A 57,671-nucleotide genomic window follows, 5' to 3' on the forward strand; every position below is an offset into this window, starting at 1 on the left:
TTTTGATATCTAGACTATGCTGCTGTCAAAGTGCGCAAGAAATTGTACGTTACCTCGGTTTTGAGGGTGAAAAAGGTAGCGTTGATTATATAAAGACTTCAGATTCTAGGGAATACTACCTCAGCCTCAGAGGCACTGTTACACTAACTTTTGTTTGCAGAACCCTATCCACTCTACCAAGTGAGTTAGCTGGTACTTTTATGATGTTACACTTGCTGGTGGGGTTGGGAGAAAAATCTACTGTGCTTGATTTTTATGGTAAGAATCCCAGATAGTTTGCTTAGTACTCCACAAATAGCGAGGCTTACCAAAAAGATACTGGTGGCAGTACAAAGGATAAAGGAGAGAGTCCAAAATCCTGACATCCCATGTAATAGGTGAGATTTAATAAAAGGGATAATTCCATTGGAATTAAGCATATCAATAATAAATTCATGGATGACGTATACGGGGAACGTGAGTGATGCTACAGTGCAAATGATAAATTTGAGTTTGGGATGAGTATCTTTTTGTATTAAAGATTTGCAAAGTATATAGATACAGATGGTAACTAATAGACCGAAAGGTGAATACCAAAAGATCGCCACAGTATGATCGAGTCCCTGCATATAGGCATGATGCTGGAATATGGCACGTATATTGTTGACGCAAACTATCCCTGTTAGCGCAACTAATGCAATAAGAAGTTGATGAGAGGCTAAGCGAAGCTTTATATTGTTCCACCTGCGGTAAAAAATATCCCCCCAGAGAACTATGATAGCTCCTGGAATCATTGCATTAAGACTATGGTGCGAAAAAGCAAAAGTCTGGTTATTTGTTAAAGTATTTATCGTCAATCCAATAAAGGAAAGCGCAAGAAACACATTCTCTCGTTTGTCAGATTTTCTGAGATAAAGTGCAAAAGAATTAAGTGCAGGAGAGATTAAAAGAAGTAAGAAATAAGCTATAAGAAACCAGAGATGTCCGCTACGTTTAACGGGAACAAGCAACTTAGCTAAACTATATACCAAAGCTTTATAGTCGCTGAGTGGATGACTAAGAGATTTTAAGATGGGTGTTCCAGATATAAAAAAGTCATAAAAGAAAAAAATAAAAAGACAAAAGACACATACGGGGATACCTATTTTCTTAGCAAAGTGACTCAAAGAACGTTGATAGTTAAAGTCCTCTCGAAAAAGAAAACATCCGGTAATAAACCAAAAAATTGCTACTCCATCAGCAACTAGGCAAGTGATAAAAATTTGAGAGTTATATGCCACTCCGTGTTTTAAGGGGCCCGGATTAATATGGCATGCGATTACACAAAGACAACCAACGATGCGCATTAATTCAATTGCTGGATCACGTTTTTGCTTATAGTTCTGAGGTTGAACTTCATATCCCTTGATATGTTTCATAAAAACTGTCCTATTCCAGACATAGTAAAATACGCCTAGTTATTGAGTAAATTATGGGTGGGAAAGCTAGGATAGCCCTAGCTTTCTTAGGATAAGTTTTGGATTGCGTAGCGCCCTTCTTGCCCTTCTCAAAAAACGCCTCAACCTCAAACCTAACTTAATAATTTTATTGTTCTTTATCTGGGAGAGCCTATCCTGCAATCTATTTGCAGCCCTGAGATTTGAGGCGGCCAATCTGTTTAAAGTATTTATCTCATCATTCTGAGCCTTGATAATTTCTTTGAGCTCACAATAGCTTGTGATATTTTTTTCAAAAAGATAGAGCTCAAGTTCAGGCATGAACCATCGTTCGTTTTGTTCAATACTAGAGAGCTTTGAAAATTGTGCCCTAGCATGCTGCAACATGTATTCGCGCAATTCACATGCAACAGCCCATCCCTCATCCTCTGGAGAGTGAGCTGAAATTTCGTCACTCATAGCAAGAAATATTTTAAAATAACTGTAGCAATTGAAGAACTTAAGTTTACCTGACATTGTCGATCCTGAGCGGACTCGGCGCTTGTAGAGTGAATCATGCATACAATTCGCTCGTCTTGCATGTAAGAGAGACTTGAACGTATAAAAGTTATCCTCATAAATGATTCCAGGAAGAAACCAAAGATTATTATTAATAAAATGCTCTCTACGTGTCATCTGCATACAGGGAGAAACCCAGTAGTCCCCGTCATTCCATAATTCTTTTAGTAATGTGGGTCCATTAAGGACATCTGAGTGTAGATAATGCCTTTGATAGTTTCCCTCAAAGTGTTGGTATGTTTCAATGTCATCGGTGGAATGTGCGAAGCTTATACCCTCAAAAAAGAGGACATCGAGCTTTTCAAGCTCCATTTTTTTGTATAGTCTTTCAAGTGCATATATATCAAGTACATCGTCGCTGTCAATGAAGTAAATATATCTTCCTACTGAATAACTTACACCTGTATTTCGAGCGACGCTCTGACCTTGATTTTCTTGATGTAGCAGTATTATTCGTGGATCGTTTTCAGCAAATTTTTTGATTAATTCGGATGAGGAGTCGATGCTTCCATCGTCCACACAAATGATTTCAATGTCGTTTTTACTTTGATTTACAAGAGAATCAAGACATTCTGAAAGGTATTCTTCGGAGTTATATATGGGAACCACAACGCTAACTGATGGTTGAATCGTGCTTTTTCGGGGAATTACTGTGATTTCTGCCCGTTCCGTAGATGAGGATATTTTTTCAAATCCAGCTCGTAATCCTTGGAAGAAGTTGTAATCTGCTTCCTCTTCATACGATTCACAAGCCAAATCGAAAACACCTGTGTTGCGTACAGCATCAGAACTAAGTGCATGTACTGCGATACTTCGCGCATCGTTGCTGGTCAATGAATCAAAGTCGCTACGAATAGTATGTGCAGCTAACGCACGGGCACTCGAGAGAACGAGTGGGTTGTTGTATGTATTAGATGCAAATACACCATTTGCTCCAAGAAGATCTATCCATGGTTTAGCAAGTTCAGATGCATAGGGATTTATATGATTTTCTTTGCGTTCTTTTGAAGTACTTGCCTGGACTATTACTGCAGTATCACAGACAGAGATCTTTGATGCTTGCAACAGAGCGATTAAGCACAGAAGAGCATCGTTTCTAAACGATGTATTAGTCTCAAATTGATAGGGAAGAGACTTTAAAAAGCCTGTTCTATAAACTTTGCCTAACACAGTTGGTGAGCTAACTTGTAGTAATTGTTTTGGTGCTGTAGTTGAATTGAACGGGTAAATGCTGCTGTAGATTACTTCGTTGTATCCGAATGACTCTTGTGTCAGCTTTTTTGAATCTAAGTTATAACATGTTTGTTTATTGAGTAGGATGTCAGGAGATTGCGTTTCAATAATTTCTCCTAAAAGCTCAAGACATGATGGCTGTAGAAATGTGTAGTTATTGATAAACAGGATAAAGGCACCCTGCGATTTGTTTATTGCGGTATTGCGCAAAGATTCTCCACCATCGCTGATAACCTGGAATCGGGAATCCTCATGTGCATATTTGGCCAAAATTGTATCAGTATTGCCTAGTGAGTTTTGATCAAAGCATAGAACTTCAAAACTAGAAAAAGTTTGAGCGAGTAAGCTATCTAAGCATGTGCGAAGGGTTTTTTCTCCATTGCGAACTTCCAGCACTATAGTGAATAGTGGTGAATTCTTAAGGTTTGAGGACTCAAATTTCTGAGATATTGTCTTGTGCTGCGCAGCATAGGATTCTGGGCTCTCCAGAACTTGCTCAATAAATCTGCGATATCTACCAGTAAGATAGTCTAATTTGAAAGACCCTGACTCTAGTCCTTGGGTAAATTCAGCTTGGACTTCTTTTAAGAAATCAATTCTCAGGCTGTCAGCAAGACGCTTATCATTCCAATCGTACACAGTAGCCGTGCGTGACCAGATATCTGCTCTATAAGTCTTCTTAAGGGTAGGTCGTGCATTTATATAGGCATGGACGGATTTCATTTCATCGCAGACACAAAATACTTTGCCTGAAGAATGTACACTGCTAGTGTCATTATCAATACGGTAATGCAGCCATCCCCTTTTTAGTAAGATTATAGATTTGGCTGCCATAATAACTTTTAACAAAAAAGCTGTATCTTGATAGGAAGCGCCGGGAGTTTCTAGAAAATCAATTCCTTTTTTTGTGAGAAAATCTTTCCTATAAATGCCACTCCAGATTCCTGATGCACCATCTAAAATCTTTTTCTTTTCGCCTACGGTAAGAACTTTGTTATAAGGTAAACCAGCATAACGTTCAAACAGAGTATCATGCTGGATAGGCTTGGTTTGAAAACGACGCCAATTTGCTTTGACAACGTCTGCATCCCTCTTCTTAGCGACTGCAAAAAGATTGGCATACATGGTTGGGGAGGCAAAATCATCTGTTTCAACGATTCCTATATATTCGCCTTGAGCATGCTTAAGCCCCAAATTCATTTGGTGGCCATAGCTTTTTTTATCTAAAACTATGACAGTTACGCGAGGATCGTTTTTTTCGAACTCTCTTAGTATTTCTAGCGTGCCGTCAGTTGAACCTGCATCTACGCAAATGATTTCAATATTGCGAAGAGTTTGATTACAGACACTTTGTACGCATTCACGAATATAAGGCCTCACGTTGAGTGAGGGCATAATAACGCTTATTGCGATGGGTTTCCAATTTAGCACTTTTTGTACTTCAGACCAGCTACCTGTCTTATAAAAAAATTTTTTCGGTTTGTCTGCCACGCCTAATTCTTTAAAAGCTCTAGATAGCGTTGGGACTATTTTCTGGTACGTCGAGATGTCAACGCTATTTTTATACCAATTTGTAAACGTGACGCAATAGTTAATGAAGTCCTGTTCAAAGCGATCATAAAGTTTTTTTTCTTGGAGAAAATCTCTTACCTTAATGAGAGCATCAAAAAAGCAGTGCCAACTTTTTTCTCGTGTAACAACTAGAGATCCTTCGTGTACCCTCTGATGAATTAAGACATCGTTGATATAGTCAATTTTCTTGGCAAGCAGGGTGGCTCCCACCACAAAAAATAGGTCGTTTGTTGTGCGCTGTTCTTGGAAATACAACGAGGAATCTTTAATAAATTGAGCTCTGAATAGCTTGTCCCAAGGCCACCAAATAAAAGCTTCAAAAAAGTCCTTCTTTATATCGGTTGCTTGGAAGTAATTATTAGCTGGTATCAACTCAGATTTGATAGTCCATGGAGTATCAATAGTTTCTTTTGTCTCGTGAATGAATTTGTTACACCTACATATAGCAACATCAAGTTGCTCAAAATCAGAAATAGTAACTAGTTTTTCTAACATGGTTAGTTCAAAGACGTCATCACTATCCAAAAAACTGAGATACTCTCCAGTAGCAATTTTCATTCCTTTGTTTCTTGCAGCACCTGCACCAGCGTTTTTTTGTTCTATTACTTTAATGCGCGAATCATTTTTTGCATATCTGTTTAGGATGGTAAGGCTTGAGTCGCTACTGCCATCGTCTACACAAATTACTTCAATATCACTTAGGGTCTGAGATAGAACACTTTTCAAGCATTCGTCAAGATATTTTTCTGCATTAAATATTGGAATAATTACGGACACTTTTGGCATACTGAATAGCTCTCTTCTCTATTTATGTTTATGTTTCCTTATTATCTCTTATAGCAAATGTAGAAAGCAAACCTTCTTCTACGTTTTATTGCGGAGCATTCCATTGCATGGTGCTTGTGTTGGTATTCAAATTTTACTTGTGGGAACGAGTACCTGTATGCACATATGAATCCATTAATACTTTTCAATTTTATTAGTTAATCCACCATATGGTGGTGAACTGCATAATTTTTTAGTGTGATAATACTTATTTGATTGGTCTATTAGGTGCTGATATTTCCAAGGAGATAAATAATGCCTCTCATTTCTGTTGTCCTATCAGTGTTAAATGATGCGCCTTTCTTGAATCAGTGCCTTGACAGCTTTCTTACTCAGACATCGGATGATTTTCAACTTATCTGCATTGATTGGGGGAGCAATGATGCATCACAAGTCATTCTTGCTGAATATGCCCAACATGATGAGCGCATAACAGTTATCAATCAGTCTGGTAGCAGCCAAGATGAGATGTATAATTATGTTATTCAATACGCAACAGGAGATTACATCTATTTTTGTGATGCAGGCGATTATGTTGAACGTATCTTTATAGAACGTCTAAAAGATCAGGTAAATACCTATCAAGTAGACGTGCTGTTTTTTGATGCAAAAACGTTTGAATCCCATACCAATACAATGATTCCGAGGACTCAAATGTGGCCTCAGTTTTATAGCAATAAAACAGTGTTCTCTTACAGGGACGCTCCTCAGCATATTATGACAATCTCTTCAACTGATATTTGGACTAAATTGTTTAGCTTGAGCTTCCTGAAAGAGAAAAAATTAAGCTTTTTACCATTTAATAAGACTGCTGAAATTGTTTTTATTGCACTTGCTTTGTGTGAGGCGAGTCAATTCTTAAGCATCAATGAAAAGTTAGTACATCATCGCACGAAGAAAGGGAATCTTCGGCATATCAAACACTCACCAACAGATGTTCTTACTGCGGTAACACAATTGTATACTGAGCTGTGCAATCGAGAACGTTATGAAGAACTAGAATTTCCGTTTGCAAATTTTGCTGTTAGAACACTCGCGCAATGTTTACATGGAATGTCCGATGCTCAGGAGCGCTTTGTGCTTTGCAGTCATATTGCACACTCTGAACTGATACAAACGAAGGTATTAGCTTTTAAACGAGAAAGCTATGAGAGTTGCGGAGATTATGACTGTGTTTGTGGATGTGAGTCAGCGTATGAGTATCACCCTAGGATACAAAATCTGAAACAAGGTTCTACGGAACCCTATGTCCTTCAAGAACGTACTCCAACGTTATGTGTGCCAAAAGTAACTGTTATTGTACCTGCCTTTAACGTGAGTCTCTGGATTGGACAATGCCTTGATAGTATACTTCGTCAAACTCTACAAGAGATAGAAATAATTATTGTTGATGATGGGTCTACAGATGCCACTCTCGATGTGGCATTGAACTATGCCCAACACGATACACGTATAACGGTGATGTCACAGCATAAACCAGGCCACTCCTGTGCCAGTTCAAGAAATGCGGCGTTGAGCTGGGATCACCAATGGGGCGATTATCTTTATTTTCTGGATGCTGATGACTGGATTGAGCCAAATGCACTTCAGACTCTTTGGGAGAGAGCGGAAAAAGACCAGCTAGATGAAGTTATTTTTGATGGCGCTGCATTTCTCGATGATACAAAAATACCGAGTAAACAAGCAGAGCGTGAGTTTGCCAAGTATTCCAAGTATTACCGTCGCTACCAAGATTATACGGGTGTGTGGGATGGAAAAGATCTCCTTTGTGTCTTTCACGCGGCTGAGGAATATCGCGTAAATGTTGCCTTACAATTTTTTAATAAATCCTATTTTGATGCGTCTCATCTACGCTTTAACCAATCAGCTGCGCATGAAGATAATACATTTACCTTTCAGGCACTCTGGCACGCTAAGCGAGTTGGATATATACCACAAGCATTCTATCGTCGGCGTGTTCGCAGTGATTCTCTCATGACGTCCGCCAAACAATTCAAACATGCGCATGGTTATTTTCTTGCCTATCAAGAAGTTCTTGCGGAATTATGGCGTTATCCGTCTGATGTGGCTGAACAGACACGAACCGCAACTATGATTGCAACACAATTGCTCCGTAATGCGCGCAATGATTATCACAAGCTTTCTTTTGCGGAAAAATATGCATTTTGGGCGTTAAACCCGATTGATCAGAGGAATTTTGAGGTGTTGGTGCGTGAGCTAGATACCTTCCGCACACATATGGAAGATGCTGAAGCATCAAGAGAGAGGGCGCTGGTGGCAAAATGTGCTGCGGAGGCGATGGCATGTACGCATAAACATGCCGCATCCTCTGCCGCTACGGATCTTAAGAAAGAGATGCAAGCGCACAGGAAGGCTGAGTCAGCACTGGCAGACGCGCTTGAGAAAAACAGGCGGCTTAAAAAACGCCTAGATGCTCTGCTTTCTTCCAAATCGTATCGTATAGGTTCAGCCCTTGTGACGCCTGCAAAGAAGATACGTGAAGCGTTTAAGCCAAGGAAAAATAGCAGCAAGCAGTAAGCTTGACTAGTGTTTGAGTAAGTTGCGTAGTATTGGCCCAAGCGGCGTTTTGAGTATGTATCTACTAAAGCCCCGCAGTCCCTTTCGCTTGAGCTCTTGCCGAAGCTTTGTATTTTGTACGCGTTCCGCATGATAACGTTCTCGATAGTTATCGCGCTGCTTACGCATTGTGCCATAGCGTTTTTGGCCTATCTGCTTATGGTAGAGTGGCTCGTTGTGCTTTAGGAGGTAGAGTAGCTTCTCGGGACTGCGCGCTATAAACTCATGTTGGTCTTCGAGATGAGGAAGAAGAGCTGAGATACAGCCGTCTATAATGTAGTGTGCTTTAAACTTGAATGAGGCAAAGTCATTATCTTGAAGATCTTCAACGAGGACACTAGCAGCAAAATGCTCGAAAGATTTTTCTGCTGCCTCAAATGCACCTTGTTCTATGAGAAGAGCCTTCATACGGACAAGGGCTTCCATGCGCAGATTTTCAGTATTGATTTGCTCGCGAGCGATACGTACTGCGCCCATTGCACGATCGCGCTTGAGAGTGCGTATACATTTTAGGGGGCTACATTCGAGAGTATGAGCTGTTAGTAGTGTACGCAACATGAGCTCTGAGGGGTCAAAGTCAAAGGGGTATTTTTCCAGATGGTCAAAGACCTGCGAAAGTAAGGTTGTTTTGATACAAAAGTTTCCAAAGTTTGTAGGCATGAGCTCAAAGAGTTGAGGGTAGATTGTCTCAATCGTGCTCATCCCAATAGGGCATTCAAGTGTATTGAGTGAATCCACAAGCAAAATATCTGCTGAGCTTTGACGGGTAACGGCAATTAACTGTTCTGCACTATTCTTTTGCAGGGTGGCATTGCTCGCTACTACATATACTTTGTCAGTACGTATATGAGCAAAGACTTCGTGAGCATTACCATTGAGATAGCTGATACGCTTGTCAAAGCTGGCAACATGCTGGGAAAATATACCAGAATAATCCCAGCTTCCCCCTTCATCCCATGCAATGATATCGATAGATGCAGAGCTGTTTTGGGTATTGAGTAGACGTAAAATACCTGAGATAAACGCATAGTTATTATGCGCATTTACCAGCAGGGTAAGCTCAGGGCTTTTAACGCGCTCAAGCTTCTTTAGTTTTTTGTCGTAGAGCCCCATTACTTCGCGATAAAAAATTTTGCGTGTTTCTTCTATTTCAGGATTTTCGAGTACCGCTTCGGGTTTCAGTCGACTAAAAATTTTTCTTACTCGTTCAAAGAGTTGAGGGTCAGTTTTTTGAAGCTTCATACCATTAAAAATGCTAACGGTAAGGCGTAGTACTCGTCGAGCAAAGTGACGATAAATCTGTGCGTCTGCCTGGGGATAACGATCAAAGATGGCGAGCATATCTTCCATGCGTGATAAAGGAATAGTGTAGTCAGTGGTAAACATCGAAGAATTCTCATTAGTGCGGCGGTAATGGTAGTACGCTTTGGGTACCCATACCAAAGTTTTGGCACTCAACGCCGTGTCAAAAAGCCAAGGGTTATCTACCCATCCCGCGCCACGTGCCTCGACAAAGTGAATATTGTTTTGGGTGAGATATTCACGACGGTAAATACATGCCCAGACTGCGGGATGATCCCGCACAGTTAAAGCTAGCTCGGGCACTGTGCCAAGCGTAACGCGATAAGGCAACCCTCCATAGCCTGGAGGAATGGTTACCGTTGCAGGCTCATACTCATTGGCATCCCAATAATGGTAAAACGAAGAGCGTACAATATCTGCCTTTGTTTGTTCAGGATGCTGTTCAAGATACGACTGGGCACATGGCAAGATGTCTTGACTGGGTAGCACATCAATCTGTGCGTAGCGATACAGATCTTCAAACATATGCGCATCGATAAAGTCGTCTGGCTCGAGAATACCAATATATTCGCCAGTAGAAGCAGCGATTCCTGTATTAACTGCACAACCATAACCACCATTCTCTTTGTCAATAAGCTTGAATTGTGGATAGCGGTTGACATATTCCTGCAGGATAGCGAGAGAATTATCAGTAGATCCATCGTTTACACAGATAATCTCGATGCTTTTGAGTGTTTGTTGAGCGAGTGAGTCCAGAGCCTGCCTGAGATATTCTTCCTCATTGTATGTGGGTACAATTACCGATACTGCAGTCATCTGTGCTTCTTTCACTGTGTGAGCTTTGCTTAAAACTTTATTATCACGAATAATGCTATCTTGTTTTGGACTTGTATGTCTCGTCAATATGTTCATAAATAAGTTGGGCAATACGTTCAGTTGAACCTGGTGTTATCCCTTCAAAGTAGGATTGAGTAAAGGCGGAGTAATTTTTTTGAATGCATGCTAAATATTCGCTGTTATGTAGAGCTGTGGCGATATCTTCAGCATAAATTGTGCCAAACAGTTGTGGGTTGTGCAGAGGATCAATATTGAGGCCGGGGGAGTAAGAATACTCCTCATAATCTGGCATAAAGAAAAGTACCGTACTTCCTATAAGACCAGCCTCCAGAGCGATAGCTGAGTAATCGGTTATTACCACGTCTGCCAAACGAAGTAATTCCTCAGTGCTGTGACCGGGCAATACAAATACGTTGGCAGGAAGTCTGTCAGGATTGTTGAGTGTGGTTAAGGGATGCTTTGACACAATGAGATTAATGGGAAGCTCAACCAATGCAGCAGAGAGACTATTGATAGCAGTCTCTTGCCAGTCATCTTTGGTGTGCGAGGGGCGTAGGGTGGGTGCGTATAAAACATTCATATTGCCGTTATTGAGCCAGGGATATTCAGTGATAAATTTGGTTTTAAGTTCAGCTTGGCTTGGCCCTGTAAGAAGGCGGTCAATGCGGGGGAGACCAAGAGCTACTACATAATCTTCAGGATAGAAAAATGCCTTTTCATATGCAGCATTGCTTCCGGGACCAGCGGAGATAATGAGATCATAGTTTTGATGCATGTGAGCAAGTCTTGCGTATGAGGAGGAACGACCCGCAGCTGTGTCAATGCTCTGAAAGCCAAACTTTTTGATAGCGCCTACGGCATGCCATAACTGTATAACAAATACGCCTTTTCGTTTATGAGGTATACAAACGGTAGGGTTATAGCCATCAAGGACAACTACCTTTGATGTTCTTGCATACCAAAGCTGAGAAGTCATGTGTCGTATCAGTTGCCCCAAACCATGCTGTTCGGGTTTGCTTGTACGAATAACAATAGATAGCTCAGGATCATTTTTTTGTAGATAGTTGGCAAGCATGCAGAAATCCACAGAAGGGACTTTACCTTGCCGCGATAAAAAAGCTACGCGCCGTTTGAGGGGAAAGAGACTAAAAAGCACAGAAAGTAGACGAAGACCTATACCGAGTATGAATAGCATAGATCTACCTACTTTGATTCTATAGGCATGTTAAAGATATGCGCGATTGCTCGTTGAGATGCATATCCATCATCTTTAGGTAAGAAGTATTTGCGGAACTTCTGATATGCCTCCCCATAGTTTTCTTGCCACGTATCAAGTTGTTGTATTGCTTGGATGACCTCTTCTCCCGTACTGCATTTGGGACCAGGAATCGTGTGGGGATCAAAGTAAAAACCACGCACATGATCATCATAAAACTCAAAGTCTGGCCAGTAGAAAATGAGAGGACGCTGAGTAACAGCGTAGTCAAAAAAAACCGAAGAATAATCAGTCATCAGTGCGTCTGCCACAATATATAGATCATTGATATCAGCAACAGCGGCAGCGTTATATACAAAGCTGTCATATTTGGCAAAGTCAAACTCATTTGCAATGTAATAATGTGGACGGAAAAGGATGCACCACTCATCACTGAGCTGCCGCTGCAAAAGATCAAAATCAATGAGGGTATCCTGGACATACCCGATACCTGCTTTGTAATCGTTATCTCGCCATGTGGGTGCATAGAGTAAGAGTTTTTTGTTTTGAGGAATGTTAAGTTCATCCATAATGGCTGCTTTAGCATGCGTAAGACTATCGGGGGTCTTACACGCACGCGCAATGCGATCATTGCGGGGGTAGCCCACTTCAAGCACCGTAGAGGAACGACGTTCTGGTTCAAGCCCAAAGGCATCGCTGAGATGCTTAGAGGTAAAGGGCGATGGCGAGATAAGATAGCTCCACTTTGCTGAATCAATTTTGAAACGATTAGCAAGTTCCAGTGTGGTATTGAGTGCATTAGTTGTATTTACTTGTACATCAAAACCTAATCTTTTTAGGGGTGTGCCATGCCAGCACTGCACATAAACTTGGTCGGGTTTGGGCAGTACATACTCAGGACAACGTGCATTAAAAATCCAGTATTGAGCACGGGCTAGAATACGGAGGTAGTCCTCAGTACTACGTTCAACAAAATGAGCGCGAGAAAGGCGAGGATCATTTTGAAACTGTTCAAGTTTGTCCTCACGGAAAATCCACCACAGTTCATAATCATCAAAGTAGCTGTTGGCACACATTGCCTCATATATAGCACGAGGAGAGTCGGCAAAAGATCGACCCATAAAGCAGCTAAAGACAACTACCTTGGAATCTGTTGCGATATGTGCTGTAAGGCGCTCATACCTCCGACGTTCATGTGCCCACCATCGTGCGCGAGACCACTGACGAGTACTGGGGAAGTAACGTAGAATTGCTTTGCCTGCTGTGCGTATGAGCTGATTTAGCTTTATATGTGGTGTATTCACGTCAGTCCCTTTAGGAGAAATATCCATAGTACTTATAAGTATAGGCGAACAAATAAAACAGGTGGAAATGGGTGGTAGAATATGTGCACTGATTTGATTGTCTATGACAAAAAGAGTTGCTCTCATGCCGTATTGTGAAGAAAACGGAGAATATACCAGACTCAAGCACTGGGAACAAAAACTGAGTGATGTGAAGGACTATCACATTGACACCGTTGTTATGGGTGGTGATTGGGCGGCTTCTAATCGCTTTGAGTATCTCAAGAAATGTTGTGATGTTGCATATCTTGATCGTACGCCTGGAATTTCTACTACTGATGTAAAAGGACGACTTCAGAAATAAGATGAGCATGAGTAAAGAAGCAAAGCGTGGCGTGGATACGACAGGCGGTTATCGCTTTATTGAACAAAGCCTAGAAGGAATTACGGGTCAACCTATTTTTGTCGCAATTGAGCAAAAGGGAAAAATTCTCACAATTAAACTCCCAAAAGGAGCGATACGTTCTGAACATTCTTGGATTGTACTTACTCAGAAGAAAAAAATATTGTGGGCACGATTGGTAACCCAAGAAGAGCTGGCTAATCAGCAGCTTGTAGTTGACCTGGCAGAGATAGGTATCCATCTTTGTGAGAACCATGTGCCACGCGCATCGTTTGCTCTTTTTTCACCTGCAACCGATGCTCCTGTGTGTTATCAGAGCTTTAAGTTTCAGACATCTCATCCTATTCAAGATGACAAAATAATTGTGCATTTTGATCCTGTTGCTTTGCCGGCAAATTGCACACCTCCCCATACTCTGGTTTTTCATCAAGAAACTGCTGATAGCTTCCCGATAATTGCAGCGTATGTTGCCAACAACACTTTATTGCTTGCTGTTGTAGTGTGTTGGTCTGATGAGTTGCCCTCTCGTTTTGTCTCAGGAATTGCTGACGTTGCTCGGTGTAAACGTAACGGTTATATAACTCTTAAAGTCAAGTTACGTAAAGGTAATTACCGAGCGAAAGCTCTTGAACTTATCTATCGCAGTGTATCTGAGCCTGTATCTTTTGTGCTTGATACAACTGTTTACGAACAAGGGGACTGGATTTATCTCAGTACATGCTTTGATACGAATGCCCTTGAGTTCCGTGAGATTTACTGGGACCTGCTTATTGATCTTGAGCAAGATGGCAAAGTGGTCAAAACATTTGTGAAGTGTTCCAGAGCGCTCATAAAAAGACTTGCGGTATGGGGGGATTCAATTTTGCTTGACAGCGGTTTATTGCTCTTCCCTTATCCCACATTGTTAGCTTATCGACTTGCCTTTGCGGTGCGCCCTGCTTCACCATATGATTCGTTTCTAACACGTTTTTATGGGATAGCAGCGCGTATATGCGCGCAGATGTTTGGCTCTTTTTACAAAGATCGACACATTTGGTTGGTGTATGAGAAGTTTTGCGAGCTTGCCGAGGATAATGGCTATCATTTTTTTCGCTACTGTATGGAAGAACTTTCTGCAGAAGAAAAAAAGGATATTTATTATGTCATCGACAAAAAAGCTCCCGCTTATGACAAGGTAAAGCAATATGGTCGACATATTATTAGCTTTATGAGTTTTAAGCATCTTTTTTATGCCCTAATTGCAAAGTTATATGTGGGCTCAGACTCTAGTGCTCATCTTTATCAGTGGCGCCCCAAGCCCAATATCGTCCAATCGTGTATTCGTAAACATGACATGCTCTTTTTGCAGCATGGTGTTATCGCCTTGAAGCGTGTTGACCAAGGCTTTGGTGCAGATAGTGCCAGTCCTATCACGTATTTTTTGACTTCATCACAGAGAGAAAAAAAGATTATTGTTGATCATTTTGGTTATGCAGATCACCAAGTTGCTGTTTTGGGACTTTCGCGTTGGGATGCTTTGGAAAATCGCGCCAACAAGGCGCATCCTTCTATTCTTGTCATGCCCACTTGGCGTCCCTGGCTTGAAGAACAGAGTATGAATATCTTTGTTCAGAGTGACTATTTCAAGGCATATCAGGCGTTGCTGACCAATAAAAAGTTGATTACGCTTCTTGAGATGTATGATGCGACGCTCCAACTTTTTATCCATCCCAAGATTAATGAATTTATTGAGGCATTCCGTACGGATAATCCCCGTGTTAAATTGATACCTTTGGGAGAACGCCCGCTCAACGAACTAATCATGGAGTGTTCTTTGTTGGTGACAGACTACTCTAGTGTATGTTGGGATGTACTGTATCAAGATAAGCCTGTTGTGTTTTATCAATTTGATCAGATAGAGTTTCTAGAATATGTGGGAAGTTATATTGATTTTGCTTGTGATCTTCCCGGTCCTGTAGGTACAACGGTAGATGAAACAATCGAAATAATTACTTCCGTGCTTGAAAATGACTGTGTGGCGCTTGATGTTGATTTGCAAAAAGCTGCACAGTGGTATGCCTTTCGCGATAAAGAAAATCGTGCACGTACCTATCAATTTATCAAGGCACATGGCTACTGATTTTCTCGTGGTAAAGTGCTTGAAATATTAAGCTTCAACTACGCTTCGTAATAGTATGGCTGAGCATATTGTTATAGATACATGACTGTTCCCGCGGTACGTACTAATTGGCGCAGTTTCATTTTGGCTGTATTCACGCCAGTCCCTTCATGATGCGTTTGTTGTTAATCCGAGTATAGGTTAAGGCAGATGCTTTGGGGGGAGGGATGGTAGAATATGTGCGTTGATTTATCTGCGAATACTTGAAGACTTAGGAAAGATAGCCAATGCCTTATTTTTCTGGAAACGGTGAATACACTGGTCTTAAGCGCGTGCTGACCTATGGTACCTTTGACTTGCTGCATTATGGTCATATCCGCCTACTTCGCCGTGCAGCAGCACTTGGTGATTATCTTGTGGTGGCTCTCTCGACTGACGAATTCAATGCAGGTAAAGGTAAGACTTCGTTTTATGACTACGAAACTCGCAAAGAGATGCTTGAGGCCATTCGTTATGTTGACCTTGTAATTCCTGAGAAGAGCTGGGAACAAAAGATCGAGGACGTACAAAAATATCACATTGATACCGTGGTAATGGGCGGTGACTGGGCTGGTTCTGATCGTTTTGAGTATCTCAAGGAATACTGTGATGTGGTCTATTTAGATCGCACAGAAGGTATTTCTACTACCGATGTAAAAAGCAGACTTCAGTCTTAGGTGGATTGTTTCTTATGACTTTTTCAAAGGTACCCGTTTTCCCTTCGGATTCAATTGATACTCTTTCTAAGTTGCTTCCCCATGTTGAAATTTCTGATGTAAAGGTTGAGGCTTCAATTGAAGGGGAGTCACTATTGATTGAACTCCCTCAGAATTTTGTCTTGCATGAGCACATATACTTATATTTGGTAAAACGAGAAAAAGTTCTTTGGGTACGTAAGCTCTATAAAAACGGTGTTTTTTCTTATCGAATTTCCCTTAATTTAAAAGATTTCCTTAGATATTTTTGTGAGCATGATATTAAGCGCGCCACTTTTGCACTGTTTGATGGTGATGAAAAAGAAAAGCGTATAGTTTCGTATAACTTAAAGATTGTGTCAGATGCAAAGACTAATCCTTATGATCGGTCAGCTGATTACTATCCTTCACTCCTTGAAACACAGTTTCATCAGACTCCGTATCCAGCACTTTCACATCAAGTAGATAATGAAACTACCTTAGCAATTACTCCTTATGTAAGAAAAAATGATGGAGCACTTTCTTTAATGGCTTCTTGGGCGGATGAAGTTCCTTCAAATTATTTATACGGAAAGCTGTTATCGTTGTCCTGCAATCGCGCAGGGAAAGTAACTGTGTGCGTTCAAGTTCCAAATGTTGATTTTAACTGCCAAGGCATGGAACTAGTATATAGGAGCATCTCAGATAGGGTTGTACATAATCTAAATACACAGCTTAACCAGCAAGATGGACAAACACTTATTTCAAGTTCCTTTTTCCCCGAGCAATTAGGGGTGCGAGAAATATACTGGGATTTCTTTTTGATTCTTACAAAAAGCGGACATCGCTTTAGAATTTGTGTAAAAGTACCAAAAAAGACAATTCATCGTTTTATTGTGTGGGGTACCCATATAAAGTTATCGAATGGTTTGATTTTCTTTCCATATGCTACTACAAAGGCAAAACGTCTTGCATTTACCTGTAGACCAGTGTCTAAATACGATAGTTTTGCTACGAGAATGTACTCCCTGTTAGCTGTTATTCTTGCCCCTGTAGTAAAAAAATTAATTCCTCATAGGAATATTTGGTTGATATATGAGAAGTTTTGCACCTTGGCAGAGGATAATGGTTACTACTTCTTTCGCTATTGTATGGATAGCCTCACTCCTGCTGAAAATAAAGATATCTATTACGTTATAGATAAAAAATCTCCAGCTTATGCGAATGTTAAAAAGTATGGCTTTCATGTATTAAATTTCATGGGTTTTAAGCATCTTTTGTATACGTTACTCGCAAATCTTTATGTGGGTTCTGACTCTACGCAACATCTCTATCAGTGGCGTGCTATGCCCAACATTATTCAAACTCGCATGAGAAAAAAAGATATGCTGTTTTTGCAACATGGAGTTATTGCAATGAAGCGTGTTGATAAAGGTTTTGGTGCAAATAATTCAAGCCCTATTAAATTCTTTCTCACATCCTCAAAAGCAGAGCAACAAATTATCGTAAATTATTTTGGATATGCCAAACACGAAGTTCCTGTACTCGGACTTTCTCGCTGGGATGTTCTTGAAGATCGCTCTAATTTAAAGCACCCTATGATTTTGGTAATGCCTACTTGGCGTCCTTGGCTTGAAGAGCAAAACATGAATGTATTCATTGCTAGTGAGTATTTCAAGGCATACTCTCAATTACTTTGTGACAATAAGTTGGCTACTATTCTTGAACAATCTGACGCTACGATTAATTTCTTTATTCATCCCAAATTGGGGTCTTTTATAGAAGCGTTTAGCACTGATTCTCCGCGCGTGCATTTTGTTGCTTTGGGTACAAGACCTCTGAATGAACTCATTATGGAATGTTCGATGTTAGTGACTGATTATTCGAGCGTTTGTTGGGATGTCCTCTATCAGAACAAGCCTGTGGTGTACTACCAGTTTGATCAGCAAGACTTTCTGAAATATGTTGGGGCGTATTTAGATTTCAATACAGATCTTCCAGGAAGTGTGTGTAAGACAGTTCAAGAATCGATTGAAGCAATTGAATCTGTGTTAAAGCGTGACTGTAAACTTTTGCCCGAAAACAGTGTTAAGGCTGCACGTTGGTATATTGCTCGAGACAAAAACAATCGAGAACGTACTTATCAATTTATAAAGCAGCAGGGATATTAATTATATGGGTTAGTTTTTGCATTACAGCCAGCGATTTGCTGTGTAATATTCCCGCAGATAGAAATGTATTTGCTTATGTAGTATCAGATATTTAATACCTATTACCGTAGGTAGTTTATCTTTACCGAAAGCGATGAAAAAGGTGTGAGCCTGCGTGATCACCTTGCGTTATATGCGAGTGATTCACAGGTGCAAGATACGTTTTTATGTTAGATGATTCTTTTCAGAAGGAAGGTACTTCTATAAAAAGGATTGACAAGGCTATATGGCACTTGACGAAAAGCCAGATGACTTCAAGCTTATACTCTCTCAAGACCATATGAAACTGCATCAGATTGTTTCTCAGTGAGCTGTAGCTGTTTAAGTGCTTTTTAGATAATGTTCATGTATCTTGGAAGTGTTGGACATACAAGACTTCTCTTACTAAAGGAATTCCAAAATGTGGATTCAGTTTTTTTGGGCAACAGTGTTCACTCTTATTTTTGTATACTTACCAGGATATCTATGTGTACATGCGCTTCATTTTGATCCAATTAGTTCTTGGGCTGCAGCTCCTTTAGTAACGACTGTACTTGTTTCACTAATAGGGCTCTGTTTTGTGGGAGCTCGGGTATTTGCTACGTGGCTAAATATATTTGGTGTACTGCTATTATTAGCTGTATTAGCTCAAATACTCAGTAAGTTTTTTTTCAAAACAAATAAAGATTATTATTACTTCAATAAAACTAGCGAGTCTATGCAGACTATAAGCGACGAATTAAAAATTTTCCTTCCGTATCTTATTTTTGGAATAATTGTTTGCTTACTTTACTTTATTAAGCCCCTTGATGGACCGCTCTCTTTCTCATGGAAAGTAGACAACACCAAGCATCTCAACCTCGTTTGGCGTTTCGTTAAAGATGGTAATTGGTCGATGATGACCACCTCTCTTACTGAAAGTTTGCCTAATTCCATTCCAATAAGGATGTACTACCCAGCGGCTTGGCATATGCTTGCCGCAATTCCAGTTAGTGCTTTTTCGCTCCCGTCTCCTTTTGGGGCAAACGTACTTAATGCCCTTCTTATCGCTATAGTGTTACCGTCAAATTCCTATTACTTTTTGCGTACTTTGTTATCTCAGAATTCAAGAGCATTGAGATTTGGTTTCATTTTTCCTTTAGCTTTTGGTGTGTTTCCTTGGCGTATTATTGTTCCTCAAGCAAAATATGGTTTCTTTTTTGGAATGGTCTTGTTACCTGTTGCCCTAGCGTTCTTTATTCAGTTAATTGAGCATTGGTCAGATAGCAAACAAAGAAAACGCTTTCTAGTGCTATTTGTCCTATCGGTTTTAGCTCTTATTTGTGCTCACCCTGGGGTTGTATTTACACTTGGTGTTTCGCTTATCCCTCTCATTATTTGGAAGATTTGGAATAAAGCCGTCACTCAAGCTTTAATAAAGAATAAAAAGGTATATATAAGAGGCGTTTTAGCTTGCATGGTCTTTATTATTTTTGTTGCACTTGTTTGGTTTGGTTGTCTGCATGTACCGCCTGTGAAGGCGATGACAACATTTGTACATTACCGTTATGCTCGACTACCTAAAGCATCTTTTGATGCCGCTCTTTTAGGTTTTAAACAGATGCCTGTGCAGCCAGTTCTTGCCGTTCTTGTTTGGGTGGGCTTTATTAGAGCTTTAAGCAACCCACGTTATCGCTGGGCTACACTGAGTTTTTTGAGTTTTATAGGGCTGTATCTTGTTTGCGGCACGATAGAAGGTCCTATCAAACAAGCCTTAACTGGATTTTGGTATACCGACTATGATCGGATTGCATCAGGAGCATGTTTCATAGCTGTATTTTTTGCTACGTTGGGTATGGATGCTTTTGTGCAGCTGTTTAAGGCAGCTGTAAGGCTCGTTGAGGACTCTGAAATAAATAAGCAATTAGCGGAGCACATTACAACTTATGCCCTAGTTGTGCTCGTGACTCTCTTAGTATTTTCGCCCTCAATCACTCCCTACAAACAAGAAAAGCAATTTACAAGTTTCGGGCAGGTGTATAAGCTTTCAAAAGAAATCAATTCCCCAGATCAATCAATGCTTAGTAAGGATGAACGTCTTTTTTTGAAAAAGGTTAAAGCGGTGGTTGGGAGCGATTTAGTCATTAATATCCCCACCGATGGAAGTGCGTTTGCATATGCGTTAGATGATATCAACGTGTACTACAAAAGATTCTATCCATCTGATGCAACTCCAGACGCGGCAATACTGTCTACTCGCCTTAAAGCATTTAGTAGAGACCAAGAAGTGCAACAGACGTTAAGGGATCTTGATGCCCATTATGTTTTGTTGCTTGATAACGAGTTTAAACGAGGCTACCAGTACCGTGAAAAACTATGGCCAGGTTTTTTTGGAATTAGCGATAAAACTCCAGGTTTCACCGTGGTGCTATCAGAAAGCGATATGCGACTCTATAGACTGGAACTAAAGTAAGCTTGTAGGTTCTACTTGTTAAAATACTCGTGCACGTTGCCTGAAAACTCAATTTTGATAGCATATGTTAGAATTAAGCAACTGAAATAGCGCTCATAAGGGGTTGTCATGAATAGGAATATTAAGAGTTCGATTGCTGTTTGTGGACTAGCGTTTGCTTTAGGCTTAACAGCTCCGATGATGGCATATGCCGAAGAAGTAGATGCCTCGCAGGAGCCTAAAGATATGGCTGTAGCCGTTGTTCCGTTTGATTCTGCCGAGGATGTTGTGAAGTCTTACTCAAATGAGAAGGAATTAGTGAATTCTTTCGATGAGCCAGCGGCCGGAGTTGAGGAATCATCTGAAGACAACTGTGATGTCAGCGAATGTGAAGAGGGAGAGGATGGCGCTGAAACTCCTGAGTCCAACAAGGAGGAGGATGCACCCTCTACTGAAGAACCCTCCGTTGTAGTCCCTGAGCGTACTCTTGATGATGGCACTTATGTTATAAAAAGTTCTGTATCAGGGCGCAAGGTCATTGATGTTACGGGAAATAAAAACAAGAGTCGTACCAATGTTCAGGTGCATAATTCTAATGGTACAGATGCACAAAAATGGGATATTAAACGTGACGAGCAGACTGGCTATTACACAATTAGCAAAAAAGGCACAAACCTTGTTTTGGATGTCTCAGGTGCAAGGGTAGTAGAAGGTAATAATGTCTGGCTTTATGAGAGTAACGGCTCGGATGCTCAGCTTTGGGAAATTTCCCGGAGGCATGGGTACTATTCACTTATCTCAAAACTAGATAAAAATTTTGTCTTGAGTATTGCAAATGGTCTTGTCCAAAATGGCAGTAATGTACAGCTTGGGCTAGACACAGATTCTCAAAATCAGTTGTTTAGTTTTATAACGGCAAATCCCTATGTTGCACCAGGACAACAGCTTATTACGGGTGATGGTGCTTATACCATCCAATCTAGCAATAAACAATATGTAGTAGATATTGCGGGGGGATCACGTAAGAGCGGTGCAAATGCACAGCTATATTCATCCAACAAGACAGGTGCTCAAAGGTTTTATTTTCATAATGATGGACAGGGCTATTACTGGATTACCACTATCGGATCAGGTAAGGCTATTGCCGCAGCAAATTATGATGTTGTAAGTGGTGCGAATGTTGTTCAATCGGACTATGCAAATAGCAATTTGCAGAAGTGGGCAATCAGTTATTCTGGCGGTTCCCTGATGCTTATAAATAAAGCAACGGGTCTTGTGCTTGATGTTGCGGGGGGACAGTTTAAGAATCGTACGAACGTTCAAATTTGGGAAAGAAATAATACTGCCAGCCAGAAGTTTACACTGAGTGAAACTTCAGTTTTGGATGAAGGTATCTATACACTCGAGAGTTTCCTCAATGCGTCCAAAGTAATTGATGTGGCAGGTGCTTCAACCTCACGTTCAGCTTCTAAGGTTCACTTATTTTCTGCAAACAAGACTAATGCTCAAAAATTCCAAGTAATTAAGATGGAAGATGGAAATTATCGTCTACGAACGGCAGCTTCAGGCGGTTGGCTGACGGCAACTGACACAGGTGATGTTGTCCAACAAGGATATTCAAAGACAGATAGCAGTGTAAATAATACTTGGAAGCCAGTTTGGAATGGATCATATTTCTCGATACTAAATCTTGCTACTCAGAAAGTAATAGATGTGAGTGGTGCGAGGATAAGTAACGGGACTCATATCCAAACATATAACCAAAATGGGACTGACGCTCAGCATTTTTATTTCACCGCTACAAGTTTGATTAATGCGGGTAGCCATCGTATTCAATCTTCGTTTGGCACACTGTTGGGCATTGCGAACTCCTCGACATCAGATGGATCATCTCTGATTACTACAAACGCAAAAGGTAGTAAATCCCAAAACTTTATTTTTAAGTCAGTGGGTACGAATACCTACGTCATTACGAATAAGAATTCGAACAAATCCCTTGGAATTAATGGTATATCCACTATTGATGGAGCTCCTGTAATTCAAAAATCAGCAGATGGTTCTAACAATCAACGTTGGGTTGCTGAAATTATTGATGGTGGTTATATATCGTTAACAAATCTGAACTCTGGAAAGCAATTAAAAGCTGATCGTAACGAAGGTGCGCAGGTTTATCAGAGTATTAATAACGACACGGCTGGATTTGGATGGAAAATCCTCTCGTCTGCTAATTGGTATGATGTGGGCTGGCTGCTGGAAAACAATAAGTATTACTTCGTTTTTGCTGATGGTCACAAGCAGGCTTTTAACAAATCTTCTTATCGTACCTATGCGAAGATTGCCAATCTTAAAAGTACAACAAAGTATTTAATTTCGGTAGATCGAGATTTAACTTATACAAATGTATATCTCAGGCAAAATGATATCTGGGTACCTCACAAGACGTTCCTATGCTCAGTAGGGCGTGGTGGATTGCGTGCAACTCCTGCTGGACTAACAAAAATTGGCCGTAGGGTTTATGTGAGTCGTGTCTCGGAGACTTCTGGTTTAAGAGAATTTTATGTAACTGAATTTCGCAGGCATACATCATCAGATCCTAAGCTCGATGGCTCGGGTACGTATTATAAGAACGGCGATTTTGGCTGGGCATTCCATTCTGTTCTTTATAAGGGTTATACAAATAAAGTGGGCGATGGCAGGCTTGGTAGGCATATTTCCAATGGTTGTGTAAGAATTGCAACGGCAAATGCAAAATGGATTTATAATAATATTATCCGCGGTACTACTTGCTTTATTTATTAATCGCTGGCGATAGTCAATCGATGGTGGTATAACAAGCTGCAGACGAGAAGTTTTGAAATCAATACTTCTCGTCTGTATTTTTTGATTGAGGATTATGAATATGCCGATTGATCAACATAGAAGAGATGCGGAAGCACTTCTAAAACTTAATGAGCAGTGGATCGCTCTTTATCATTCTTCTCATTATCATCTTGGATATATGATTCATAAAGTGGGATATACAATTCGTCATGGACGCTTTTTTCGTGACAGTTTTAAATATTTGAGGTATTTAAATTTCGTTAGAACAAATATTCCCGATGGTCATAAAAAAACAAATAACCCATTAGTAAATTTCGACGGTCGTTTTGCAGTTTATACAGCCATGACGGGAGGTTACGATAGTTTAAAAGAACCTGTTACCGTCCCAAATAATGCTGATTTTTTTGCGGCTGTTGATAATGATATACCAGAGGATAGCGTTTGGAAGAAAATAGATATCGACTCTGTTCCTGGCGTTGCCCAGCTTGATAATGTCCGCAAAGCTCGTTTTATAAAAACGCATCCACACGTCCTTTTTCCAGACTATAAGTACTCAATCTGGATAGATGCTAATTTTTGGGCGATAGGGGATATTTCGCAGTTTTTAAACTGCTTAAGTAAAACGTTGCCATTTGCTTCTAATAGTCATCCTACACGTAATTGTATATATGATGAGGGTACTTCATGTTGCATAATTGGCAAAGACAATATCAAACTTATGCGGCATCAGCTCGATACGTATCGTAGAGAAGGGATGCCAGAGCATTTTGGTCTTTATGAAACCAACCTTATTGCTTGTGAACATAATAACCCACTCTGTATAGCTGTTATGGAAGACTGGTGGAACGAAATTAATCGTTTTAGCCGTCGAGATCAATTAAGTCTGCCTTATGTCTTATGGAAACAGGGATATCACATGGATGAACTTGGTTTTACTTGTGATACAAACATTCGTTTGAATCCAGTTTTCAGGGTGTATATGCATTCGGAAGACTGGACATAGTATTTTAACTATTTATTTCAATATCAAATTAGTGAGGGGTTGATGTTATTTGGGTAAGTCCTTAGGAATCTATGCGTATAGGATCCTGCCGAAAAGATTGCTTCATACATTTGCCCTTACCTATCGGAGTTGTACGCAAAAACGAATAGAAAAATATGGACCTTCCTGCTATAGGGCTGAGCTGGCAAAATGGTTTCATCGAGCAACAGGTGAGATCCTTGATGTGGATAATCCAGAATCTTTTAATCAAAAAATTCAATGGCTAAAGTTATATGACTCTACCGAAATCAAAGGCAGGCTGGCCGATAAGTTTCTTGTTAGAGAATGGATAGAAGATAAATTAGGGCAAGAATATCTGGTGCCGCTGCTTGGGTCATGGAAGAATCCTGCTGATATTGATTTTGATGCTCTCCCTAGCTCATTTGTTTTAAAAACAACTCTTGGAAGTGGTACAAACCTCTTCATTAAAGACAAATCAAAAGTAGATTTTGAGGCCATACGACAGCAGCTTAATGAGTGGATGACTACAGATTATGCTTTCTCAAATGGATCCTTTGAATTGCATTACTCATTAGTACAACCTCGAATAATCGCGGAAGAATATATGGACTTTTCTTCTTCTGTTGATGAATTAATCGACTATAGATTTTTTTGCTCTTGGGGTAAAGTATTTTCTATTTGGTGTGATATAGGGAGTGCTACACATGACTATAGAAGGAGTGTCTTTGATTCCAGTTGGAAAGAGCTTGATGTAAAAACTGGACATCCTAAGGCTGTGCCCGCTCTTCCAAAACCTCAGCATGCAGAAAAAATGAAAGCGATAGCTGAGCTTTTGAGTAAGGATTTTGCGTTTTCGAGAGTGGATCTTTATGAGTATAAGGGGCAAATTAAGTTTGGTGAGATTACATTTACGCCTCAAAGTGGAAGTATAGATTTTATTCCCACTTCGTTTAATTATTGGATGGGTTCAAATATTACTCTTCCTACTAAAAAGAAGCCATTTAAGGGCATCATGCTCTAAGAGATCACATCGTTACGTGTAGCCTTGTGCTTCATATGAGTAATAGGGAGGAGGAGATATAAGTGCAAAAAAGTAATACGACAAAAAATCTTGCTACGGAAGCAGCAAATGCAGCAAAATGGTCCATTGTTACTGAATTTGTTGTACGGCTCATTTCTCCTATTACCACGATGGTGCTTGCTCGTGTGCTCACCCCTGCTGTTTTTGGTGTAGTAGCAACAGCAACGATGATTACCTCACTGGGCGATATGTTTTCAGATACAGGTTTTCAAAGCTATATCATCCAACATAATTTTAAAGATCGGGATGACGAATATCTCAGTGCCTCGGTTGCTTTCTGGACCAATCTTGTAGTATCGCTCTTTGCAGTATTGCTTATTATCGTATTTCAAACATCTCTTGCTGAAATACTTGGTATTAAGGGATTGGGAACAGTACTTGTAGTTGCCTCATTATCGCTTCCAATAACATCACTTGTGAGCGTGCAGACCGCACTTTATCGAAAGTCTTTTGACTTTAAGACTCTCTTTGCATCAAGAACGGGTTCGCACCTGTTAATTTTTTTCGTGTCTGTTCCTCTGGCTTTTTTAGGTTTTAGTTACTGGTCAATGATATTGGGTACCATTAGCTCCAATCTTTTTATGGCGCTTTGGCTTACGATACAGTCTCCTTGGAAACCTAGATTTGAGTACAGTTTTTATCAGCTCAAGCAAATGTTTTCATATGGTGCTTGGATACTTGCGGAGTCTGTTTCTGCTTGGTTAAACACTTGGGCAGGCACGTTTATTATCGGCGCTCTACTCAATTCAACCCTTGTGGGTTATTACAAGACGTCAACAAGTATATGTGCTGCAGTTACAGGTATCGTGACATCTGCGGTACTTCCTATTGTTTTTCGTTCTTTGTCCATTCTCCAAGATGATGAGGAGCGTTTCTCTGCGATTTTCTATCAGATGCAGAAGTACTTAGCATTATCTCTAGTTCCACTTGCATTAGGTGTTTTTACTTATAGGCAAGCATTTACCATGATAGCTCTTGGACCACAATGGCTAGATACTTCTCTGTTTATGGGCTTTTGGATGCTAGCAAGTTGTATCGTGATTGTTTTTGGCTATATGTGTAGCGAAGCATATAGGGCAAAAGGTAAACCAAAATACTGCACTCTTGTGCAGGTCCTTTATCTTATACCCTTTCTCCCATCGTTATATTTTTCTGCAGTTGGGGGTTATGAAACTATTTCGATTGTAGTTCCTTTTGTTCGTCTCTCGCTTGTAGTGATTAACTGTATGGTTGCTAAGAAAACACTTGGTTTAGATCCACTGTCTATGCTGTATAACTGCAGATGGTGCTATATACACTCAGTACTCGCTATGCTACCAGGATTAATAGTTACAGCGATGACTGATTCTTTGATAGTCGCCATATTCTCTATCATTATTTCGATAATTATTTATTGTGTGTTAGTAGTAGTAACAAGAGATACTCGCGTATCAGCATTTTTTTTGATGAGCAAGCTGGGACTTATGAAATTCTTGCCTACTGTACTTCAGCGAAAGTTGTCCGAAGATTAGTTAAAAAGGGAAATTATGCCTTGTGTATCGGTAATCATCTCTATTTATAAACCTAACAGCTTATTTCTAAAGAGGCAATTAGAGTCAATAGATAATCAAGACTTTGATGATATGGAAATTGTTATCTATAACGATTGTCCAGAGGATAGTACTTGGGAGAAGTTTTGTACCAAATATTGCAAAAGGCATCCCTTACGTTTCTTGCAAGGTAATAAGAATCTGGGCTATATCAAGGCTTTTGAGCATCTTATTACACTTGCAAAAGGAAAATATCTTGCTTTTTGTGATCAAGATGATCGCTGGCTTCCTGGTCGTATTAAAGAGGGGGCAAAAAAACTTGATGAGGGTTATTTGCTTACCCTCTGTGATCGTCAGATTATAGATGCAGATGATGTAATAATTAATCAATCATGGCGACATACGCATCCTTTGGATCATTCTGTTAATTGGTCTGATGGGGAGCATTTTGCTAGTAAGGCAGCGTTTAACTGTTATTCGATAGGTATGGCAACAATGATGAGGGCTGATATTGCACGTCAGCTTATACCTTTTCCCATCTGTACAGGCCATGATAAGTGGCTTGCGCTGGGGGCAAATACGCTTGGACCTTGCGCAAATATCGATAAAGCTCTAGTTCAATATCGTCAGCATAGCAAAAATGTTACCGGAGCTATGAAAGGCATCTATTCAAAGCAAGATTGGAAAAAACGGAGAGTAGAGTCCTCTTACTCATTGGCACAAGAGTATTCTAAGCGCTTCCCAAAATCTCTTGATGCTCCAATCATTTCTGAATTTGCTAATGCAAGGATGATGGGTCGCCCTTTTACCCTATTACGTTATTGGTCGCTAGCTCCACGTATTGTTGCCTTTGAAACGCTAATGAATCTTGTTCCACAAAGTCTATTTCCGTTTTTTTTGAAACTTGCCAAAATGGCAGATCGTAAGTAATAAGGCTATAGAATCTGTAAGCGTAAGCTACTTTTATATCCAGCCTTTCATTACGTTAATGCCATCACCAAAGTCGAGAACATAAGGTAGATGGGTATAGCGATCCTCTAAGGGTGGAAATTCCATATACGTATAACCATAATCTGATTTTAAAAAAAAGTCTGGATCTTGAGGTGCCATTACCGTAAGTGGGCCAAATTTAATATCGCGTACGGGAAAAAGGGAAGATTCAGGCAACAGTTCTTTATAGATGTAGCTACCATTCATCCAATATTGTCCACGCTGCTCGTCAGGAAGATAGTAGGAACGTTCCCAGTTGTTTTGTAGCTGTGCCGGGGAAAATAATTGAGCAATTGTATAGTGCATTAAAATACAGCCAAAGTACTTGAGACGTGCAAAACGTTCATTTTTAGGAATATTTGGATGAGATAAACCCCTAAGATATGATAGTTGCTGCCATTTTTTTGCCCTTCTACATTGTTTCCAGGCTTTTTTTACATTTTTGTCTAGACGAAAGAAGGGGATGATATCAATAAATATGCCTTGTTTACATCCTGCTTCTAGGATATGTTCATCGGCGAACTCTGTTCCATCTATATAAATTTTTGTCCAGAGAGCAGTAAAGCCAGGAGTATTTAAAGTGTTGTGCAGAGAGTAACCTTTAGGCAGCACAGTGGGTGCTATTTTGAGGAAACGACGATAATCTTTTTCGCTCATTCCGATATCAATATCATCATCCCAAGGAATGAAACCTCCATGACGTACCGCGCCAAGCAGGGTGCCAGCAATAATAAAATAGGAAATATTATTGTCTCTACACACCTTATCAAAAACTCTTAAAAGCTCTATTTCTTTTCTTTGTAAGCGTTCAAGTATTCCAGGAGGATAGGGTTTTCCAGAGGCCATATGTTTTCTCCAGTTAAAAGCTAGCGAATGATAGCTTTGAGTTTTTCAATGGTTGAATTCAGCGGGTCAAAAATTTTGTATCCATCTTTGGTAAGTTTTTCTTGTGCTTGGCGATAAATGGGAGGAAATTCAGTACAGCCAATAATAACATTTTTATTATCGCCTGACTCAACTACTTCGATAAAGTGACTAACGGTATCTTCATCAATCATGTCCTGCTTGACATCTTCTATTAATGAACGGAATTGAGGGTAATCTTCTTTTCTAGGGGGTTCTATCTCAATCCCATATGGCTTGAGATAACTTTGATAGACACCAGAGTCTAGAGTACCTTCTGAAGCAAGCAGACGATAGGGGCCTTTACTATTTTCTAGTAAGTCTTTAGCGAGTGAATCGATAATGTTGATAAATTTTCCTTTAGCCTCGGGTACATCTTCTAGAATGCCAGGTAAAAAAACATGTGAAGTATTGCACGCAAGAATAAGAATATCAGCACCATTGTGGAGTAAGCTGCGCGTCGAGTTGGCTAGTGATTCCCTTACCTCATCGCATGCTTCGTGGTAAAGGATTGCGCGCACGCGACTGGGCATAGTGCAACGATTATCAATAATAATACGTGGGCGATCCCACTCTTTTTCTGCAGGAAATGCGGTAAGAATTCTATGAAAAAAATCTAAGGTAGCATATGACCCCATACCACCGATGATTCCTATGGTCTGTTGATATCGTGTCTGCACTAATTTTCATCCTCCTAGCGATAGGTTAGGTAATTAAACGAATCTCCCGCTGGAGCCAAAAGATTGACATCAAGAGGAACAATTCGAGTGTTTGCAATAAAATCAGCATCGCCTTCAATGGCAGTTCTTAGGTTTTGATTTCGTTGAATGCCAGGTATTGGGAGAAGGCGAACTCCGAGAGGCTTGTTGTATTTACAGGAAATAGCCGCAATATCTCTACAACATGAGTCAATTTCTTCTGTACTTATGTTCTCACTTAACGGGACCATATCTAGCCCACAGCCACACATGGTAGAAAGGGTGCTTAGCTGTTCTAAGGTGATTCCACGCTCATTGTTAATAGTACAAAGATCAAGATCCTCTAGGAGAGAGTACATAACACCAGAAAATCCAACAGATGGATAACGCTTAGCTAGCTCTTTGAGAATATCTGTAATAAATGAAGTAGCGAACATGGTACCTGTATTCCCAAAATTATAGACGCCAAGGCTATTAAGAATAGTAACAACGCTTCCCAGCTTTCCGATAATTGGCGCCAAGGAAAAATCAAAACCACGAAATTTAATGCCTGTTTTACACTCTACTTCTTTTGCTAAATCGTAGATATAGTCAATCTGAGGGCACAGCATTTCTAAAATCTTAGTGCGCATTTCAATGAGACTTGCATGCCTTAGATTTCGTAATACTAGGTTGACTTGCTGAATAAATTCTAGCGCTAACGAAAAACTCAGCTCCTTACCCGCCGATCTGGTAAAAGGATAAAACGGGCAGTCATAACCGATATTGTAGGAAAGACCAAATCTAAAGTTTTCTTTTCCCGTATGATCAAAACGAGATATTTTTTTTGTTAAATCGGCATATGTATAGAAAATGTTATTAAATATTTCTCCATTGTCTACGGCTATCAGGTTAGAAAAAGTTCTCCCTGAGTATGTGAGTATATCAATTGCAAAATTTGCAAGATCGGCATTATTGCCCTTATGGGGATTAATCGGGATATTAATCCAGCGTATAGGACTATAGTCACAAAGCCCAAGTGCAGTGTCGAGCTGTCTTAAAGGAAAAGGATCTTCAGATTGAGGCAAGGTGATACGTTGAGTATGCGGACTATAAAGACGATCCCATAAAGCAGCGGTTTTCAATACGGTACGAGTAAAGTTTTTGCTACTGTAGTCTGAAGTCGCATTAAAGGTGACTGCGCGTATGCCAATTTTTTCCATGGTAATCCTACTGCTGTAGTTCATCAAGCGAGAAATTAACGGAAGGAATCAAAAAGCCAAACTTGTGTTTTACCGTTTTGTAAGGATAGATATTATTTTCACGTACACGCTTATAGACAAGTGAGTGAGTAACCCTATATTCGGGACGCAATGACCAGATAATAATATCTTTGTAGTTCACAACAATGGCTGGTATCTGCTTGAGCCCTAATGCTTTAGCAACTTCAAAACGGTGTTGACCATCGAGTACAAGATGATCTTTTGATTCAATAATAATAGGGGTATCCCAAATTCTCTCAGTAGTAATTTTTTCTTTTAGTGTATCCACACGTGCGTTGTCAAAATTTTCGATGTGCTTGAGTGTGGAAACCTCAACAAGTTGAATTTCAGGGGTGGGCTGTAAAATACCGATGTCTGATTTTTGCATTTGGTAGAATTCTGCAGGTTTATTGAAAGTAAAGAATTCAAAAGGTGAAATATCCGCCGCAAAAGAAGGGAGAAGACTAATATTCTCAATCCACGTATTGAGGAAGTATTGTTTAAGCGTGGTACGTGCGTATTTATTTACAAGCGCACGAAAGAGATCAATTTCATCAGGTCCAATGCGCATGATTCCAGAAAGCTTAGAATACCGCTTATATCGTTCTTGCCAAGCTGGAACGATATTTATATTAGTTACTTCTCCAAACTTATTTGATTTGAGAATGCCACCATATTGATCTTCTTTAAAGGGGCCCTTAGTAAACCAAACAGATTTTTCCTCGAAGTCAGAGCCGACAACATAGGAGACAAGGGCATCTTCCATTACAGTATCAGCTTCAAAAATTGCACATGGTCCATCAATATGCGAGAGAGCAAGGGACATGGACAAGATATTAACATCTTCTTCATACATTGTATTTTCAACAAGTATTACATCAGAGTCATCATCAAAAATACGATGCATCTCGTCAGCGCGATAGCCAATGGTAATAACTATTTTATGTACGCCCTGATTTTTAATTTGACGTACAAGACGCTTTAAAATTTGCTCACCCTTATATGGGAGTAGGCATTTAGGCAGCTGGTTGGAGAGATCTTCCATTCTGCGACTGCGTCCTGCCGCGAGAATTACTACTTCTTGGATTTCTTGCATCTTTTCAGTCATAAGATTCCTTAAAGACAACGACCGAGTCTAATTACATGGACTAGCAGGACAATATATACGCTGTTCAGTATAGGCCAAATTTATTTTTTATTCTTACGCTTTGAATACTCGAGGGCTGCGATTGCTTGATTAGCAGTATGAGACCAGTTAATCTCCTTTTTTACAAACTGCTCTTCATTTTGCTTGAGCTGTGAAAGAAGCTTCCTATCCTTTTCAAGAGTGCTAATCGCTTGAACAAGACTTTTTACACTGCGATCGGGCAATATAATGCCATGTGATGCGTCAGGAATAATTTCTTTTACACCGCCCACTTTTGTGGTAATAAGTGCTGTTGAGCAAACCGCAGCTTCCAACAGTGACGTAGACATTCCTTCAGAGACCGAAGGAAGGCAAAAAATATCTCCATCAGTTAAGAGTGCAGCAAGGTCCGAATGGTTTAGGCGACCAAGATAGTTCAAGTTGGGCAATGCATGTTGCATCTGAACGACTTTTTGTTGTAGCTCGCCGGTTCCTGCAACAAAAAAATGAAGTTTTTTGTTATGTGAGAGCTTTCTAGCTGCATTAAGGAAAATATCGATACCCTTAATTTCAAGTAGCCTACCCGCAAAGATAACTAATAACACGTTATCATCTAAGCCAAATTCTGAACGGTAATTACGCTCACTGCGCATCGCAATAAAACGTTGTGCATCGATTGCATTATTTATTTCTCCGCAGGACTTAATTCCAAAGTGTTTTAGCCAATTGCTTGATTGCTCGGAGATGCCGTAATAATCAATATCGAACATTTTGAGCCTTTGGGTAACAACATGCTCAGCTTTAGCACTCAGATAGGAGAGCAAGGAATTTGAGAGAGCGACATGTGATGTACCGTGATCCAAAAGTACAGGTCGCATTCCCAGACTATTAGCTAGTTTTGCTGCATAACGCGAGAGCCCATATAGGCGAGTGTTGATCATAATATAGTCAGGGTGAAGACTTTTTATCTTGTTGATACAAGCTTTCGTGTGGGAATCCCAATATATGAAAGGCGCTCGTTTCCACCCCCAACCATGCAGACGTATTATATTGAGATGATTCTCCGAATGACTTTGGGAATCTGCTATTGGGCTAAACGTGCCGGCGGTTCCGATACAAACAATGTAAATCTCGTATCCACGAGAAAGCAATTCCTTGCAAAGGTTATCTGTGAAAAACTCAACGCCGCCCATACTGGGGAGATATTTTGCTGAGAAGTAAATGAGGGTGCGACGTGTTGCTACTGTATTAGGAGCCATAGCTATTCCTAGGTTGTAAGCCCAAATTTAACCTCATGGTGATCACGCTTTTAATCCCTCTAATCCTTTTTAGCAGATATCAATGCAAGTTCTTGAGTTAACTGATTTACTCGATCTTTTAAAATCGAAATTTTTGCTGTATTTCGAAATTCCTTGATGAGGAGCAAAGCAATAATTGTGGCAAAAACTAGATTTGAAGGAGACTGAAAATTGAACAGGTGGGCAAAAAAGTAAACTATATGCGGAAAGATACTGAGCAGAACCAAGATAATGGCAAGTGCTACCCAAAACAGGGAATCGTCAATGAGAATACGTTTCTTGTGTACTGCATGAATAACGACAGAAAAGATTATAACAGCGCCAATCAGCAGGAGTAGTTTTTGGGGGATAACCATTTTTCTCACCTACCTTGACCAGATGAATAGAATAAGAGATGCGCTTGTACGTAGCATATAACGCGCCGCTCTCAGAGGTTTGAGATAACTTTCTCCTCCTTGGCGTGTACGCACTGTAATAGGCACTTCACTTATGGTTGCACCGTTTCGAATGAGAAAAGCAAGTGTGTCAGGCTCAGGTTCTATGTCAAAGCCTTGGGCAAAAACTTTTATCATCTTGCGGTTGTATATTCTTAGACCGCAGGTAGGATCGCTAATTGTTGTACTTGTAGTTTTTTTAATTAACCAAGATATAATTCTAGACCCAACGTTTCTCATGCCATTTGCTTTTTCTCCAGCAAGATAACGTGAACCTAAAACTATGTCGCAGTTTTTATTTGCTAACTCTTTCTCCATTAAAGGAATATAACTAGGAACGTGCTGACCATCAGCATCAAATTGAACGACTGCATCATAATTATTGCGAAATGCATACTTCATGCCCGCTCGAAAAACGGATGAAAGGCCAGTATTGATAGGCATATCAATATGATTCAGTTGATTTTTGTCACAAATTTCAGCCGTTTGGTCGGTAGATCCATCGTTAAAAATTAAATAATCTGTGTTAGGACAGATAGATATTAATTCTTGAATAGTATTGAGAAGGCAATCTTCTTCGTTGTATGCAGGTATGACTACAAGTGTTTTCATATCACTGCTTTCGCTTAAAATAAACCGTGATTGATAGAAGCATAACGTATTTTGTATAAGGTTGTGCGATTGTATCCTGCTTTTCGTATCATATTTTAACAAAATAGTTCATCTATCTGTGTAAATGACCTCATTGTATCTAATATGTTTTGTGGTGGGGTACGTTCAGTGGATAGCAACTTCCCAAGCATTTTTCTGGGCCATAAGTGTGCGGATATCTTTGAGTTGCATATATTGCGTTGGTACATCAAGACCACATGCTTTGAAGAGTTCGGCGAAGCCTGCCTTGTACTAGTAGGGATGTGCTACAAGATTAGCTGCGCGTTCATAAACAGCGCATACGCTCTATGTGTGTATGCTGTTGGTAGGTACGTGACCAGAAAGCAATGTCTTTCACCTCAAGGTGAATGTCTCTTGTTTACTTTTAATCTTAAAGCTAGAACCTGCGTCTTCATCATCTTAGATGCTTTGATAGGCTTCTTTTTGAGATTACCCAGCTTTTAAGTTCTTTTGTTGATTGAACGTCCTATATAGGCTGAGACCATAAGAAGTGCTGTCCTCGAACTGAACCCTACCGTTTGGTCTCTTATTCTGCCTAAGATACATTTCATTTTTCCCTAATTACAGAAATATATCTACATAGTATAAAAAACAACGTATATATGCGTAATACGCATTTAATAAAATCGCCCAAAAATAGTCACTTAACTGGGGATACGGTGAAAACTAAATCAAGTAAACTGCGAGATCATGGCGTAGTTTAGGGTTATGCTATTGTATACATGAATTAGATAGAAATTTAGTAAGAACTGAATTTTCAAACAATACGAAAGTTGACAATAAAAAGAGTTTTTGTAGGAGTTGCATTTTGGATATCTTTTCAAGGCTTGATAATAGACCAGTAATTGCCGCTCTAATTCCTTGCTATAACGAGGAGCTAACGATTGCAAAAGTGGTGGACGATTTTCATAAATATCTGCCTGAGGCAACTATCTATGTTTACGACAATAACTCAACAGACCGCACAGCTGAAATTGCGCGTGAGCATGGGGCGGTGGTTCGCTTTGAAGCAAGACAAGGCAAGGGTAATGTTGTGCGGCAAATGCTTCGTGATATTGATGCAGACTGTTACGTTATGGTTGATGGTGATGATACCTACCCAGTTGAGCAAGTGCGAGAGGTGATTGCTCCCATTCTTGATGGAAGCGCAGATCACGTGGTTGGTGACCGCCTAAGTAATGGTACTTATGGCACAGAAAACAAGCGCGCTTTTCATGGTTTGGGTAACGATTTGGTGCGCTGGGCAATTAATCGTTTATATGGTTTTCGCTATGCTGACATCATGACGGGATACCGTGCATTTTCTCGCGCCTTTGCAAAAACTTTGCCAGTAATCTCACCAGGCTTTGAGATTGAAACCGAGCTTTCCATCCATGCAGTGGACAAGCGTTGGCGGATTACTCAGGTGCCGATTACCTATCGAGATCGCCCAGAAGGCTCTTTCTCAAAACTCAATACCTTTTCAGATGGCGCCAAGGTACTAGGTATGATAGCTGGTCTTTTTAAAGACTATAAGCCCTTACCATTCTTTTCAATCTTGGCAGCTCTTGTTATTATCATCGGTTTGTTTTTAGGCGTTCCTGTTATTTGGGAATTCCAGGCAACACATCTTGTTCAGCGATTCCCTACTGCGGTTCTCGCTGTGGCATTTTGTGGCTTAGGAGCTTTATTGTTTTGCTGCGGTCTGATTTTAGATACGGTTGTTAAGAGCAATCGTCGTGCGTGGGAATTGCAGGTAACTGCAGAGTATGAGCGTGAACGTAGCTATCCATTGAGCTAGTCTTTAAATGACAAGGACGAACTAGACAAAAAGAACCTCCACAGGGAGGTTCTTTTTGTCTCACAGAATATTGGTGTGTAGCGTTATTAATGCCATACCGCTAAATCATTCCAGTCTGAAACACTACCATAGAACACATTCATATCGAGATACTTATCGTAGTTAGGTAGTTGTCCTTTTGAAGTGTATTGATAGAGGGTAGGTTTGCTCCACTCGCGTTGGCCATCTTCAGCATCGTTGTAAATGAGAGTGGGGTTATCTACGTGACCTTTTACGCCGTTATCATAATATTTATAGAGGTACTGAGCCATCCAAAGGCCATAACCAGCGTCGGCAACGCTCTGCCAGTTATAGCTATGGCCAGTAACACTTTTGCTCATATAGATAAGAGGCTTGACGCCGCCAGTTAAGCGGTTTACTTCATCAAGGAACGCCTTTGCATAATTTGGTCCCTTGCTGATATTGTCTTGATGCGAAATATCGTTGTTTTCCCAATCAAGAAACAGCACAGCTTTGCCGATGTAGTTGACCTCTCCTGCTTTACCTCTAATACTATTCACAAAATGGCGAGCTTCGTTAATCGCACCTTTTGTTGTGTCTACGAAATGGTATAGACCAAGCAGTTTGCCTGCAGCAAGTGTTTCTGCTGCATGCCTGCGAAAATAAGGGTTTTTGTAGGTGGTACCCTGTGTTGCTTTCACAATGACAAAGTCTGCTGGTATGCGTGCTATGTTTATGCCTGCATTCCAGCTTGAAATATCTATACCATGGAGACGCTTTTGTTGAGAGGTATTGGTAAAGAGGAACCCTTGGGTCGAATTATTTGGCGATAAGGGTGTGAGGTTGAGTTGACCGTTGGCTGCTGTCATTACTTGTAGCTGGCTAGATGACATCAAGACGATGGAGTTGGTATCAAAATCCCAACGAGGTAGCCATATTGTGCTGGAGTTATCTGTAGCTGTCTGCGTGAGTATCCCAGAGGGATTTGCAGTGATGAAGAGTCCAGATTTTATATTTTGCAGGCGATAATTGTCCTCACCAACTAAGATAAGCTTAAACCTTTGAGCAGGGGAGTTATTGGCAGTATACATTTGTACACGTGCACCACTCTTAGTTGAACCACCTTGAATATCTATGACTTGATTGGGCTTGCCAGAAGGGTTTTCAGCAGCACCATAAATAGTGTAAATTACCCCACTATCAAACAAGCGGGAACTTACAAATAAGAATCTCTGCGCCAAGGAGTTATTGCTGATATATGTCTGTATTTTTGCTCCAGAAGATTTACTTCCGCCAGAGATATCTACGACTACTCGCGCATCAAGAGCAGATTGCAGCATAATGCCTGAGTCCGTCATAATAGGCAACCAGCGCTGAGCCTTGCTGTTGTTGCTCTGATATTGTTGAATAATAGTGCCATTGTTCGTTTTGCCGCCGCGGATATCAAGTGCTTTGCCAGTGGACACATTGACGATCTTGATTAGATTGCCTTCCCAGTTTAGATACCATTTTTGATAGGTACTACCAGTCTTTCTGGACTGTGTAGTTATGGCCGATGAATTGTTACGATCCCCGTCTGTCACAGCTATAACGTTATTGTTGTTATTTGCGGCAACAATCGTATAAGCACCATCGTTGAGCCACTGATCAATATGCTTAAATGTCCAGCGTTGGGCACTCGAGTTATTTGAGGTCCACACTTGTATATTGGCGCCGTTGGTAATGGATCCTCCACATACATCAAGCGCAAGCCCGCCTATGGAAGAATAGATTCCATACAGGCCGGGGGTATTATTATCTGTTCGAATAGCCCAGCACTGGGCATGTGCATTGCTTATTTCACCTTGCTGGATATTGCCGCCTTTTGCGTTAGATCCGTTTTGGACTTCAAGACGTTTACCGCTTTTAACATTAGTGAAGGTGTAGTATCCGTCCTCATGGTTGTAGTGGGCATAAAAGTAGTGAGAAGAATCGGGCTGAGCACTTACCTGCTGGATATTTCCCCCATGTGCAATGCTTCCCGACTTTACTCCAATTGCAAGATGAGACTTGAGATTGTTGAGCTCATAGACTCCATCAGCAATGCATTGTTCAATTTTTGAAAGTGAAAAATACTGTGCAAGTGTGTTATTACTTTTATAAAGTTGCAACTTAGTTCCATTTGCGGTTTTTGCACCAGTGACATCAAGAGCCTTGGTGGTATCAAGTATTGATGTCACCGTAAACATGCCACTATCTTCAAGGGGATTTAGTTTCCACATTTGATTATTGGCATAGCTAGCAGTGCGCTGTGAAATAACAGAATTTAGTTTCCCTCTGGTGGTATTTGCAGAAAGATATTTGCCTGTTCTTACATTTTGAATGGTGTAGCAATCTTTCCCGGCAAGGGTGATGCGCCAGCGCTGACTTGCTGAATTGTTGGGAGTATAAATTGAAATGGGTGTGTCATTTTTTTGGTTACCACCAGGTATCTCAATGGGCTTGTGAGAATTGACGTTGTATATCTCATAGATACCATTGCTTATGGCAGCGGTAATCTTCTCAAAGGTAAACGCTTGCGAATCTTTATCTTCTGCAAGCTTAAGTGTGATATTGTTCGTTTCTGTATCGAGGGCAAGACTGTTTTCGAGATGTGTACGTAGGGTAAAGTAGCCTGCTCGTTTTTCATCGGGGACGATTTCCCATTGTTGCGCGCGTGTTGAGTTTCCTGAGTATTGCTGTATTTTTGCGCCCTTTACTGCTTTGGCAGAGGGAACATCAAGATATTTGTCTGACCTCAGGTTTTGTAAGGTGTAAATGCCATCGCCAAGATGTTTAACACGCCAAATCTGAGCACCAGTGCCATTCGAGCGATAGGTTTGTATGGCAGTGCCGTTGTTTCGAGAACCACCAGTTACATCAATAACCTTATGAGGATTACTAAAAGTGGCTATTTCATAAAGTCCATCGGAGAGTATTGCATGAACCTCTCGATTTTGTGGCGCATGTTCTGACACAGTATTTGTAGAAACGATTTGTTCTGTAGAGGTCGCAGTGGTATTTGGGGAGGTCGAGACGGCAGGCTCTCCATTGGCTGTATCGGCAGCTTCGTCCTGCTTGGGCTCGGTCGTCTGAGTTTGTGTAGAAGGAGTTACATCGGCAGTATCGATGTTGTTTATTTCAGAAGTGGGAGCAGCAACCATCAGACTGTGGGTCTGATCGGAGGTGGAGGTCACCGACACTTCGGTGATTGCCGTGGGAATAACTTCGCTGCTTGGTGTCTCATCCACAGCAAAGGCAATGCCTGGAGTGGCTAACAGGGGAAGTGCGATAGCCATAGCTGCAATGGTATGACGTTTACGGAATAGACATTTTTTGATGTTTGACTTGGAATTATTAACCATGGACTGCATTCCTTTCCGTAAGGATAGAAAAAATTACTAGACAAAGCACATAGTAATAACTTGTCAAAATGGACTCATGTAACCAATACATGAGTTTTTGCGGATAAATACAAGCTAGGATATATCATACGGAGTAATCATGATCTAGCAAAACTGGCAGAGGAGAAATGATGTGCGCTCATAGTCTACAGATAAAGCAGATTTTGCCGACGCTTGCACTGGGCTCTATGCTCGCTCTAAGTGCGCCAACGCTTGCTTTTGCTGAGGATGCAAGCAATGATGCAGTATCACCCTCTTTATCACAGGCAGCAATTTCTGCAGGTTTGCAGGGTGACGCAAGCTCTTATGGTACTTCAGATTCGATGGCTCTCCAATCTAATGATGCTACTGAAGCGATTCCACCCAATCAGGAAGTTGCGACTACGGTAAACGAAAATCAGGTACAAGAGCCTGTATCTGAGAGATCTGGAGATACTGGGTCCCCTGATGAGATAGCCATACAGGGTCACTCGTTTGTAATTGAATCTGCTGTGCCTGGACGTGGCTCTGTTGATGTAAAGGGTGGTTCCAAGAAAAACGGTGCTAATGTGCAGCTTTATGAAGCAAATGGTACAGGCGCCCAGGAATGGAGTTTTCATACAGATAAAGACGGATATATCATTAAAAATAAGAAGAGTGGTTTGGTGTTAGATGTTGCTGGCGCAAAGACAGCAAACGGCACCAATGTCCAGCAGTATGTACAAAATGGCACTGTAGCACAGCGCTGGTATGTTGACTGGGTGAATAAACAAAAAGGCCAAGCGCGTTTACGTTCTGCTTTGGCGGGTAACTTTGTACTTGATGTCAGCGGCGCTCGTAGTGCAAACGGTACTAATCTTCAGATTTATAAATCTAACGGGACAGATGCACAGATTTGGAATTTGATAGATGTTTTTGCAGGTTTTGCCGGTGTGAGTGACCCAATAGAGTCTTTATATCCTGCCGAAAACCCTAGCGTACAGCCTGAAGTGGGGTCATATACATTTACTGCTCGCTCAAGTGCTCTTACAGTTGATGTAACTGGCGCGTCTGATAAGGCTGGTGCAAAAATTCAACTGTATCGCAAGAACAATACAATGGCTCAGGGCTTCTATCTTTCTCGTGAAGGTAAGTACTGGCGTATCCGTAATGATAAGTCAGGGCTTTCGGTTAGTACTTCTGCAGCAGACATTGTTGCGGGTACTGTGTTAACACAGCAGATAAATCAAAAAAATAATCTTTATCAGCTGTGGGAGTTAGTATCTGATGGTGCTGGTAGCTATTACTTTATTAATGCAAAGACCCGCCACGCTCTTGCAGATATAGATTGTGTACTACAGACCGCAGACGTTGCAGCTAAATCGCCTGCCCAACTTTGGGATTTATCCAAGTGGAGTCCCACTATCAGCCAAGGTTTTTATCGTGTTAGTAGCGTAAACCATACTTCTCAGGTGCTTGATGTATGCGGTGGTAGCACGAGAGTTGCTGCCAATGTCCAATCTTATTCTTGGAATGGGGGATATGGGCAACGGTGGCAGCTCAAGCAAAGTTCAGCTGGTTGGCTGCTCAGAAATATTGGCTCTGGTTTATATCTTTCACATGAAGGTAACAATGTCATACAGACCACAGCGGATAAAGCAAGCTACTGGTCGATTGCTTTTGGTTTGGGCCATTTGGGCTCGCGTGGTGGGTTTGGTCTCCAAAGTTCTTTGGGTACTGTCCTCAATATTGCGGGTGGTGTTGCTAAAAATACAGCAAATATAGACTTAAAGCAGCAGAATGGATCTGATACACAGCTCTGGACGTTTGAAGGCATCCAAGTTTTTGATGGTGAGGGTTGGTACGAAATTCGTGCAGCGGGTAATGGTGATTTAGCTTTAGACGTGAGGGGCGCATCGGGAAATGATGGTGCGAATGTTCAAATATATAAAGCCAATGGTAGTGCAGCACAGACATGGCGTATTAGCTCTCTAGGTGGCAATCAGTATCGCATTGTATCTGCAAGCTCAAACAAAGCTCTTGGCGTTAAGGGCTTATCTCAGTCTAATGGAGCTAACGTTGCACAATACACCACAAATAATACGCTGGGACAAAAATGGCAGATTGTTTTTGGTGATACTGGCTTTATCTTTGTGAATGGTTCGGGTAAGGTGCTGGACATTACAGCGGGCCAGCTGTCATCAGGGACAAATGTCCAACAGTATCAAAATAATGGCACAATAGCCCAAGGCTGGCTTTTACGTAAGTCAAGCGCAAAGGGCATAGGAACCTCTATTGAAAAGTTCTCCCAGCGAATGGTTGCTATTGCCAATAATAATAAACATGGCTATGACCAAGCTTATCGTTGGGGTGAGCGTGGTGATTATGATTGCTCATCTTTGGTGATTGCTAGCTTGAGAGCTGCGGGCTTCAAAACAGGCAGTGCATCTTGGACAGGAGACATGCGTTCCAATCTCAAGAGTCGCGGTTGGCAAGTACTCTACATTAATGATGTGCGAAATCTTCAAGCAGGAGATATTCTGCTTTCTGATTTGAATCACACAGCAGGAATTGTCTCGAATACCACCGAAGTTGCTGCTCATCAAAATGAGTGGGGTGGTATTACAGGTGGTCAACCTGGTGATCAGACTGGTTATGAGATTTGTACCCGTCCCTTGGCGTATTACCGTTCAATGGGTGGATGGAAAGATCAGTGGTGGGATGTTGTACTAAGACCGACATCTCAATCAGCACGTATATAATTTGTGCTTGTGTCTTTATTTGGGAGATGAAATATGCAACTTAAGCATATAGATTATTTAATGCTTTTTGGACGAGGGGAGATCTAAAGCACGTATCGTTGAGTAGTCGCAAGCGTGGCGATCTTATCTCTTGGGAAGGCCATATTGCCATTTACTTGGGCAACGATCGCAGGATTGAGGCTGCCCCTGGCGAAGGTGTCGTCACTAGCAATATATGGCACTACAACAGTACACCTCGTGGCATCATTCGTCTGTTTAACTAGTTGGATAAGGTATTTGAGAAGGAGTCCCACATGGCAAAGCACGAAGCAAACAACACCAGTCAACTTCCACGCATTTCTGCTGATATGTTGCCCGATCCTGCTCAGGGTTCCCTTGAGGGAAATGCTATTGCTGTAGAAGCTGCGCCTGATGTACGCAGGGGCGTACATGCTGATATTGCAATGATTCGCACCAATGGCGGGCAATCGATGATTGACTTTGTGTTGGTAGATACGCCTCCTGCAGCGGATGGGACTGCTTCTGGGGTGCTGTCCTCTCGTGTATTTATGAGTAATGAGAGTTTGGTGACCCTAAGAGATGCGCTCATTGAGTACACACAAAACTGGCAATAAATAAAGCGTCAACTCTATATAACTTGTGTACTTGTGAAAGGACTGTGGATATCCACAGTCCTTTCTCTATGACTTTTTCATTTTTGCTTTTTTAAGCGTTGTTGCGGCTTTTACTTTACCAGCTCATCCAAGCTGCCGTTGCGAGACTGCCTGCGGCTGTCGGTCAGTAAACCAACAAGTTAAATCCAAGCTGCCCCCTCTACAGTGCCCTTTATCAGAGCTGATGGGGGTGATTATGTTGCGGCGCTCTACAAGACGACTGTGGTGTAAGACCGTTTTGCTTTCGACAGGGATCTGCTCGCTCGGGCTTTCTGCAGGTATAGTTGTCTCGCTTGTACTTATGCGTTTTGCAGCAAATGATGCTCAGCGCTATCTCGCAGCGGGGTCGCAAATAAGTGCAGAGCAGTCGGTCGATGTGCCCGATGCGCCAATTTTTCCTGTAGTGGACTGGGAGAGCTTGCACCGCGAGCATCCAGAGGTTATTGCCTGGCTCAGCGTGCCTGATACACCAGTCTCACTGCCTATTGTTGCCGCTGATGTGGATAGACCATTTTTTTATCTTACGCATGATTTAGAAGGTAGAAAAAATATTTATGGATGTGCCTATCTTGATGCAGCTTGCAAGGGCAATGTATTAGCGCCGAATGCAGTGATATATGGACATCATTCACCAGACGGTGCAATGTTTGCTCCCTTGAGTAAGTATCTTGATGCTTCATGGGCAAAAGCACATAGCCAGATTTTGCTACAGACCCCTACAAAAAAACTGCGCTTGCGACCGGTTTTTGTGAGGGTAGTTAATGCTGCTGTAGAGGGTCCAAAGCTCACATTTTCAGATGAACAAGATTTTATTGCGTGGTATCAAGATGAGTTTTTAAGAGCTGATATCACGATTGATAACGCGTCCTCTCCAAATCATGTAGTAAGCCTTGTTACCTGCAGTTATACAAGCTGGTCAAACGAGAGAACAGTCATTTATTGCATCGAAGGAGACGCTTGATGAAACACATCAAAAAAAGAGTATGGCTCTGGCAGCTTGTGCTTGGAGTATGTGGTATTGGTCTTATAGCAGTAGGAGTTGCCTTTGTCCTTACAGGGCAAAACTATCTTGTGAATGCAGTGGATTATGTGGGTGATAGTACGGGGCTGCGCAAGTCAAACGCGGATGCGCATGCTGTGATTGAGGAATATACCAGCTTTCAGAGTGTACCCGATGTGTTTTGGGAATCTGGTGCGAGTCGAGTGGGGTTGTTGCTTGCAAATCCCCAGGGTAATCCTGTTGATATGGTTCCTGTGGTCTACGTGGATTGCAATGATGATGGTAAATTCTCTGATAACGAAATTGTATGGAATGCCAAGCATACAGATAAAAATCCTCAGAGCCTAGCTCCAGGAACTCATCTTGATGAGATAGATCTTGAGCGTGAAGTTCCTACAGGGGAACACCGTGGCCAGGTAGTTTTTTCGGCATTTCATATCAAGACTCAACAACAAGCAAATGGCATGACCATGGACTTCCGTGTAAAGGTGGGCTAATTATGCCTAAGGATTGTCGATATTGCTCGCGAGCTCGCTCGCCGTAGCCTGTTGCGCTGTTCTCAAAGAAATAAATGCTGAGAAAGGATATCCCACATGCAAATTAATATTGCTCATCTGCTTCGCTCTGCTCGCACAGCTGCCGTCATAAGCGCAGGTATTGCTTGTGCTTTGTCTTCGACACCAGCTGTAGCAATGGCTGAGCAAGCAAATACTGAGCCGCCTGTGCACAAAGCTGCGGCTGCTCCGGTGACCTATGGTTGTGACTTTACGGACAACATTCAGATGAATGGTCATATCTATGTTGCAGGTGACTGGACTGCAACGGTGCAGTACCGTTCTGCTCTGGTAGATGACACAACTCAAACGGCTCATGAGGGTGGCCAGACTCCAGGTGCGAGTGGCCAAGAAAGTGAGATAGGATCCGATTCAGACTTTGCTCTTGAAGGGTACCAAGTTTATGACTCTCAAACCAAAAGCTGGAGTGCTGCCAAGGACAAAGGTCGTGCTAATGAAGGCAAAGTTGATGTGCTGTATTCCACCAAAGATGGTGTTTGGGTAGATGGTGCCAGTGTAGACGGCGATGATAAGCCTGACGGTGGAGGCGTTGAACATGCGAACGGTACGTATCTCTTGACGATACCTACAGCCATTAAGTACAGCGGTATGCGTGTTGGTACAGTTGATACTTCTGATGACTACATCATTAATGTCCAGGGTGCTTTGCCTGCAGGTAAGGCAGTAAAAGTCTGGGCAGAGACAGGCAAAATTTTGCAGGGTCCTCGCGATGGTGGTTCTGAAATCAAAGAGACAACTTCAATGAAGTCTCCCAATGGGGTAGGTGAATACACTCTGGCAGCAGGTGAGTATGCTGCGATTCTGAAAGGTGATGAGGCTCCCGAGAGCAGCTATCGTATCGTCTCTGCGCGTGAGGCTTGGAACGAAAACAAGGATGCTGAAGCTGGCCAGTCTGCAAAGGTCGCCCGTGAATTCAAGGATATTGTGACGCAGTAGACAGGAGCTGATACGCATGATCGTAAGAAGAAAAGCAGGGAGTGTGCCAAGCCCTCCTGCGATACGCCTGTTTGCTGCTGTGGTTTTGGCTTCTGCTTTGGTGTTTTCTATACGCCCTGGGATAGGTTTTGCCCAAGGCACTGGGGCCCTATCTGCAGAAAGCAGACAGCTGATAGGTGACCAGACATACGACTTACAAAGCGACCAATGGAGTGGCTCTAAAGAATCGGGTAGCGCTCACAAGGGGGCAATTGATTTATCACTTTCGGTTGAGACGAACCCGCCCTCTCAGCCTGCAGAAGAAAAGACGAGCTATGGCAAAACAGGCATTGATCTCATGGGATATGTCCTTGCGGCTGTGGGTTTTGCTCTTGCTGGTGGGGCTGCTTTACTTGCAGGCAAAACTACAACACAGAGTAGCCGAGAGAGGTGAGCAAAAATGACCTGTGAATCAGGCACTTCCGTGCGCGTATATGTACAAGATTTCTATAGGCACGAACGAGCTTTTGCGTACAGACTTGGTCGCGCTTTGTTAGCGCTCATGCTTACCTTGGCGTTGCTTGCAGGCTTTGCTGCTTGGGCTCCCGAGGTCAAAGCTGCTCAGCGCATCCAAGATGGTGTGTATGTTATTGCGAGTGCCGCTGATGATGCCTTTGTTCTGGATGCTGCTGGAGGACACACGACGGTGGGTACTAATGTACAGCTTTACCATCGCACAGACCGCAAGTGGCCCCTGTCCAATGAAAATCAGTGCTGGAAGGTTAGCTATGATGCAAAGACTAAAAGCTACAAAATTGTTGGTTTGCTGAGTGGAAAGGCTTTGGGTACTGCAAAGGTAAAGGATTCAAATGTTCAGCTAGCCTCCACGCCGATTCAGTGGACTATCACTACCGATGAAAAAGGTTTGAGCACGCTGACTTCCAATGACGGAGGAAAGGTGCTTGACCTCAAAGGTGGTAAAGCCGAAAACGGTACAAACATCCAGCTTTATAAGCCAAATTGCTCTGTGGCTCAGAAATGGCATCTTTATCGCGTGCCTTCTCAGCTGGCAAGCAATCAGGTCAAGACAGATATTACAACTGAGGGAATTGCAACTCTGAGCTGGGATGCGGTGCCTTATGCCAAGGAATATCAGGTATGGGCGCAAAGCTCTGGAGAAGATACTTTTGCTGATAATTCAAATTGGTTTGCGCTGACTACGGTACGTGATACACATTGTAAAGTTTCGGGTCTTGGTTCTGGTTTTACATATCGGCTACGTGTATTTGCGCTTGGTGAAGGACGCGTTGGTGCAACAGGTGCTGCTCCAAAAGAGTTTATGCTTGCACCCAAACGCTCCGATAAAGTTATCTCAAAAGACTCAAAACTGCAGATAGATGGTAATAGCTTTGAACTGAGAACCGTTGACCTTGACTCGGGAGAGGTACATAGGGCGCATCTTTATGCCGATGGATCTTTGGGAGCGGCAGATAGTACTGCTTTAGAGTTAACGCATAGTTTTGAACTTGCCGATGCTTTGGCAAATGATGGACTCGTAGGCCCTGGTGCTTTGCGTCCACAGCTGCTGTCGGTAGCAGGCGCTCCTCACTATACAAGCTATCGTCAAGACAAACATTCTCGTACTGAAGAAGTGATGGTCAATGCCTTAAATGACACCATCCACAATTATGTTCCTCATCACATGGCAAATCAGTATGTTTGCCAGTCAGGTCTGCTGCTGGAGGCTGCGGGTATGCGTGAGGGCCAGCGCATGACTGCGGCTTTTGATTTTCCCATTGTGGGTACTTACACGCGTAAAGATGGCAAACTTATTCCCGTAGGGGCAACCCTGACAATTTCAGGCGCAGCTCGTCTCGATGAATATGCATCCCGCGGTAAGACTGGAAACTTTAATAACGGTCAGCCCTTAATTGATGTGGCCGACTTGTTGCGTGGTGGTTTTTTAGCGATAAATCTTGGCGATATAGATGTGTCAATTGTGATTCACGAAGTAGCGGATGAGCAGATACGTGCTACTTGTGATGCGTACTTCCAAAAGAAGCAGTTGCACAATTACCTGCCTGCAGCAGATTGGAATGATAATGGAGTGCTAGGAGAAATAATCCCTATTAGCAACTCGTACCTTACCCTAGAATCTCTCAACTACCCAAGACTTGCGGTAGGTGATACCAATGCAGGGAAGTTTTCAGAATCTAAATGGGTACTCAGCACTCGTGTACTTGCTGAGGGGATGACAAGCAAACTCAAAGCGATTGAACTGGTAGATCGTGACTGGTCAGGAGCTGTAGGGCAAGCGGTCTCGCATGGCAATGCGATGAATATTCAGGTTTTAGATGATGGCACCATCCACTGCTATCCCACCCAAGGATTTCCCGATAAAGCAAAGGTAGGAGCTGAGACGGATACGATTAATCCCGAAGGAGCCAATCCCTTCTTTGCCAATCGTGCCGTGAGCATTTGGCAGGATGGAGCCTTTGCGTTTAGTGAGTCGTATTTAGGTGCGCAGACGGGCTGGACGTCGTTTTCTACCAATAGTCTTTATGAGTCTAGTCGTACGCCTGGTGTGCATAAGCTGACTTATCTGCCACATCAAGGGGTGATTGAAAATTTTGGCGAGCCTAATGAAGCGGGAAATTTTGAGCGAGATGATCTTCACAAAGATGATGCGGTAGTGCTTCCTCCGGCGAAAAGAAAAGGCTATAGCTTCAAGGGTTGGTATCGGATGGAAAGCTCTGATAATCCGTTTGTACAGCTTTGGGAAGAGTCAAAGGTTAAGGATGAAGCCTTCTCTGAAGCAGAGTTTGAACAGGCCTTTGGAAAGGGGGGCAGTCTGAATGAAGCTGCTCTGCTCAAGGCAGATAGCGATGCGTACATGCCAGACAGTGATTTGTATCTACATGCAGTTTGGGTGCGCAAGACAGCGCAGTTGAATTTTGATATGAATGGTCATGGTAAGCAGGTTGAGACCCAGACGCTGGGATTTGAGGATAAAACTCAAGAGCCTCCTGCTCCTCAAGCAAGTGGTTGGCAATTTGGCGGCTGGTATAGCTCGGATAGCTTTGATGAGGTATTTGAATTTGGAAAGACCCTTGAGCATGATCAAACAGTACATGCTAAATGGATTCCTGCAGTATGGAAGGTCTCTATTCCCACAGCTTTAAGCTATACCAATCAACGTTTAGGCAAGGTGATGACATATAACGAGCTGCCCATCAAAGTGGCGGGTTGGTTGGGTAGTGCTCACAATGTTTTGCTGAGTGCCGATACGCCAAAAGATATGCTCTCTATGGGAGGATCAAAAGAGCATATTAACGTAAAAAGTGATATCGCTACAGGTAAAGGCCTGAGTTTTGAAGCCCAAGCTGATGGGGCAGTACATGGTTCTGCACAAGATGCACTGCGTCTTATGGGGGAGGTTCATACGGTTGATAGTTGGAAGGGTTTTGTGCAATATCACGCTACAGCAGCAGGAAAGCGGCCTCTGACAGAACTTGAGGTTGTAGATGCAGACGGCGATGGTATAAGCGATATTTGTCCTGCTGGAGAAACTCCTCACGTGGTGTTACCTTAGCGCTGTTTTGCTGGTGAAAAAAGTTCCGACACGAGATTGGATTCTCGTGTCGGGCTTATGTGCATCATGCAATTGCAAGAACTGCTTTACCAGCCAAGTATCACACCCACAAAAGTGAGAATCGACATCAGTGCGGCATAGCCAAAAGCATAGGGCGCTACGCGACTGAGCACATCTCCATCACGCCCAGCAAGCTCAGGCGTAGCGCAACCAATGGCAATGTTTTGCGGACTGAGCATCTTGCCTGCGGAAATACCAACAGAGTTAGAGGCGGCAAGCCAAATAGGATTGGCGTTGATAGAATGTGCTGCTTGTACTTGTACGTTGCCAAAAAGTACTTCGCTGGAAGTTCCAGAGCCAGTTACAAAGGTCCCCATCGCGCCGAGCAAAGGTGCAACGAGGGGATAGAAGCCACCAAGGGTTCCCACAAAGAATGCAGCGATGCTGGCAATCATGCCTGAGTAGCCCATAATTTTGGCGCAGGCGAGGACTGAAAGCATAGTCAAAATGGTTTTGCTCATTTGCTTGCAGGTTGCAATGAGTACCTCCCAAATTTCATGAGGCTCGCAGCCTTGAACAAAGGCGCCAAGAATGCCACAAATGAGAATGAGTACACCAGGCGTATTAATCCACGAGAAGCTTAGCGTGGCGGTGGGATCGCCTTGGTAGATATTAACCGTGGTCTTGATTGCAGAAAGAGGACCATTGATTAGGGGAACAAGCTTGCTGGTAAAGATAAGGACGATAAACACAAGAATAAAAGGACACCAAGCTCGCAATGCTTGATCCCACCACACGTTGATATTTTCTTTGGGTTTAAGGGGCGGGTAGAGTACATCAATCTTGTCGTTGGTTGCACGGGCGACAAAAAATGTTGCAATGAGCGAGACGACTGAAGCCACAACCATGGGCAAGTCTCCACCAATAACGGCTGCTGTTGCAATTTCGGGAATAGCCATCGAAAGACCTGCAGTGAGCGTAACGGGAAGCAGGCCGCGCAGCGCACGAGGTCCGTCTCCGATAATCATGACTATGATGAAGGGCGTTGCAATGACAAAAGGAGCCACCTGTAGGGCCTGAGTAAGAGCAAGAGCGGTGCCGTCAAGTCCTGTAATTGCTGCAAGGGTAGTGGTGGGGATACCGATGGAGCCAAACATCGTTGGTGTACCGTTTGCAACAAGGCATACCAGCACAGCTTTGAGAGGGTCAAAGCCCAAGGCAATCATCATTGAGCTAGGAATGGCAACAGCAGTGCCAAAGCCAGCCATACCCTCAAGGAAGCCGCCAAAGCACCAAGCGATAAGCACCGCTAGTACGCGCTGATGAGAGCTGACCGAAGTGAGCATGACCTTGATGGTCTCAATAGCACCTGTATGAACGGTAACGTTGTAGGTAAAAACTGCTGCGATGATGACAATGACAATTGGCCAGATTGCCATTGCGATACCTTCAAGGGCGGCAGTTGCCATATTGATGAGCGGCATATGCCACCACACAAGCGAAAGTATGGCAGCTATCAAAAGTGCGCCCGCCGCTGCAAGGTGAGCAGGCATTTTGATACCTACGAGTGCGATCACAAGCCAAAGGATAGGGGCCAGTCCAAGTAAGAAGGGGATGAGGAGATCCATAAGGCTCCATTCGCTTTTTTGTGTGTCTACAAAAAATGCGAGACGCACAGTTAATAGGTACTTTGATTATAGGCGGACTCATGAAGAGAGTTGGGAATTTGTATTGAGGAAGTTATGTCCTGTCTAAGAGATAGACTTATAGCTAAGCCATTAAGAGTGCTTTGGTGGCAGTTACGCATACTTTAGCCGCACAAGAAAGCTTGTGAGGAGTTATATATGGGTTTTGGAACTACGCATATGTGGTCGCCGCGCAACAGTGAAGGTAAGGCTCATCGAGGCCTTCTTATGGTGTTGCTTGTTTTGATTTTGGCTTGCGGTGCAGGAGGGTTTGAGCTGTATCGCGAAGGTCATGCAATCAAATCCCAGTCAGCAGATATCTTGGCTAACATGAAGACCCTGAGCAAGCAGATGACAACAGGGGACTTTGAAGGCGTCGCTACAAGCGCTGCACAAATTGAAAAACAAGCGGCTGAGGCGCGGTCAACAGTGGAAGGACCTCTCTGGCAGATTGCCTCTCAGCTACCCCTTATCGGTGAAGATGTCAAAAATGTTCGTATGCTTGTTGGTGCACTCTCTGATATTTCCGAGAAGGGCATTGGTCCGGTTGCTCAGCAGACTAAATCTGGCGATGTGTCTCGCCTCGCTGAGGCTTATATCCAGCTTGATGCAGAGATTGAAAAGGCAAAAAAGACCGTTGATGAACTGAGTCGAGGCTCAAATGACGAAGTAAACAACGCTGTTGCGCGTGCAAAAGAATATCTTGGGCGTGTACCTGATTTTAGTGAGCTTGGAGCCACAAAAGAGTCTGACAGTCGTAGCTATGACTTGGATACGTAGGGCATACAGCTCATTTTGCGAGCTGACTATTGGGGATATTGGGCTTAAAAAAAGGAGAGAGCCATGGAGTCAAAGTTTAAGAAAAGCTGCAACCGTCGTGTTGCCATCTTTTTTGCTGAAGGTCTTGAGGAAGTTGAGGCCCTAGCTCCTGCGAATATTCTTTTTCGTGCGGGCGTTCCTTGTGATTTAGTGGCGATTGGTCCTGATTTGCTTGTCCAATCGAGTCACGATATTTATGTGCGTTGCGACCGTAGTATTACTGATGCTGATTTTGACTTTGACGAGTATGATTTGCTTTTCTTACCTGGTGGTATGCCAGGGACGCTTAAGCTCAAGGCCTGCAAATCTTTACGTGCAGCGCTTCTCCGTTTTGCTGAAGCGGGGCGTGGAGAGGGTAGTGCGGGCAAGCAGCTAGCCGCTATTTGTGCTGCTCCTTCTATTTTGGCTGAGCTTGGCTTGCTTGAGGGTAAGCGTGCTACTGCAAATCCTGGTTTTCAGGATGTACTAAGCGAGCATGCTGCCCAAGTATGTGCTGATGAGCCTGTTGTTGAGGATGACAACATCATCACTTCTCAAGGTATGGGAACGGCAGTAGATTTGGGCTTGGTGTTGGTGCGTCGTCTTTGTGGCAAGGAAGCTGCTGAGCGCGTGAAGTCTGAAATTGTTGTATTACATTAGAACTCATATCAGCTTATGGCAGTGCAACGCCACTATCTCGTAATTGATTTGAAGTCGTTTTATGCCTCGGTTGAGTGTATTGATCGGGGCTTAGATCCCATGATCACCAAGCTTGTTGTGGCAGATCTTACGCGTACAGATAAGACAATCTGTCTTGCCGTGTCACCTGCAATGAAGGCTCTAGGCGTGCGTAATCGCTGCCGCGTATTTGAGATTCCCGCAGGTATTAGCTACATCACGGCAACCCCTCGCATGCAGCGCTATATCGATGTGTCTGCTCAGATTTACGGTATTTACCTGCAGTGGGTGGCTAAGGAAGATATTCATGTCTACTCCATTGACGAGGCATTTATCGATATTACAGGTTATCTGAGCTTGTATCATTGCACACCACGTGAGCTGGGTGAACGCATACGAAAGAGCGTTGTGAGGCAGACGGGAATTCCTGCGTCTTGTGGTTTGGGGACCAATCTATATCTGGCGAAAATTGCTCTTGATATCATGGCAAAGCATCGTGCCGATTTTTTTGGTGAGCTTGATGAGCAAAGTTACAAGATAGAACTTTGGAACCATCGTCCACTGACTGATTTTTGGCGCATAGGATCTGGTATTTCGCATCGCTTAGCAAAAATGGGCATCACCTGTATGGGAGAGCTGGCCCTCGCATCCCAAGACCCAAAACAACATGAGGCGCTTTACCAGGAGTTTGGTGTTGATGCTGAGATTTTGGTTGATCATGCATGGGGGATTGAAACTGTGGGGATGCCTCAGATAAAAGCATACCATCCCCAGGGGCATTCTCTTTCTAATGGGCAGGTGCTTGCCGAGGGTGTTGATGGCCGCACAGCTTTGATTCTTGCCAAGGAGATGGCCGAACGCCTTGCACTCGATTTGGTTGCATACCAAGAAGTTGCCCACTCTTTTTTGGTGTGGGTGGGTTTTGAGTTGAGCGATGAGGAGCGACATGCAGTGAGGCATGTTGGTGCTCGTGGTGCAGTTATGGGGTATGGGGCCCATGCGGGCAAAACTTTTGTTACACCTACAGATTCACGTAGAAACATCGTTGAGGCCTTAGTAGAAGTCTGGCCTCAGATTGCAATTGCCAAGCATCGTATCAAACGTATCGGGGTTGAACTCGGTGGTGTCGAGCCTGCGCAGAGCACAGGACAACAGCTTTCTTTATTTACTAATAGGACTGTCGAGGAGCGTGAACGTTGTAGGCAAAAGACGATAAATGCCATCAAACAAAAATATGGTAAAAATGCCCTGCTCAAGGCAATGGATTTGCTTCCCGAGGCTAATGCTCGCGAACGTAATATGCAGATAGGAGGTCATCGTGCCGGATTATAAGAGTCAGTCTTTCCGCCCTCATCCTCCTTGTGGTCGCGTGCGCATGTCTGTTGAGCGGCGTGCCAAAATTTTTATGCCTTTTGATCCGCTTGATGGCTTTAGTGCGGCCTTACGTGCTGTGGACCTTGAATCCAAAACCTTTTCCCATGAGGACAATCACGATCCAACATCGGGATACAAACCACAGATGGTTCGAGTGTCGAGCTAAGTAAGCGTAAAACTGCAGGTCAGATTTTCCTCTAGCTCGACAAACGAACCATCTATTGAAATTGTGGGTGTGTAAGAAAATGTTAGGCGTGTAGGGGCATTGTGGGTGTGTGAGAAAATTCGGGAGCCGGCAATCAGACTTGAACTGATGGCCCCCGCTTTACGAGAGCGGTGCTCTACCAACTGAGCTATGCCGGCGTATTCATGTTGACGCATTCGTCAAGCAGCTAACTACTATACGGAGCAAAGTGCTTTGACGCAAGAGCTAATACGTGCGAATTTTGCGGATATGAGCTAGTCTTGTGCAGATTACATTGGAGGATATTTTGGCAACCTATCTCAATCCACCGCTGGTATTTGGTCCTATATACAGCCGCAGACTTGGTATTTCCCTCGGTCTTAATCTCATGCCAGGAGATGGCAAAATTTGCAATTTTGACTGTATATACTGCGAAAATGGCCTGAACGCTGAACGCAAAACACGTGCTGCTTATCCCAAAGCAGCAGAGTTGGCAGAAGCGTTAGAAAAAAAGCTTCGTGAGATGTCAGCCAAAGATTTCCTGCCTGATGTCATTACGCTGGCAGGAAATGGTGAGCCAACAGCAAACCCCGAGTTTCCCCAAGTGGTTACGGTTGCGGTGAGTCTTCGCAATCAGTTTGCTCCAAAGGCACGTCTTGCCGTATTAAGTAATGGCACCTTGGCACATGTGCCGCGTATTCACGATGCCCTACTGCAGCTAGATGATAATATTCAGAAGCTTGACACGGTAGATATGCCCTACATTAGGCTGGTCAATCGCCCTGCGGGTAGTTATGACGTACAACGCGTCATTGAAGCACTTGCGGCTTTCCATGGACAGGTAATTGTGCAAACAGCCTTTATGAAGGGAAGCTATCAGGGACACGATCTGGATAATACAACTCCAAAATATGTACAACCCTGGCTTGAGGCCCTTCGTTATATCAAACCTCAGGCGGTCACTATTTATGCTATATCCCGTGATATGCCTGTGGAAGGTATCGTCCATGTAGGGCCTGAAGTGCTTGACAGGATAAAGTCACAGGTAGAGGCCTTGGGAATTCCCTGTATCGTTGGCTATTAGTCTACTTATGACTGTCGTGTGCGTCCTGCGATGGTCTCACGAGTTGAAACCATTTTGTCAGCAAGACATACCAACCATGCTTCACGATGGTGTGGCGGGCAAGGTGTGAGTGGCCACATATGATGGGCAATCACATCTTTTTCGATATCGCTCAGCTCAAAATCCTCCAGCGCATTGTCAAGAGCAAGTCCTGGATGACGAAAGCCGTGTAGTTTGGAATGCCCCGGCTCATGCCAATCGTAGAGATAGTAGTCGTGCAAAATGGCACCACGCACCAATGCAAGCTCACTGCAAGAAATGTGCCAGCGACGTGCCAGTTTGAAGGCTTGCCAGGCCACAGCTTCCACGTGTTCTAGGGTATTTGTTGTGCCGTGCTGGATAAACTGAGCCATCTGCGGCACTCGCGCGGAAGCAAGTATGGGTCGGGCAAGCAGCAAAAATTCAGTATGTAGAGCCTCTTCTCTTACAGAGAGATTCATAGTTACCTGCTCGTTTTGCTGTGCCATGTCGCCTCCTTATGCTGCATGAAACCACCTTTAGCTCACGTTATTTTTGCGCTGCGGGAGTTATTGTGCCATATACCTGCTTTCTCTGCAGTTCTTCAAAGATTTTCAAGACTGTTTCGTTTAGAGCGAGCTTGGGAGTAGGGGAGTACACTGCTGCACATCCGCACAGCAGCAAATGCTGCAGAAGGGAGCCTTATGGTAGAGAAGAAGAACATCGACTGGGGTAGCTTGGGTTTTGCTTACCAACACACTGACTATAGCTATGTCAGCAATTATGCTGATGGCGCGTGGGATGAGGGTAGTCTCACTCCCGACCATACGGTGCAGCTATCGGAGTGTGCAGGTCTTCTTCACTACTGTCAGGAGGTTTTTGAGGGGCTTAAGGCATATACCCAAAGCAATGGCGACATCGTGTGTTTTCGTCCTGACCTCAATGCTTCGCGTATGGCTGACTCTGCACGTAGGATTTGTATGCCAGAGTTTCCTGTTGAACGTTTTGTAGCTGCGGTCAAACAGGTGGTAAAAGCAAATGCAGCTTGGGTGCCGCCCTATGGGTCGGGTGCCACGCTGTATGTGCGTCCTTTTATGTTTGCAACAGGGGACGTTATTGGTGTTAAGCCCGCCGATCAGTATCAGTTCCGCATTCTTGTGACGCCTGTGGGCCCTTACTACAAAGGTGGTGTTAAGCCTGTTAAATTGCAGGTTTCCTCATATGATCGTGCGGCTCCTCATGGTACAGGCAATATTAAAGCTGGCCTGAACTATGCAATGAGTCTCTATCCGAGTGTCGAGGCACATAGTAAGGGCTATGCGGACAATATGTTCCTTGATCCCGAGACTCGCAGTTATGTGGAGGAATCGGGTGGCGCCAATATTATCTTTGTCGCTGATGATGGTACGTTGGTGGTGCCCCAGAGCTTTACCGACTCGATTTTGCCATCAATTACCCGTCGTTCGCTGGTCTTTGTTGCCGAAAATATGCTGGGCATGAAAGTTGAACAGCGTCCTGTGCGGTTTGATGAAATCGACCAATTTGTTGAGTGTGGTATGTGCGGTACTGCAGCGGTCATTTCACCGGTGGGCGAGGTTGATTCGGCAGACAAGAAGATTATTTTCAAAAATGGATTTGAGACTGTGGGACCTGTGATGGCAAAATTGCGTCAAACTTTGGTGGATATTCAGCAAGGTGACATCGAGGCACCTGAAGGCTGGATTTATAAAGTTTGCTAAACCCCAGATCAGAGTTCTATAGAGATGAATAATTAAAAAAAATACTCGTGCAGCATAAAATAGATGCTGCACTATTTTTATTTATAGGTAGAATGACTTTGAGATCAGACCCGTCGAGGGGAAAGTATGAACGTCGACTTTGGGCAATTCCTAGAGATGCTCAGCACGAACCCATTCTTGGCAATCGTCATTGTCCTCGTAATGGGTACGATTTTTGTCAATGGTGCGACTGATGCTGCGAATGCTATTGCAGAGGCAGTGGGTACGCGCTCAATTGGCATTGACGCTGCAATCCTCATGAGTGTGGTTTGCAATTTCATTGGCCTTGTTGCCATGTGTTTCATTTCTACAGCTGTTGCTGATACGGTCAGTGGCATGGTTGATTTTGGTGGAGATACGCATGCTGCTTTGATTGCCCTTGCTGCAGCTACCGTAGGTATTGTCGCTTGGGGTGTAGGAGCGTGGGTATTTGGTATTCCTACCAGTGAAAGCCATGCTCTGATTGCGGGTCTCACCGGAGGTGCCATTGCTGTTTCTGGCGGTCTTGGTGGCGTCAATGGCCTCGAATGGATGAAGGTCATTTGGGGCCTCCTTCTCTCCTCGTTTTTGGGCTACGGTGCTGGATGGTTCTTTACCAAGATTATTCGTGTTGTTTGTAAAGACGCGGATAGGCGGAAAGCGGACAAGACGTTTGCTCGACTGCAGGTGGTAGGTGCTGCCTTTGTAGCTTTGATGCACGGTGCTCAAGACGGCCAAAAATTTATGTCTACCGCCATGCTTGCTGTGGCACTTTCCATGGGCAAGGGCGCAGCCGATATGGCTGGATTCCCTCTTTGGATCCAGGTGCTTTGCGCCGCATTTATGGCTATCGGTACAGGTGTTGGTGGTAGGCGCATCATCAAGAAGGTCGGTACCGAGATGGTGCAAATGGAAAAATATCAAGGCTTTTCTGCATCGCTTTCTGCATCAATCGCATTGCTTGTCGCAACTTTGACGGGTCTGCCCGTTTCTACGACGCATGCTAAAAC

General features: G+C 42.7%; 42 protein-coding genes and 1 tRNA gene (1 of these 43 running past the window's edge). 27 read left to right on the forward strand and 16 right to left on the reverse strand.

From position 1 onward, the window contains the following. Nucleotides 1–206: 206 nt before the first annotated feature. Together Q0X25_RS00700 and Q0X25_RS00705 are read right to left on the reverse strand one after the other, a co-directional pair. Nucleotides 207–1,397 carry an acyltransferase gene (locus tag Q0X25_RS00700; protein ID WP_298578379.1) on the reverse strand — a complete coding sequence of 397 codons (1,191 nt, stop codon included), beginning with the start codon at nucleotides 1,395–1,397 and terminating at the stop codon, nucleotides 207–209. A gap of 66 nt (nucleotides 1,398–1,463) precedes the next feature. Continuing rightward, complete coding sequence (locus tag Q0X25_RS00705; RefSeq protein ID WP_298578381.1) at nucleotides 1,464–5,564, reverse strand: glycosyltransferase; 4,101 nt, start codon at nucleotides 5,562–5,564, stop codon at nucleotides 1,464–1,466. Between the two features lie 294 nt (nucleotides 5,565–5,858). Between Q0X25_RS00705 and Q0X25_RS00710 the strand changes: the two genes are divergently transcribed. Next, on the forward strand, nucleotides 5,859–8,141 hold the full coding sequence (locus tag Q0X25_RS00710) for a glycosyltransferase (protein ID WP_298578383.1): 2,283 nt from the start codon (nucleotides 5,859–5,861) through the stop codon (nucleotides 8,139–8,141). A gap of 6 nt (nucleotides 8,142–8,147) precedes the next feature. On the opposite strand, the gene Q0X25_RS00715 is transcribed toward Q0X25_RS00710, so the two are convergent. From Q0X25_RS00715 to Q0X25_RS00725, 3 genes are read right to left on the reverse strand one after another with little or no spacing between them, the layout of a single operon-like run. Next, nucleotides 8,148–10,298 (reverse strand): glycosyltransferase, encoded by a 2,151-nt coding sequence (locus tag Q0X25_RS00715; protein ID WP_298578385.1) that lies wholly within the window; start codon nucleotides 10,296–10,298, stop codon nucleotides 8,148–8,150. 55 nt (nucleotides 10,299–10,353) lie between these two features. Further along, nucleotides 10,354–11,514: a CDP-glycerol glycerophosphotransferase family protein gene (locus tag Q0X25_RS00720; RefSeq protein ID WP_298578386.1), complete on the reverse strand. Its 1,161-nt coding sequence runs from the start codon at nucleotides 11,512–11,514 to the stop codon at nucleotides 10,354–10,356. A gap of 8 nt (nucleotides 11,515–11,522) precedes the next feature. Further along, nucleotides 11,523–12,839, reverse strand: coding sequence for a CDP-glycerol glycerophosphotransferase family protein (locus tag Q0X25_RS00725; RefSeq protein WP_298578388.1), 1,317 nt, complete (start codon nucleotides 12,837–12,839; stop codon nucleotides 11,523–11,525). A gap of 103 nt (nucleotides 12,840–12,942) precedes the next feature. Here Q0X25_RS00725 and Q0X25_RS00730 point away from each other — a divergent pair, with 103 nt between their 5' ends. The 10 genes from Q0X25_RS00730 to Q0X25_RS00775 all read left to right on the forward strand — a co-directional run bounded on the left by Q0X25_RS00730 (nucleotide 12,943) and on the right by Q0X25_RS00775 (nucleotide 28,015). Beyond that, entirely contained in the window at nucleotides 12,943–13,182 is a 240-nt protein-coding gene (locus Q0X25_RS00730; protein WP_367270363.1) for a hypothetical protein, read from the forward strand. A 7-nt stretch (nucleotides 13,183–13,189) separates the two neighbouring features. After that, entirely contained in the window at nucleotides 13,190–15,340 is a 2,151-nt protein-coding gene (locus Q0X25_RS00735; RefSeq protein WP_298578391.1) for a CDP-glycerol glycerophosphotransferase family protein, read from the forward strand. Nucleotides 15,341–15,606: 266 nt separating this feature from the next. Further along, the gene (gene tagD / locus Q0X25_RS00740; protein ID WP_021625507.1) at nucleotides 15,607–16,035 is read left to right on the forward strand and encodes a glycerol-3-phosphate cytidylyltransferase; all 429 of its coding nucleotides are present in this window, start codon (nucleotides 15,607–15,609) and stop codon (nucleotides 16,033–16,035) included. 14 nt (nucleotides 16,036–16,049) lie between these two features. Further along, nucleotides 16,050–18,203, forward strand: coding sequence for a CDP-glycerol glycerophosphotransferase family protein (locus Q0X25_RS00745; RefSeq protein ID WP_298578394.1), 2,154 nt, complete (start codon nucleotides 16,050–16,052; stop codon nucleotides 18,201–18,203). A gap of 439 nt (nucleotides 18,204–18,642) precedes the next feature. Next, nucleotides 18,643–20,673: a DUF6541 family protein gene (locus Q0X25_RS00750; protein ID WP_298578395.1), complete on the forward strand. Its 2,031-nt coding sequence runs from the start codon at nucleotides 18,643–18,645 to the stop codon at nucleotides 20,671–20,673. Between the two features lie 108 nt (nucleotides 20,674–20,781). Next, nucleotides 20,782–23,451 carry an RICIN domain-containing protein gene (locus Q0X25_RS00755; protein ID WP_298578396.1) on the forward strand — a complete coding sequence of 890 codons (2,670 nt, stop codon included), beginning with the start codon at nucleotides 20,782–20,784 and terminating at the stop codon, nucleotides 23,449–23,451. A gap of 100 nt (nucleotides 23,452–23,551) precedes the next feature. Further along, entirely contained in the window at nucleotides 23,552–24,475 is a 924-nt protein-coding gene (locus tag Q0X25_RS00760) for a glycosyltransferase domain-containing protein (protein WP_298578397.1), read from the forward strand. A gap of 49 nt (nucleotides 24,476–24,524) precedes the next feature. After that, nucleotides 24,525–25,496, forward strand: a complete 972-nt coding sequence (locus tag Q0X25_RS00765; protein WP_298578398.1) for an ATP-grasp fold amidoligase family protein — start codon at nucleotides 24,525–24,527, stop codon at nucleotides 25,494–25,496. 62 nt (nucleotides 25,497–25,558) lie between these two features. Continuing rightward, the gene (locus Q0X25_RS00770; protein ID WP_298578400.1) at nucleotides 25,559–27,067 is read left to right on the forward strand and encodes a lipopolysaccharide biosynthesis protein; all 1,509 of its coding nucleotides are present in this window, start codon (nucleotides 25,559–25,561) and stop codon (nucleotides 27,065–27,067) included. Between the two features lie 15 nt (nucleotides 27,068–27,082). After that, entirely contained in the window at nucleotides 27,083–28,015 is a 933-nt protein-coding gene (locus tag Q0X25_RS00775; RefSeq protein WP_298578401.1) for a glycosyltransferase, read from the forward strand. 33 nt (nucleotides 28,016–28,048) lie between these two features. Here the strand turns inward: Q0X25_RS00775 and Q0X25_RS00780 are convergent, their stop codons facing one another. From Q0X25_RS00780 to Q0X25_RS00810, 7 genes are all read right to left on the reverse strand, one after another. Beyond that, nucleotides 28,049–28,921 carry a phosphorylcholine transferase LicD gene (locus Q0X25_RS00780; RefSeq protein WP_298578402.1) on the reverse strand — a complete coding sequence of 291 codons (873 nt, stop codon included), beginning with the start codon at nucleotides 28,919–28,921 and terminating at the stop codon, nucleotides 28,049–28,051. Nucleotides 28,922–28,941: 20 nt separating this feature from the next. After that, the gene (locus Q0X25_RS00785) at nucleotides 28,942–29,658 is read right to left on the reverse strand and encodes an aspartate/glutamate racemase family protein (protein ID WP_298578403.1); all 717 of its coding nucleotides are present in this window, start codon (nucleotides 29,656–29,658) and stop codon (nucleotides 28,942–28,944) included. A gap of 14 nt (nucleotides 29,659–29,672) precedes the next feature. Beyond that, on the reverse strand, nucleotides 29,673–30,878 hold the full coding sequence (locus Q0X25_RS00790) for a DUF711 family protein (RefSeq protein ID WP_298578404.1): 1,206 nt from the start codon (nucleotides 30,876–30,878) through the stop codon (nucleotides 29,673–29,675). Nucleotides 30,879–30,885: 7 nt separating this feature from the next. Next, complete coding sequence (locus Q0X25_RS00795) at nucleotides 30,886–32,025, reverse strand: NTP transferase domain-containing protein (RefSeq protein WP_298578406.1); 1,140 nt, start codon at nucleotides 32,023–32,025, stop codon at nucleotides 30,886–30,888. 80 nt (nucleotides 32,026–32,105) lie between these two features. Beyond that, entirely contained in the window at nucleotides 32,106–33,302 is a 1,197-nt protein-coding gene (locus Q0X25_RS00800; protein ID WP_298578408.1) for a glycosyltransferase family 4 protein, read from the reverse strand. 59 nt (nucleotides 33,303–33,361) lie between these two features. Continuing rightward, nucleotides 33,362–33,697, reverse strand: coding sequence for a DUF2304 domain-containing protein (locus Q0X25_RS00805; RefSeq protein WP_298578410.1), 336 nt, complete (start codon nucleotides 33,695–33,697; stop codon nucleotides 33,362–33,364). Nucleotides 33,698–33,706: 9 nt separating this feature from the next. Continuing rightward, the gene (locus Q0X25_RS00810) at nucleotides 33,707–34,387 is read right to left on the reverse strand and encodes a glycosyltransferase family 2 protein (RefSeq protein ID WP_298578412.1); all 681 of its coding nucleotides are present in this window, start codon (nucleotides 34,385–34,387) and stop codon (nucleotides 33,707–33,709) included. 868 nt (nucleotides 34,388–35,255) lie between these two features. On the opposite strand from Q0X25_RS00810, the gene Q0X25_RS00815 reads away from it, so the two are divergent. Beyond that, nucleotides 35,256–36,227: a glycosyltransferase gene (locus tag Q0X25_RS00815; protein WP_298578414.1), complete on the forward strand. Its 972-nt coding sequence runs from the start codon at nucleotides 35,256–35,258 to the stop codon at nucleotides 36,225–36,227. Nucleotides 36,228–36,313: 86 nt separating this feature from the next. Here the strand turns inward: Q0X25_RS00815 and Q0X25_RS00820 are convergent, their stop codons facing one another. Further along, entirely contained in the window at nucleotides 36,314–39,610 is a 3,297-nt protein-coding gene (locus Q0X25_RS00820; protein ID WP_298578416.1) for an RICIN domain-containing protein, read from the reverse strand. A 170-nt stretch (nucleotides 39,611–39,780) separates the two neighbouring features. On the opposite strand from Q0X25_RS00820, the gene Q0X25_RS00825 reads away from it, so the two are divergent. The 8 genes from Q0X25_RS00825 (at nucleotide 39,781) to Q0X25_RS00860 (ending at nucleotide 49,104) form a co-directional block, all read left to right on the forward strand. Then, nucleotides 39,781–42,369: an RICIN domain-containing protein gene (locus Q0X25_RS00825; RefSeq protein ID WP_298578418.1), complete on the forward strand. Its 2,589-nt coding sequence runs from the start codon at nucleotides 39,781–39,783 to the stop codon at nucleotides 42,367–42,369. Between the two features lie 98 nt (nucleotides 42,370–42,467). Further along, on the forward strand, nucleotides 42,468–42,632 hold the full coding sequence (locus tag Q0X25_RS00830; protein WP_298578420.1) for an NlpC/P60 family protein: 165 nt from the start codon (nucleotides 42,468–42,470) through the stop codon (nucleotides 42,630–42,632). A gap of 30 nt (nucleotides 42,633–42,662) precedes the next feature. Beyond that, on the forward strand, nucleotides 42,663–42,983 hold the full coding sequence (locus tag Q0X25_RS00835; RefSeq protein ID WP_298578422.1) for a hypothetical protein: 321 nt from the start codon (nucleotides 42,663–42,665) through the stop codon (nucleotides 42,981–42,983). A gap of 235 nt (nucleotides 42,984–43,218) precedes the next feature. Then, nucleotides 43,219–43,983 (forward strand): class B sortase, encoded by a 765-nt coding sequence (locus Q0X25_RS00840; protein WP_298578424.1) that lies wholly within the window; start codon nucleotides 43,219–43,221, stop codon nucleotides 43,981–43,983. Beyond that, the gene (locus tag Q0X25_RS00845; protein ID WP_298578426.1) at nucleotides 43,983–44,519 is read left to right on the forward strand and encodes a hypothetical protein; all 537 of its coding nucleotides are present in this window, start codon (nucleotides 43,983–43,985) and stop codon (nucleotides 44,517–44,519) included. The genes Q0X25_RS00840 and Q0X25_RS00845 overlap by 1 nt, the downstream gene beginning before the upstream one ends. 96 nt (nucleotides 44,520–44,615) lie before the next feature. Then, entirely contained in the window at nucleotides 44,616–45,533 is a 918-nt protein-coding gene (locus Q0X25_RS00850; RefSeq protein ID WP_298578429.1) for a hypothetical protein, read from the forward strand. A 43-nt stretch (nucleotides 45,534–45,576) separates the two neighbouring features. Beyond that, nucleotides 45,577–45,966: a hypothetical protein gene (locus tag Q0X25_RS00855; RefSeq protein ID WP_298578431.1), complete on the forward strand. Its 390-nt coding sequence runs from the start codon at nucleotides 45,577–45,579 to the stop codon at nucleotides 45,964–45,966. A gap of 6 nt (nucleotides 45,967–45,972) precedes the next feature. Continuing rightward, a complete protein-coding gene (locus Q0X25_RS00860) occupies nucleotides 45,973–49,104 on the forward strand; it encodes an RICIN domain-containing protein (RefSeq protein WP_298578432.1) in 3,132 nt (1,043 codons plus the stop codon). An 86-nt stretch (nucleotides 49,105–49,190) separates the two neighbouring features. Here the strand turns inward: Q0X25_RS00860 and Q0X25_RS00865 are convergent, their stop codons facing one another. Further along, nucleotides 49,191–50,732, reverse strand: a complete 1,542-nt coding sequence (locus Q0X25_RS00865) for an L-lactate permease (protein ID WP_298578434.1) — start codon at nucleotides 50,730–50,732, stop codon at nucleotides 49,191–49,193. Nucleotides 50,733–50,948: 216 nt separating this feature from the next. Here Q0X25_RS00865 and Q0X25_RS00870 point away from each other — a divergent pair, with 216 nt between their 5' ends. The 4 genes from Q0X25_RS00870 to Q0X25_RS00885 all read left to right on the forward strand — a co-directional run bounded on the left by Q0X25_RS00870 (nucleotide 50,949) and on the right by Q0X25_RS00885 (nucleotide 53,805). Continuing rightward, entirely contained in the window at nucleotides 50,949–51,569 is a 621-nt protein-coding gene (locus Q0X25_RS00870) for a hypothetical protein (protein ID WP_298578436.1), read from the forward strand. A gap of 63 nt (nucleotides 51,570–51,632) precedes the next feature. Next, nucleotides 51,633–52,247, forward strand: coding sequence for a DJ-1 family glyoxalase III (locus tag Q0X25_RS00875; protein ID WP_298578438.1), 615 nt, complete (start codon nucleotides 51,633–51,635; stop codon nucleotides 52,245–52,247). A gap of 15 nt (nucleotides 52,248–52,262) precedes the next feature. Beyond that, nucleotides 52,263–53,597, forward strand: coding sequence for a DNA repair protein (locus Q0X25_RS00880; protein ID WP_298578440.1), 1,335 nt, complete (start codon nucleotides 52,263–52,265; stop codon nucleotides 53,595–53,597). Further along, on the forward strand, nucleotides 53,584–53,805 hold the full coding sequence (locus tag Q0X25_RS00885) for a hypothetical protein (protein WP_298578442.1): 222 nt from the start codon (nucleotides 53,584–53,586) through the stop codon (nucleotides 53,803–53,805). The genes Q0X25_RS00880 and Q0X25_RS00885 overlap by 14 nt, the downstream gene beginning before the upstream one ends. Before the next feature lie 124 nt (nucleotides 53,806–53,929). On the opposite strand, the gene Q0X25_RS00890 is transcribed toward Q0X25_RS00885, so the two are convergent. Next, nucleotides 53,930–54,002: transfer RNA gene (locus tag Q0X25_RS00890), tRNA-Thr, on the reverse strand. Between the two features lie 104 nt (nucleotides 54,003–54,106). On the opposite strand from Q0X25_RS00890, the gene Q0X25_RS00895 reads away from it, so the two are divergent. Further along, nucleotides 54,107–54,907: a radical SAM protein gene (locus tag Q0X25_RS00895; RefSeq protein WP_298578444.1), complete on the forward strand. Its 801-nt coding sequence runs from the start codon at nucleotides 54,107–54,109 to the stop codon at nucleotides 54,905–54,907. A gap of 5 nt (nucleotides 54,908–54,912) precedes the next feature. On the opposite strand, the gene Q0X25_RS00900 is transcribed toward Q0X25_RS00895, so the two are convergent. Further along, a complete protein-coding gene (locus Q0X25_RS00900) occupies nucleotides 54,913–55,413 on the reverse strand; it encodes a phosphohydrolase (RefSeq protein WP_298578446.1) in 501 nt (166 codons plus the stop codon). Nucleotides 55,414–55,608: 195 nt separating this feature from the next. On the opposite strand from Q0X25_RS00900, the gene Q0X25_RS00905 reads away from it, so the two are divergent. Both Q0X25_RS00905 and Q0X25_RS00910 read left to right on the forward strand, forming a co-directional pair. Next, nucleotides 55,609–56,643, forward strand: coding sequence for a branched-chain amino acid aminotransferase (locus Q0X25_RS00905; protein ID WP_298578448.1), 1,035 nt, complete (start codon nucleotides 55,609–55,611; stop codon nucleotides 56,641–56,643). Between the two features lie 126 nt (nucleotides 56,644–56,769). Then, nucleotides 56,770–57,671, forward strand: part of the annotated coding region (locus Q0X25_RS00910) for an inorganic phosphate transporter (protein WP_298578450.1) (this coding region is incomplete at its 3' end). The annotated region continues 79 nt past the right edge of the window; 902 of its 981 annotated nt are in view.

It is taken from the genome of uncultured Olegusella sp., from assembly GCF_947253395.1.
In the GTDB taxonomy this organism is placed as follows: domain Bacteria; phylum Actinomycetota; class Coriobacteriia; order Coriobacteriales; family Atopobiaceae; genus Olegusella.

What these genes read in the sequence shown, in the direction of transcription:
- Q0X25_RS00745 (WP_298578394.1), top strand. Translation starts at nt 16,050, where the DNA reads ATGACTTTTTCAAAGGTACCCGTTTTCCCTTCGGATTCAATTGATACT.
- Q0X25_RS00900 (WP_298578446.1), bottom strand. Translation starts at nt 55,413, where the DNA reads ATGGCACAGCAAAACGAGCAGGTAACTATGAATCTCTCTGTAAGAGAA.
- Q0X25_RS00835 (WP_298578422.1), top strand. Translation starts at nt 42,663, where the DNA reads ATGGCAAAGCACGAAGCAAACAACACCAGTCAACTTCCACGCATTTCT.
- Q0X25_RS00750 (WP_298578395.1), top strand. Translation starts at nt 18,643, where the DNA reads ATGTGGATTCAGTTTTTTTGGGCAACAGTGTTCACTCTTATTTTTGTA.
- Q0X25_RS00780 (WP_298578402.1), bottom strand. Translation starts at nt 28,921, where the DNA reads ATGGCCTCTGGAAAACCCTATCCTCCTGGAATACTTGAACGCTTACAA.
- Q0X25_RS00840 (WP_298578424.1), top strand. Translation starts at nt 43,219, where the DNA reads ATGTTGCGGCGCTCTACAAGACGACTGTGGTGTAAGACCGTTTTGCTT.
- Q0X25_RS00805 (WP_298578410.1), bottom strand. Translation starts at nt 33,697, where the DNA reads ATGGTTATCCCCCAAAAACTACTCCTGCTGATTGGCGCTGTTATAATC.
- Q0X25_RS00735 (WP_298578391.1), top strand. Translation starts at nt 13,190, where the DNA reads ATGAGTAAAGAAGCAAAGCGTGGCGTGGATACGACAGGCGGTTATCGC.
- Q0X25_RS00875 (WP_298578438.1), top strand. Translation starts at nt 51,633, where the DNA reads ATGGAGTCAAAGTTTAAGAAAAGCTGCAACCGTCGTGTTGCCATCTTT.
- Q0X25_RS00760 (WP_298578397.1), top strand. Translation starts at nt 23,552, where the DNA reads ATGCCGATTGATCAACATAGAAGAGATGCGGAAGCACTTCTAAAACTT.
- Q0X25_RS00755 (WP_298578396.1), top strand. Translation starts at nt 20,782, where the DNA reads ATGAATAGGAATATTAAGAGTTCGATTGCTGTTTGTGGACTAGCGTTT.
- Q0X25_RS00700 (WP_298578379.1), bottom strand. Translation starts at nt 1,397, where the DNA reads ATGAAACATATCAAGGGATATGAAGTTCAACCTCAGAACTATAAGCAA.
- Q0X25_RS00720 (WP_298578386.1), bottom strand. Translation starts at nt 11,514, where the DNA reads ATGCTATTCATACTCGGTATAGGTCTTCGTCTACTTTCTGTGCTTTTT.
- Q0X25_RS00820 (WP_298578416.1), bottom strand. Translation starts at nt 39,610, where the DNA reads ATGGTTAATAATTCCAAGTCAAACATCAAAAAATGTCTATTCCGTAAA.
- Q0X25_RS00710 (WP_298578383.1), top strand. Translation starts at nt 5,859, where the DNA reads ATGCCTCTCATTTCTGTTGTCCTATCAGTGTTAAATGATGCGCCTTTC.
- Q0X25_RS00905 (WP_298578448.1), top strand. Translation starts at nt 55,609, where the DNA reads ATGGTAGAGAAGAAGAACATCGACTGGGGTAGCTTGGGTTTTGCTTAC.
- Q0X25_RS00810 (WP_298578412.1), bottom strand. Translation starts at nt 34,387, where the DNA reads ATGAAAACACTTGTAGTCATACCTGCATACAACGAAGAAGATTGCCTT.
- Q0X25_RS00825 (WP_298578418.1), top strand. Translation starts at nt 39,781, where the DNA reads ATGTGCGCTCATAGTCTACAGATAAAGCAGATTTTGCCGACGCTTGCA.
- Q0X25_RS00715 (WP_298578385.1), bottom strand. Translation starts at nt 10,298, where the DNA reads ATGACTGCAGTATCGGTAATTGTACCCACATACAATGAGGAAGAATAT.
- Q0X25_RS00870 (WP_298578436.1), top strand. Translation starts at nt 50,949, where the DNA reads ATGGGTTTTGGAACTACGCATATGTGGTCGCCGCGCAACAGTGAAGGT.
- Q0X25_RS00850 (WP_298578429.1), top strand. Translation starts at nt 44,616, where the DNA reads ATGCAAATTAATATTGCTCATCTGCTTCGCTCTGCTCGCACAGCTGCC.
- Q0X25_RS00705 (WP_298578381.1), bottom strand. Translation starts at nt 5,564, where the DNA reads ATGCCAAAAGTGTCCGTAATTATTCCAATATTTAATGCAGAAAAATAT.
- Q0X25_RS00860 (WP_298578432.1), top strand. Translation starts at nt 45,973, where the DNA reads ATGACCTGTGAATCAGGCACTTCCGTGCGCGTATATGTACAAGATTTC.
- Q0X25_RS00865 (WP_298578434.1), bottom strand. Translation starts at nt 50,732, where the DNA reads ATGGATCTCCTCATCCCCTTCTTACTTGGACTGGCCCCTATCCTTTGG.
- Q0X25_RS00795 (WP_298578406.1), bottom strand. Translation starts at nt 32,025, where the DNA reads ATGACTGAAAAGATGCAAGAAATCCAAGAAGTAGTAATTCTCGCGGCA.
- Q0X25_RS00775 (WP_298578401.1), top strand. Translation starts at nt 27,083, where the DNA reads ATGCCTTGTGTATCGGTAATCATCTCTATTTATAAACCTAACAGCTTA.
- tagD (WP_021625507.1), top strand. Translation starts at nt 15,607, where the DNA reads ATGCCTTATTTTTCTGGAAACGGTGAATACACTGGTCTTAAGCGCGTG.
- Q0X25_RS00845 (WP_298578426.1), top strand. Translation starts at nt 43,983, where the DNA reads ATGAAACACATCAAAAAAAGAGTATGGCTCTGGCAGCTTGTGCTTGGA.
- Q0X25_RS00800 (WP_298578408.1), bottom strand. Translation starts at nt 33,302, where the DNA reads ATGGCTCCTAATACAGTAGCAACACGTCGCACCCTCATTTACTTCTCA.
- Q0X25_RS00880 (WP_298578440.1), top strand. Translation starts at nt 52,263, where the DNA reads ATGGCAGTGCAACGCCACTATCTCGTAATTGATTTGAAGTCGTTTTAT.
- Q0X25_RS00790 (WP_298578404.1), bottom strand. Translation starts at nt 30,878, where the DNA reads ATGGAAAAAATTGGCATACGCGCAGTCACCTTTAATGCGACTTCAGAC.
- Q0X25_RS00730 (WP_367270363.1), top strand. Translation starts at nt 12,943, where the DNA reads ATGACAAAAAGAGTTGCTCTCATGCCGTATTGTGAAGAAAACGGAGAA.